General features: G+C 28.8%; 54 protein-coding genes and 2 pseudogenes (1 of these 56 cut by a window edge). 1 reads left to right on the top strand and 55 read right to left on the bottom strand.

The genetic code is table 11. The features are described from left to right. The 22 genes and pseudogenes from QU666_RS05420 to QU666_RS05315 form a co-directional block, all read right to left on the bottom strand. Nucleotides 1–2,328, bottom strand: the 5' portion of a protein-coding gene (locus QU666_RS05420) for a polymorphic toxin-type HINT domain-containing protein (protein ID WP_021768972.1). Its footprint begins 567 nt before the window's first position; 2,328 of the gene's 2,895 nt are visible here — the first part of the coding sequence; the start codon lies at nt 2,326–2,328; its stop codon lies off the left edge, out of view. A gap of 4 nt (nt 2,329–2,332) precedes the next feature. Further along, complete coding sequence (locus QU666_RS05415) at nt 2,333–3,058, bottom strand: hypothetical protein (RefSeq protein ID WP_304984887.1); 726 nt, start codon at nt 3,056–3,058, stop codon at nt 2,333–2,335. Beyond that, nucleotides 3,051–4,811 carry a hypothetical protein gene (locus tag QU666_RS05410; protein WP_304984886.1) on the bottom strand — a complete coding sequence of 587 codons (1,761 nt, stop codon included), beginning with the start codon at nt 4,809–4,811 and terminating at the stop codon, nt 3,051–3,053. Before QU666_RS05410 ends, QU666_RS05415 begins: the two co-directional genes overlap by 8 nt. A gap of 28 nt (nt 4,812–4,839) precedes the next feature. Continuing rightward, nucleotides 4,840–5,079 (bottom strand): annotated as a pseudogene (locus tag QU666_RS05405) (FHA domain-containing protein); the annotation flags it as partial. Nucleotides 5,080–5,095: 16 nt separating this feature from the next. After that, nucleotides 5,096–6,313, bottom strand: a complete 1,218-nt coding sequence (locus QU666_RS05400) for a PAAR-like protein (protein WP_021770314.1) — start codon at nt 6,311–6,313, stop codon at nt 5,096–5,098. Nucleotides 6,314–6,554: 241 nt separating this feature from the next. Next, nucleotides 6,555–7,517 (bottom strand): tetratricopeptide repeat protein, encoded by a 963-nt coding sequence (locus QU666_RS05395; RefSeq protein WP_304984885.1) that lies wholly within the window; start codon nt 7,515–7,517, stop codon nt 6,555–6,557. Then, nucleotides 7,514–8,356 carry a hypothetical protein gene (locus QU666_RS05390; RefSeq protein WP_304984884.1) on the bottom strand — a complete coding sequence of 281 codons (843 nt, stop codon included), beginning with the start codon at nt 8,354–8,356 and terminating at the stop codon, nt 7,514–7,516. The genes QU666_RS05395 and QU666_RS05390 overlap by 4 nt, the downstream gene beginning before the upstream one ends. After that, a complete protein-coding gene (locus QU666_RS05385) occupies nt 8,357–9,112 on the bottom strand; it encodes a hypothetical protein (protein ID WP_304984883.1) in 756 nt (251 codons plus the stop codon). 10 nt (nt 9,113–9,122) lie between these two features. Continuing rightward, entirely contained in the window at nt 9,123–10,796 is a 1,674-nt protein-coding gene (locus QU666_RS05380; protein ID WP_304984882.1) for a hypothetical protein, read from the bottom strand. Between the two features lie 28 nt (nt 10,797–10,824). Further along, nucleotides 10,825–11,640 (bottom strand): FHA domain-containing protein, encoded by an 816-nt coding sequence (locus tag QU666_RS05375; protein ID WP_304984881.1) that lies wholly within the window; start codon nt 11,638–11,640, stop codon nt 10,825–10,827. A 90-nt stretch (nt 11,641–11,730) separates the two neighbouring features. After that, nucleotides 11,731–12,195, bottom strand: a complete 465-nt coding sequence (locus QU666_RS05370) for a DnaJ domain-containing protein (protein WP_021768744.1) — start codon at nt 12,193–12,195, stop codon at nt 11,731–11,733. A 29-nt stretch (nt 12,196–12,224) separates the two neighbouring features. After that, on the bottom strand, nt 12,225–12,683 hold the full coding sequence (locus QU666_RS05365) for a hypothetical protein (protein ID WP_021768745.1): 459 nt from the start codon (nt 12,681–12,683) through the stop codon (nt 12,225–12,227). 418 nt (nt 12,684–13,101) lie between these two features. Beyond that, nucleotides 13,102–13,431 carry a hypothetical protein gene (locus tag QU666_RS05360; RefSeq protein WP_304984880.1) on the bottom strand — a complete coding sequence of 110 codons (330 nt, stop codon included), beginning with the start codon at nt 13,429–13,431 and terminating at the stop codon, nt 13,102–13,104. 428 nt (nt 13,432–13,859) lie between these two features. Next, nucleotides 13,860–14,678 (bottom strand): hypothetical protein, encoded by an 819-nt coding sequence (locus QU666_RS05355; protein WP_021769113.1) that lies wholly within the window; start codon nt 14,676–14,678, stop codon nt 13,860–13,862. Nucleotides 14,679–15,301: 623 nt separating this feature from the next. Further along, the gene (locus QU666_RS05350; RefSeq protein WP_304984879.1) at nt 15,302–16,195 is read right to left on the bottom strand and encodes a hypothetical protein; all 894 of its coding nucleotides are present in this window, start codon (nt 16,193–16,195) and stop codon (nt 15,302–15,304) included. A 37-nt stretch (nt 16,196–16,232) separates the two neighbouring features. After that, on the bottom strand, nt 16,233–17,015 hold the full coding sequence (locus QU666_RS05345) for a hypothetical protein (RefSeq protein ID WP_021768435.1): 783 nt from the start codon (nt 17,013–17,015) through the stop codon (nt 16,233–16,235). 67 nt (nt 17,016–17,082) lie between these two features. Next, nucleotides 17,083–17,520 carry a hypothetical protein gene (locus QU666_RS05340; RefSeq protein ID WP_021768434.1) on the bottom strand — a complete coding sequence of 146 codons (438 nt, stop codon included), beginning with the start codon at nt 17,518–17,520 and terminating at the stop codon, nt 17,083–17,085. A 41-nt stretch (nt 17,521–17,561) separates the two neighbouring features. Continuing rightward, a complete protein-coding gene (locus QU666_RS05335; protein ID WP_021768433.1) occupies nt 17,562–19,727 on the bottom strand; it encodes a hypothetical protein in 2,166 nt (721 codons plus the stop codon). Between the two features lie 323 nt (nt 19,728–20,050). Next, complete coding sequence (locus QU666_RS05330; RefSeq protein WP_021768432.1) at nt 20,051–20,227, bottom strand: hypothetical protein; 177 nt, start codon at nt 20,225–20,227, stop codon at nt 20,051–20,053. 45 nt (nt 20,228–20,272) lie between these two features. Then, nucleotides 20,273–20,701 (bottom strand): IS3 family transposase, encoded by a 429-nt coding sequence (locus QU666_RS05325; RefSeq protein WP_304984878.1) that lies wholly within the window; start codon nt 20,699–20,701, stop codon nt 20,273–20,275. A gap of 36 nt (nt 20,702–20,737) precedes the next feature. Beyond that, complete coding sequence (locus tag QU666_RS05320; RefSeq protein WP_304984877.1) at nt 20,738–21,013, bottom strand: IS3 family transposase; 276 nt, start codon at nt 21,011–21,013, stop codon at nt 20,738–20,740. 152 nt (nt 21,014–21,165) lie between these two features. After that, nucleotides 21,166–21,483: a transposase gene (locus tag QU666_RS05315; protein ID WP_304984876.1), complete on the bottom strand. Its 318-nt coding sequence runs from the start codon at nt 21,481–21,483 to the stop codon at nt 21,166–21,168. Between the two features lie 263 nt (nt 21,484–21,746). Between QU666_RS05315 and QU666_RS05310 the strand changes: the two genes are divergently transcribed. Then, complete coding sequence (locus QU666_RS05310) at nt 21,747–22,007, top strand: hypothetical protein (RefSeq protein ID WP_026745688.1); 261 nt, start codon at nt 21,747–21,749, stop codon at nt 22,005–22,007. 31 nt (nt 22,008–22,038) lie between these two features. On the opposite strand, the gene QU666_RS05305 is transcribed toward QU666_RS05310, so the two are convergent. The 33 genes and pseudogenes from QU666_RS05305 to QU666_RS05145 all read right to left on the bottom strand — a co-directional run bounded on the left by QU666_RS05305 (nt 22,039) and on the right by QU666_RS05145 (nt 57,022). Further along, on the bottom strand, nt 22,039–24,645 hold the full coding sequence (locus QU666_RS05305; RefSeq protein ID WP_021769901.1) for a DEAD/DEAH box helicase family protein: 2,607 nt from the start codon (nt 24,643–24,645) through the stop codon (nt 22,039–22,041). Further along, nucleotides 24,645–25,136, bottom strand: a complete 492-nt coding sequence (locus QU666_RS05300; protein ID WP_021769902.1) for a hypothetical protein — start codon at nt 25,134–25,136, stop codon at nt 24,645–24,647. Before QU666_RS05300 ends, QU666_RS05305 begins: the two co-directional genes overlap by 1 nt. Then, complete coding sequence (locus QU666_RS05295) at nt 25,130–27,028, bottom strand: site-specific DNA-methyltransferase (protein WP_021769903.1); 1,899 nt, start codon at nt 27,026–27,028, stop codon at nt 25,130–25,132. The genes QU666_RS05300 and QU666_RS05295 overlap by 7 nt, the downstream gene beginning before the upstream one ends. 4 nt (nt 27,029–27,032) lie before the next feature. Continuing rightward, the gene (locus tag QU666_RS05290) at nt 27,033–27,302 is read right to left on the bottom strand and encodes a hypothetical protein (protein ID WP_021769904.1); all 270 of its coding nucleotides are present in this window, start codon (nt 27,300–27,302) and stop codon (nt 27,033–27,035) included. A gap of 324 nt (nt 27,303–27,626) precedes the next feature. Then, nucleotides 27,627–32,648 (bottom strand): annotated as a pseudogene (locus tag QU666_RS05285) (helicase-related protein); the annotation flags it as partial. Nucleotides 32,649–32,815: 167 nt separating this feature from the next. After that, nucleotides 32,816–33,154 carry a TnpV protein gene (locus QU666_RS05280; RefSeq protein WP_232218475.1) on the bottom strand — a complete coding sequence of 113 codons (339 nt, stop codon included), beginning with the start codon at nt 33,152–33,154 and terminating at the stop codon, nt 32,816–32,818. Nucleotides 33,155–34,066: 912 nt separating this feature from the next. Then, nucleotides 34,067–36,139, bottom strand: coding sequence for a type IA DNA topoisomerase (locus tag QU666_RS05275; RefSeq protein WP_021769906.1), 2,073 nt, complete (start codon nt 36,137–36,139; stop codon nt 34,067–34,069). 18 nt (nt 36,140–36,157) lie between these two features. After that, nucleotides 36,158–36,580 carry a hypothetical protein gene (locus QU666_RS05270; RefSeq protein ID WP_021769907.1) on the bottom strand — a complete coding sequence of 141 codons (423 nt, stop codon included), beginning with the start codon at nt 36,578–36,580 and terminating at the stop codon, nt 36,158–36,160. 16 nt (nt 36,581–36,596) lie between these two features. Further along, nucleotides 36,597–37,130: a C40 family peptidase gene (locus tag QU666_RS05265; protein WP_036071605.1), complete on the bottom strand. Its 534-nt coding sequence runs from the start codon at nt 37,128–37,130 to the stop codon at nt 36,597–36,599. 129 nt (nt 37,131–37,259) lie between these two features. Further along, nucleotides 37,260–37,964: a transglycosylase SLT domain-containing protein gene (locus tag QU666_RS05260; RefSeq protein WP_021769909.1), complete on the bottom strand. Its 705-nt coding sequence runs from the start codon at nt 37,962–37,964 to the stop codon at nt 37,260–37,262. After that, nucleotides 37,961–38,956 (bottom strand): DUF4116 domain-containing protein, encoded by a 996-nt coding sequence (locus QU666_RS05255; protein ID WP_198012142.1) that lies wholly within the window; start codon nt 38,954–38,956, stop codon nt 37,961–37,963. Before QU666_RS05255 ends, QU666_RS05260 begins: the two co-directional genes overlap by 4 nt. Before the next feature lie 126 nt (nt 38,957–39,082). Beyond that, nucleotides 39,083–39,754: a hypothetical protein gene (locus QU666_RS05250; RefSeq protein WP_021769911.1), complete on the bottom strand. Its 672-nt coding sequence runs from the start codon at nt 39,752–39,754 to the stop codon at nt 39,083–39,085. Beyond that, entirely contained in the window at nt 39,741–40,133 is a 393-nt protein-coding gene (gene traD / locus QU666_RS05245) for a conjugal transfer protein TraD (RefSeq protein ID WP_015769203.1), read from the bottom strand. The genes QU666_RS05250 and traD overlap by 14 nt, the downstream gene beginning before the upstream one ends. Further along, nucleotides 40,117–40,608, bottom strand: a complete 492-nt coding sequence (locus QU666_RS05240; protein ID WP_015769204.1) for a S26 family signal peptidase — start codon at nt 40,606–40,608, stop codon at nt 40,117–40,119. The genes traD and QU666_RS05240 overlap by 17 nt, the downstream gene beginning before the upstream one ends. 16 nt (nt 40,609–40,624) lie before the next feature. After that, a complete protein-coding gene (locus QU666_RS05235; RefSeq protein WP_021769913.1) occupies nt 40,625–42,076 on the bottom strand; it encodes a peptidoglycan amidohydrolase family protein in 1,452 nt (483 codons plus the stop codon). 76 nt (nt 42,077–42,152) lie between these two features. Next, a complete protein-coding gene (locus tag QU666_RS05230; protein WP_021769914.1) occupies nt 42,153–42,524 on the bottom strand; it encodes a hypothetical protein in 372 nt (123 codons plus the stop codon). A 20-nt stretch (nt 42,525–42,544) separates the two neighbouring features. Beyond that, nucleotides 42,545–42,976, bottom strand: coding sequence for a hypothetical protein (locus QU666_RS05225; RefSeq protein WP_021769915.1), 432 nt, complete (start codon nt 42,974–42,976; stop codon nt 42,545–42,547). Next, nucleotides 42,969–43,403 carry a Panacea domain-containing protein gene (locus tag QU666_RS05220; protein WP_036071611.1) on the bottom strand — a complete coding sequence of 145 codons (435 nt, stop codon included), beginning with the start codon at nt 43,401–43,403 and terminating at the stop codon, nt 42,969–42,971. Before QU666_RS05220 ends, QU666_RS05225 begins: the two co-directional genes overlap by 8 nt. A 42-nt stretch (nt 43,404–43,445) precedes the next feature. After that, on the bottom strand, nt 43,446–43,892 hold the full coding sequence (locus QU666_RS05215; protein WP_021769917.1) for a hypothetical protein: 447 nt from the start codon (nt 43,890–43,892) through the stop codon (nt 43,446–43,448). A 44-nt stretch (nt 43,893–43,936) separates the two neighbouring features. Further along, nucleotides 43,937–44,506: a hypothetical protein gene (locus QU666_RS05210; protein ID WP_021769918.1), complete on the bottom strand. Its 570-nt coding sequence runs from the start codon at nt 44,504–44,506 to the stop codon at nt 43,937–43,939. Next, nucleotides 44,506–44,691, bottom strand: coding sequence for a hypothetical protein (locus tag QU666_RS05205; protein WP_021769919.1), 186 nt, complete (start codon nt 44,689–44,691; stop codon nt 44,506–44,508). Before QU666_RS05205 ends, QU666_RS05210 begins: the two co-directional genes overlap by 1 nt. A gap of 119 nt (nt 44,692–44,810) precedes the next feature. Beyond that, on the bottom strand, nt 44,811–46,274 hold the full coding sequence (locus QU666_RS05200; protein ID WP_021769920.1) for a type IV secretion system protein: 1,464 nt from the start codon (nt 46,272–46,274) through the stop codon (nt 44,811–44,813). A 13-nt stretch (nt 46,275–46,287) separates the two neighbouring features. After that, entirely contained in the window at nt 46,288–47,019 is a 732-nt protein-coding gene (locus QU666_RS05195; protein ID WP_021769921.1) for a hypothetical protein, read from the bottom strand. Between the two features lies 1 nt (nt 47,020). Next, the gene (locus QU666_RS05190; protein ID WP_021769922.1) at nt 47,021–49,504 is read right to left on the bottom strand and encodes a hypothetical protein; all 2,484 of its coding nucleotides are present in this window, start codon (nt 49,502–49,504) and stop codon (nt 47,021–47,023) included. Nucleotide 49,505: 1 nt separating this feature from the next. Beyond that, nucleotides 49,506–50,129: a hypothetical protein gene (locus QU666_RS05185; RefSeq protein WP_021769923.1), complete on the bottom strand. Its 624-nt coding sequence runs from the start codon at nt 50,127–50,129 to the stop codon at nt 49,506–49,508. Between the two features lie 55 nt (nt 50,130–50,184). Next, nucleotides 50,185–50,424, bottom strand: coding sequence for a VirB3 family type IV secretion system protein (locus QU666_RS05180; RefSeq protein ID WP_021744870.1), 240 nt, complete (start codon nt 50,422–50,424; stop codon nt 50,185–50,187). Then, complete coding sequence (locus tag QU666_RS05175; protein WP_021769924.1) at nt 50,424–51,413, bottom strand: ATPase, T2SS/T4P/T4SS family; 990 nt, start codon at nt 51,411–51,413, stop codon at nt 50,424–50,426. Before QU666_RS05175 ends, QU666_RS05180 begins: the two co-directional genes overlap by 1 nt. Continuing rightward, nucleotides 51,410–51,709, bottom strand: a complete 300-nt coding sequence (locus QU666_RS05170; protein ID WP_021769925.1) for a hypothetical protein — start codon at nt 51,707–51,709, stop codon at nt 51,410–51,412. The genes QU666_RS05175 and QU666_RS05170 overlap by 4 nt, the downstream gene beginning before the upstream one ends. An 8-nt stretch (nt 51,710–51,717) precedes the next feature. Next, nucleotides 51,718–53,754, bottom strand: coding sequence for a type IV secretory system conjugative DNA transfer family protein (locus tag QU666_RS05165; RefSeq protein ID WP_021769926.1), 2,037 nt, complete (start codon nt 53,752–53,754; stop codon nt 51,718–51,720). 2 nt (nt 53,755–53,756) lie between these two features. Continuing rightward, nucleotides 53,757–55,088, bottom strand: a complete 1,332-nt coding sequence (locus QU666_RS05160) for a TrbI/VirB10 family protein (protein WP_021769927.1) — start codon at nt 55,086–55,088, stop codon at nt 53,757–53,759. Nucleotides 55,089–55,104: 16 nt separating this feature from the next. Then, complete coding sequence (locus QU666_RS05155) at nt 55,105–55,929, bottom strand: TrbG/VirB9 family P-type conjugative transfer protein (protein WP_021769928.1); 825 nt, start codon at nt 55,927–55,929, stop codon at nt 55,105–55,107. 17 nt (nt 55,930–55,946) lie between these two features. Then, nucleotides 55,947–56,654, bottom strand: coding sequence for a type IV secretion system protein (locus tag QU666_RS05150; protein WP_021769929.1), 708 nt, complete (start codon nt 56,652–56,654; stop codon nt 55,947–55,949). 2 nt (nt 56,655–56,656) lie between these two features. After that, complete coding sequence (locus QU666_RS05145; RefSeq protein ID WP_021769930.1) at nt 56,657–57,022, bottom strand: hypothetical protein; 366 nt, start codon at nt 57,020–57,022, stop codon at nt 56,657–56,659. Nucleotides 57,023–57,671 lie beyond the last annotated feature (649 nt).

The raw sequence follows: 57,671 nt of genomic DNA, 5'->3' as shown, positions 1-57,671 counted from the left end.
ATCCTTTACCTCAAAATTATATACTTTTATAGAATTTTCATAAAATATTTCTCTTTTTTCTATTATTTTTATTTTTTTATTTCTTTTGCATATTAATTCATCTCCTGATATTAGATTTTCTATTGATTGATACTTGCCTTCAGAATAAAATTTATGTTCTTTTGTTGTTTCTATTTTTTCACCATTTTCCAAAAACACTTCTACTATTGTATTTACTTCATGTTCAAAAGTATTTATAACTTTTTTTTCTTCAATCATTTTTTTCTTATGGTTATATGAGTAAACAATATTGCTTTGAACTATTTCTCCTATCTTCTTATTTAGTGGACTGTAAATTTGTGTATTGTAAGTGAAACAGGCCATTTCATCTAATTTTGTTAATTCAACGGCATCTCCTTTTGTGAAATTTCCACCATTATTTATTTTTGCATCCAAATTATCTAATTCTTTTATTTGTTTTTCCAAATTTTCTATATCTTCAGCAATTTCAGCACAAGTTTTCGAATTATTGTGAACTAGTAATCCAATATTACTTACAAAATAATTATGGTTTTTTTCTACTTTTAAATCTAAAACTTTTCTTTCAAAATATCTTTTATCTTTTATTTCTAAAATTTTTTCTCCAGTAATAGAGTCATTTAAAATCGCATCTCCTATTTCCAAGTTTCTTGCTTCTATAAATCCTTTTCCCTTCACATAAAATTCATGATTTAAAGTAGTTTGAACTTTTACATTATTTTGGAAAACGATATTTCTTATAACTTTAACTTTATTTTCTATTTTTCTTACTACTTTTTGATATTCAAATTTATGTGTTTCTAAATTTATAGTATAAACTTTTTCACCTATACAAATATCCTCTATTTTTTTATAACCCGATTTCGTTTTTACCAATGTCCCTTCAACAAAACATCCAATTTCTGAATTAATATCACATATTTTATTTCTTTTAATAAATCCAATTTCTTCTAATTTTGCTACTATCATTTTTTTAGGATTTAATTTATCTATCGCTGCCTCTAATCTTTTTTTAGCCTTGTCAATAAGTTCTATAAATTCTCCCACCTGCTTTATCGTTGCCTGTCCAAATTCAGTCATTTTAGAAACTAATTTACTTTTCTCTCCTGCTATTTTTAATAAATCATTTGCTCTATTTGATAGTTTATTAATCAACTTCATTAATGCTGGACTTTTCTTCACTAAATCTCCTATTAATGGCAATACACCTAAAAATGAATAAAATGCACCCCAAAAATCACCTTTTAGACCGCTTATTACCGTATCTCTTATATCCATTGCTTGTCCTAAATAAGGTATCATTCCTGTCCCTATTTCTAATGCAGAACCAAATAATGTATTTTCTTTTGCCCCTGCTCCTAACAATACTTGTTTTAATGAATTTTTATACCACTCTTTTGCTTCTGGACTTATATTTTTCCCGTCTACAGGAGCAAGAACTCTATCAACATATCTATTTACTGTATCATCTCCAAGTTTTATTACTTCATCTAATATTTTTTCTTTTGGCATTCCTTTATCCATTAACTCAGACATTTTTTTCTTAGATTCTTCAGCAAAAGCATTTATTAATCCTTTATCTATTGCCAATCCATCCATCATTTTTGAACCAGAATTAAAAGCTGATTTCATATTTTTAAGACTTGGATCATTTGTAAAATTATCAAAATCTTTAAAAGCATCAACAGTATTCCCACCCAAATGTGAAGCAACTTCTTTTGCATATCCTAATTCTTTTTTCATTTCATTTGATAGCTTATCTAACACTGCTTTTCTCTTCTGAGGATCAGAAACTATATCCTTTAACATATTAAATAGTTCCAATGGTGATGGTGTTTTTACTTCTTCTTCACTTATCGCTTTATTCTCTTCAGAAAAATCAAAATTATTTTGATTATGTTCTGTTATTTTCACTTCTACATCCAAATAAAAAGGACACTTAAAGCAAGAATCTCCATTTAAAGTTTTTGCTCCACCTATTGAAACTCTTTTATTTACTTTTTCCCAATTTACTGCCATTCCTGCTAATAATTTACATTTCCCACCTTTTTTACAATCACTAAATACTCCTTCTCCAGGCTTAAATGGTAAATTTACATTAACTATATTATCTTTTTCTGTTGCCATTTTTATTCCTTGCATAACAACATTTTTATTATTAGTTACAGTTAATGGCTGAATATATTTTCCCATAGGACATGTTATGTGTACTTGATCACCTATATAGGCCTCTTTCATTGTTATAGGAGAATCATCATTTATTATATCTCCTAGAGTGCTTTCATTAATATCATCTAATACCGTTGGCAAGATTTTACACCTCCAATTCTCTACTCAGATTTTTTACTACTAATTCTATTTCTCTTTCCAAATCATTTTTTCTACCACTTTTAATTTTTAAAAAGGCTTTTAAAATTTTAAAATTTTCGTATATCTTTTCTCCACTTCCATCTAGATAGTATTCTGGTATTTTTTCATTATTTAGTCGATATTGTAATAATATTTTATTTAAAGAAGCTGGATTAATTGAATATTTTATTTTTTCTATATTTCCTTTCATCTCTTGTAATACATCAACTTCTATATTTTTTTTTCTATCGATACCATAAAATTCCCTTATTTTTTTATTTTTTTCTCTTCCTCCAAATAAAAATTCCATAAAATCCAATTCCATTATATAGTTGATAAAATTTCTTTCATCTTCTAGTTTTTCTTCTATATATTCCAATACATCTTTATAATCAGGATTTCTTATTTCTAACATATATAATTCTATTAGTAATTTCTTTTGTATTTCAAGATAGTTTTTTACAGATACTATTCTATCATTATTATCTAAAAAAAATACCAATTCTTTTGCCAAAAACAATAAATTAATTTTATTAACTAATATATCATCTGAATTTGTTTTATAATCTAGAACTTTAAAATATAATTCTTTTATTTTTTTTTCAAATTCAATTTCATATGAATAATGTATTTTATGAACAACCCCTCCATTGATTATTTTATTTTTTCCTTCTATAAAATATCTATCCATTCAATTTCACATCACTTCCTAATACTTCTACTAATGCTCCTGTATTTCCAAAAATCCCTTTTGTTTTTGGATCAACCGTTACATTTTTTCCTTTTATGGTTACAATTTCTTTGGAATTAATTTCCGCATTCTTATTTGATTCTATATACACTGACTCTGTTCCTATTTCTGTTAACGTTTTTGTTGTTAATCCTACTGATTCTGTTCCTGAAATACTTATCGCTTTTGATGTAATTCCGACTGTTTCTGTTCCATTTACGCTTACTGATCCACTAGAATGTAAACTTATTATACTACCAACACTAACAATAAACTTCTCACTATCCAAAGTAAAATTATACATCGGTTTGCCTTCATTCGCAGGTGTTCCCCCTCTAGCTGCTTGACTTGGTCCTAATGTAAAGTTCCTTTTATCAGGATTAGTAAATCTTCCATTACCGTTATTATTAACTGCTCCCATTACCAAAGCATGCGTTTCGTTTTCACTTGGAAAATAAAGCGCTATCCTGTCATTTGGCTCTGGTGCAGGCGTAAATCCTGTATTTGTCTGACTGTATGGTGTTACATATGGGAAATAACTTTTTCCAGCATATTTATCTGCTTCACTTTGTACTACTCCTCCAAGTTTTCTCAGTCCTTCTGTCAAGTCAACTGTCATAACTGCAATATCGCTTGCCTTCACTTCCTGACTTCTGTTATTATTTTTTTCCTGCTCCTCAGCAACATATATATTTACAGGCTTTATTCCCATAGTTCTACCTTCAAGATTATCCGAACTCCCCTCAGTTCTTCCATGCTCACTCTTACTTTCATCTGTCCTTGCAATATGCACGGTTCTTGCTTCTATTACTGCTCCTCTTATCTTTTCGTGCGGTATTGGATCTACAAAATAATCTGTCTGCTTTCCTAGCTTGTACTCGCATTTTAAGGTATTTCCTTCATTGTATATTCTGCTTTCTATTACATAGTAGTCATTTTCCACTTCTTCGCCTGATACTCTGTTTCTAATTTTTAATTTTATTGGGGTTGATACTGAATACACTTCCGTTCCTTCTACCCTGTAATATGTTCTTTCCTCCTCTGTTTCCTTTCCAAAATATGAATATGTCAAGTTTGGTGTCTGTGCTGGCATATTCTTGAAAAATCCTACTAAAACTTTGTTTGAGTTTGCCATCAATGGCTGTCCTGTATACGATGCTATTCGCTTTAAGTATTCCCAGTCTGTTTCATTATATTGGATTGTCATTCTTGGTACTGCCTGCATATCTTCCCCTACATTTACCAATGTTTCTCCATCATTATAATTTTTATTCACTTCCTGTGCTATATCTGTATACGTAAGTTTCGGATCCTGAAATGAACGGTATCTCGGTATTCTGTCAAGAAGTATGCTCTTTGAACTGCACAATAATTCAACTGCCAATGCTCCCGCCTTTGTTTCCTTTATCCTAAGTTTGCTTATTACTCCATTTAAAAATATTTTATCTGTAGCATTTCCTGCTTCATCCGATATGTTGCTTCTTCCTGTAACTACTATTGTCTTGTCGCCTTTTTTATCTATCAGGGCATCGTATAAACTTAACTGGTTCGGTGATGCCATATATTTTATTTTCCCAATTGTATGTTCCCCTATCTTTGAATCTATTTCAAGATTCATATCTCTCCAAAGTATCTGCTGTCCATCTATTTCTATCTTTATTCTTTCAGCTGAAAAAAATTCCACTGGCTTTTGATTATTTAAATTATTCTCCATTTCTTAACCTACTTCCTTGAATAAATCATTATTTCAACAATATTTTTGTTGTTGCTAAATATATTATGTCTCCACTTTCAACTTTTACAGGTACATTTCTTTTTAATTTTATTTTTCTTCTGTCATCTTTCTTTTCTATTCCGCTTCCATTTTGCGAACCTAAATCTTCATAGTACCAAACTCCATTTACTCTGTTCAACATTCCATGAGCCCTGCTTACCAAATTTGAATATACTCCTTCACTCACGTCTATATCCACTTTATCTTTCTGATTTCATTATATTCTAATCTACTACCACTTCTACAAATGCTCTTTTATCAATATAGTCTATATTTAAATCAAATATTTCCTGCCCTGATAAACTGTCTATTCTTCGAGTCGAATATTCTATTTCCGCATTAGCTAAAGCTTCTAAAAGTTTTTCTTTATTCGCATAAGTTTCTTTTATTCCTCCTGCTAAAATTGTTATATATTTTACTTTTTTCCCTTGTTTTGCTATGTCTATTAGCTCATTTTTATATAGACCTGTTCCGTACAGTTTTCTTGAACCAGTCATATTATATGCAATATTTTTTCTTCCTGCTCTATTTGTTGCTGCAAGTTTGATTTTTTCTAAAAACTTCCCATGTTCTTCTTTACTTAACATTCCAATATTAATTACAATTGCAAGTCTATCGTTATATTGAAATATTTTATCAACTATTTTAACAGTATTTTCTGATTCTTTTTGAGTGAAACCAACTTTTGAAAAAATTATTTTTAATGCATCAGATTGCTTTCCATGTATACCTGATAATATTGATGAAGCACTTCCTCTAACACCAGAGATCGTCATTATTCCACCAACCGCAAATACTATTCCTCCAGCAAGTTTTCCATATGGATGAAGACTATTAGAAAATATTAATGCTCCACTTCTCATCATTTCTTTCCCTCCACTTATTCCAAGAGCTGATACAATAAATTGCTCCACATATGGGTTACTTGGAGTCCAGTTTACGGATTTTCTCATCATATTAATATATCCTGAAAATTTATCAAAAATTTGACCATTATTTTCTATTTTTAACTTCATATCAGGATTATTCATACAGATGTATTTACTATTCTTATTTAAAACTCTTTCTCCATTTTTATATATTCTTTCTGTGGTATTTGTCCAATATCCTGGTTTTACTTTACATGGACCATTCAATTTTGGACAATATGCAAACAAATCAGATACAATAAAATTTTCTTGGTATTTATCTTCTTCAGTTGCAATTCCTTTTGCTCCCATCAAAATTACATCTTCATTTGTTATTTTTAATTTCAATCCTCCAATTTTTTGTGCTCCTAAATTAATAGTGGCACCTGTATTTTCATACACTTTCATAATTGGACAAGTTAAAGTTGCTCCATCAAAAACATATGTATCAGCTTCTTTTATATCTACTGGTATTATCTTAGAACTTATTTCTGATTGTGGTTTTAATTCATATTCTTGTTCATTTTTTCCCATTTATCTACCCTCCTATTTATCAATATTTTTGTCATTTATAAAAATTTAAAATTTAGCAATTACAATGTTTTTAAAGTTCTAATTTCTAATATTTTTCTTAGTTTTTTAAAAAATCCTAATATTTTAGATAATAACACTTTATTTATTAATTATTAAATTTTGTACTATTGATTTTATGATTGTTTGCATTATTAATCTTTACTAACTGTAACAAAATTAAAATTTTAAATCATAAAAATGTTTAATTATTCTCTATTGTTTTTAGTATTTTTAGTGCTTCTTCTTTTCCATTATTCAAAGCATCAATAAGAAATTTTGTTGCTTCTTCATAATTTTTTAAATCGTAATATATAATTCCCAAATTATACATCGCATCTACATCACCTTTTTTAGAAGCTTTTAAATACCATTTAATTGCAATATCTTTATTTCCTTTTTCTAAATAAAAAGTACCTAAATTATATATTGCGGCTATACTCTGATTATTTATAACTTCTAAAAACCATTTTTCTAAAATTTCATAGTCTTCTTTCTTTATTATATTATTGTTTTCTAAATACATTATACCAAGTTCATGTAAAGCTTCAATATTCCCATTTTCATATGCGTGTAAATACCAATTTTGGGCTTTTTTATATTTTTTTTGTTTTCTATTTATATTTCCCAATCCATACATTGCATCACTATTTCTTTTATTAGCCGCCTTCAAATACCATCTTTCAGCTTTATCATAATCTTTCTCATATTCATATATGATACCCAAATTAAGTTGAGATAACACATATCCTGTATTCGCTACCTTTAAATACCATTCTTTTGCTTTTTCTAATTCTCCTATTTCATCATAATATTTTCCTAAATAATAACCTGATTTATAATCTCCGTGTAAATATCCTTCTTCATATTTTTTTATTCCAATTTGTTTGTTTACCATATTTAGATATAAATACCCTATATACGAATAAGCCTCTTTATTATACTCTGTTGCTGCTAAAAAATATTTCTCTGCATACGGTATCAAATTTTTTTTTGCTAATTTTAATCCTTTGTCTATTAAAAACTTATACTTAATATTGTTATCCCAATTTTTTTTATTTATTTTTTTTATATCTAATTTTATATAATTATTTCGTATTATCCAAAATAATAAAAATAATAAAAATATTATTATTAACATAATTGCATATATTATCAATTCTTTCATCTTTTATCTTTCTCCTGTATATTTTTTATTATTATTTTTCTATTAGAAATATCAGTATCCAAAACAAGCCTTCTTTCTGAATAAATTTCCTTAATATAATTATTTTTTTTATTCAAAATATAATATCCTTGTTCACTAATATCAAATTTAAATTCTTTGTTCATTTCAAAATTATAAAATTTTTTTATTTTTGAAATTAGTATATGTTTTATTACATTTTTTGAATCTAGTTTTAAATTAAAATTTAGTTTTATTTCTTGCTGATTTATTTCTTCTATATTAAATTCAAATATAATAGGAATTAATTCATCAAATATATTTCCAATTTTACTGTTTATTACCGTTTTTTTATCAAAATAAAAAAAATTCCCTGTAATATTTAAAAATATATAAGAAAACGGTGTATCTAAATTTAAAAGCCTTTCAAAATAATCATTCTCTAATATTAGTTGTTTATATATAAAAAGAGCTTGCTGAACTTTATCATAATATTTTTCTCTGCCTTTAAAATATTTAAATATATTATCTTCAAATTTTTTGGTTATTTTATCTCTATTAATAACTTCTAAAATATTATCATCACTAAATTTTAGTATAAAATGATTATTTTCTCTTTCTAAATCATCCAATATATCAAAAATTATATTATTATAACAATAATTTTTATTATCATAAATTATCAACATACTGATAGCATCTTCTATTTTATCTATTTCTATATCATACTCTGCATCAAAATAAAAATTATTAGTCCCTTCTATTTTATCTAATTGTTCCTTTATTCTATATAATCTTTTTTGATTAAAAATGTTGGTTTCTAAAAAAAAATTATTTTTCAATCAAATCACCTCTAAAAGTTCTCTTTTACATATTATTCTTTCATTTTCTTCAAAAATTTCCACTAATCTATCTATCCTATTTGTATTATTATTAAAATCTAATTCTACTATACTCTTATAACTTATTTCTATATTATTAAATTTTATTTCCAAATCTTTTTCAAATTTTTTCTTTAATCTCATATGGCTTAGTTTATATGAATCCAAATTACCAATCACAAAGTACTTATTATTTTTCCTGTATTTATTTATATGTAACGGAATTCCTTCTGGTAAAAAATCAAAAATTACTATTTTTTTATCTATATCTTTTGAATTTACCTCATTTAAAAACAAATTATAAAATTTACTTTTTGTTATAGCAGAAGCAAATATTTTTTCATCATAAATAAACTTTTCTATATTCAAAAAATCTCTATTTATCTTTTTATCTATATATTTAATTTTAAAAATCTCATCTTTGACAATATTTATTTTATTTTCTATAGAATCAACATTTAAAACCTTTAAAATATTAAAATTTTCATCTATTTCTATCTCAATTTCATTGAGAATAAAATTCTCAAAAATTTTTTGATATATTCTATCAGAAAAATATGAATTTTCTGTTTCTTCAATAACATAAACATTTAATTTTGTTTTATCTCGCTTTATTTTAAAATTACTATTTTCTATTTCTAATTTATTAACTCCTTTGTAATTTACTGAAAATTCACTTATATATTTATAATTTCTTTCTAATAAATTTCTTGCCATTATTTTTCCTCTATCCTTTATTTATTTGAACATTTTTGTTGCCAGATACTTTAGACACTCCTTGAGAACTAATACTTGTATCCCCTGTTGAACTTATATTTGTTTCTATAGTCGATATTTGATTAATTTTTCTAGCTACAACCGACTTTGTTCCATCAACTATTTCAGAATAATCCTTTGAATTGTTAGTTATATTCCCCGCACTCTCTGAAATACTGTCCGCACTTTCCGATATACTATTAGCAGTCTGTGAAATTGAATTTGCCGCACTTGTTGACAAGCTATTAGTCGCAAGCACCATATTAAAGTCCGAATCCCCAACATGATAATTCCTGTTGGCCACATCAGTAAATCTACCATTCCCATTATTATTAACCGCACCCAACACTATCGCATGCGTTTCATTACCATTTGGAAAATAGAGTGCCACTCTGTCATTTGCTTCTGGTGCTGGTGTAAATCCTGTATTACTTTGACTATATGGAGTTACATAAGGAAAATAACTCTTTCCAGCATATTTATCCTCAAAAGACTGCCCATTTTCTCCCAATTTTAGTAATCCTTCTGTTAAATCTAATGTCATTACAGCTATATCACTTGCTTTGACTCTTTCTTTTACATTTTCATTCTGACTTTTATTTTCAGCTTTTTCTATATATTTGTTAAGTGGTTTTGTTCCAATTGTTCTTCCTTCAAGATTATCCGAACTCCCCTCAGTTCTTCCATGCTCACTCTTACTTTCATCTGTCCTTGCAATATGCACGGTTCTTGCTTCTATTACTGCTCCTCTTATCTTTTCGTGCGGTATTGGATCTACAAAATAATCTGTCTGCTTTCCTAGCTTGTACTCGCATTTTAAGGTATTTCCTTCATTGTATATTCTGCTTTCTATTACATAGTAGTCATTTTCCACTTCTTCGCCTGATACTCTGTTTCTAATTTTTAATTTTATTGGGGTTGATACTGAATATATTTCCGTTCCTTCTACCCTGTAATATGTTCTTTCCTCTTCCGTTTCCTTTCCAAAATATGAATATGTCAAGTTTGGTGTCTGTGCTGGCATATTCCTAAAAAATCCTACTAGAACTTTATTTGAATTTGCCATTAGTGGCTGTCCTGTATACGACGCTATTCTCTTTAAGTATTCCCAGTCTGTTTCATTATACTGGATTGTCATTCTTGGAACTTCTTTCATATCTTCCCCTACATTTACCAATGTTTCTCCGTCATTATAATTTTTATTCACTTCCTGTGCTATATCTGTATACGTAAGTGTCGGATCCTGAAATGAACGGTATCTCGGTATTCTGTCAAGAAGTATGCTCTTTGAACTGCACAATAATTCAACTGCCAATGCTCCCGCCTTTGTTTCCTTTATCCTAAGTTTGCTTATTACTCCATTTAAAAATATTTTATCTGTAGCATTTCCTGCTTCATCCGATATGTTGCTTCTTCCTGTAACTACTATTGTCTTGTCGCCTTTTTTATCTATCAGGGCATCGTATAAACTTAACTGGTTCGGTGATGCCATATATTTTATTTTCCCAATTGTATGTCCCCCTATCTTTGAATCTATTTCAAGATTCATATCTCTCCAAAGTATCTGCTGTCCATCTATTTCTATCTTTATTCTTTCAGCTGAAAAAAATTCCACTGGCTTTTGATTATTTAAATTATTCTCCATTTCTTAACCTACTTCCTTGAATAAATCATTATTTCAACAATATTTTTGTTGTTGCTAAATATATTATGTCTCCACTTTCAACTTTTACAGGTACATTTCTTTTTAATTTTATTTTTCTTCTGTCATCTTTCTTTTCTATTCCGCTTCCATTTTGCGAACCTAAATCTTCATAGTACCAAACTCCATTTACTCTGTTCAACATTCCATGAGCCCTGCTTACCAAATTTGAATATACTCCTTCACTCACGTCTATATCCACCTTGTTTCTAGGCGTTCTTTTCCCTATCAGCAATGAAGTCGCTCTTCCAATCTTCCATACTTTAATATCATAGTCATCTGAATTTTTTAAAATTATATTTTCAATTTGATTCTTTTCAACTTCCTCTATTTCTTTTACTTTATCCAAAAATACGTGATGTTCTCTTTCACGCTCGTGCTTTATTTCCTTTATCTCATCATGCACTTCCACTTTTTCCTTAAATCTTTCTACTATAAGAAGATACAATGTTAGTGCTATAAATATAAAAATTGCGATATACAGACTTTTCACAGAATAACCAGCCATATGAATATACACAAAAGTAAAAAATAGTATAATCAAAATTATTATATTTTTTAAATTGAAAAAGTTGTACTGTCTTTCCCCTCTGGCAGCCATCTGTCTTTTTTCATATTTTCTAATTCCCTTATCAACCGACATTGAAGTATTTTCTTTTTCTTTTTTTGAAGTTGAAGTCGCACCTCTTCTCAAACTTTCAACTCGATACAAACTGCTTCTTCCAGAAAATACATTAAAAATTCGACTTCTAATTCTACTGAAAAAACTTTTTATTCTCCAAAGCATTTTATTATTTCCTTTCTTTCTAAAATTAAATCTAAATTCTAATTTTACAATTTATCATATTTTAAATTTTTTATTTACAATCTAACTATCTTATTTATTCTTTTTAGGCTTAAAAAAGTTCTCAAAACTTTGTTCCATGCTTTTTTTATGTTCCCTCATTTTATCCTTATCAGAACTGCTCATATTATTCACATCAAAAGCACTTTCAAACATGTTCTTTATATCATTTGGATTTGCTGAAAAATTACGGAAAAATGCTTCAGCTCCCCTTTTAGCTGATTCACTGTTCTGCTCTGCCCTGCTTGATTCCTTTTCACCAAATCTTTGACTTCCAGCATTTCCCTTATTCTTCCTTTTTTCATCGTATTCTTTTCTTTTATTCTCATCTCCAAGTATTTCATACGCCTCGCTGATTGCCTTAAACATTTCTTCAGCTTTCTTATCATCAGGATTCCTGTCTGGATGATATTTCATGGCTAATTTTCTGTATTTGGCCTTTATCTCTTTTGCATCAGCATCTTCTGAAACAACTAGTATTTTATAATAATCTGTCATAATAAAAACTCCACTCTCTTTTTAATTTATTAAAATTCATTACCTTTTAACATTCTTACATACATATTTAACAAAACAAAACCAAGACTTTCTGATACTTGTAAATTTTTACTTACATAAATTTGTTTTAATTCGTTATTTTTTAAATCATATATTTTTAATGCTTCATAATAACCATTTTTACTTGTAAAATATATTTTTACAAATTTTTTTTCTTTACTTTGTAATTTTACAAATTCTTTTATTCTATTTGCTAATAAATCCATACTTTCATTATCAATAGAATTTTTAATTTGAACATTAATAATTTCATCTAAATCTTTTAGACTCCCTTCATTTTCATAATAAGAACTATAAGGATTTATTGCATCTTTTTCAATTATTTCTACTTCATTAACCATTGGCATTTTTTCTATTATTTTTCTTAACTCCTTATTATTCTTTGTATAAATAATATCTGTGCTATATACAATTTTTCTTGGTTCCATATAAAAATTTGTTAAAAAATATAAAAAAAATTTTCCACAAAAAAAACTCAATATTAATAAAAATATTTTTCTAAAATCTTTTATTTTTATAAAAGGTTTTACGATAATTATAATTTCGAATAAAGTTAATATTATCAAAATAATTAAAATATATGTATTAAATTTTTTATTCCAATCCCTAAAACTTGAATAATTTATTAACAAACATGTAAATCCAAATATAAAAACTACAAAATATTCATTGAATTTTTCTTTTCTAGTAAAAATTTTAGTAAAAAATATAAAAGATAAAATTAAATTTATTAGTAACCAAAATCCTGTTAAAGTATTTGAATAACTATTAAAAAGCAATTGTATATTTCTAATTAACGTAATTATATACAATGTATTGTATATGTTTTTTTTCATTATTCTCACCCTATTTTAAATTTATTCCATCCTCATTAAATCCTGTTTGTTTTAAATTTAAGACAAAATATCTTTCTCCAGTCCCAACACTAAAATCCTGATTATAGCTATACACATACATCTTAGGAAAATACAACTCAAACGTCTTTCCTCCCCCTAAATCTGTCTGAACCATTACATCCCTAGTCGATTTTTCATCTCCATAAGTCATTGCCCACATTGACAGTTCTTTTACATTTTCTTTATTCTGATCATACAAATTACTTTCTCCGAAATTTCCAAGTCCTCCAAACATTCCTTTCAGGCTGTTTCCTATTCCATTTGTAAACGAATTTGTCATTGGCAGTGTTGAGCTTACTCCTAAAACTTGAGAAACAAGTTTGCTTTTGCTGTTGCATCAGCATCTTCTGAAATACCTAGTATTTTATAATAATTTATCATAATAAAAATTCTCCCTTAGTTATTCTATTTAGTCATTTGTAAAAGTCTAAAATTTCTAATAATTACAATGCTTTTACAGTTCTAATTTTTACTATTTTTCTCCAGTATTTTTGCTATAAAATTTTAATATTTTAGATAAAAACACTGTATTTATTGAGTTTTTATATTATTACTTTTACAATCGCCTATTATTCTATTGCTAATTTATACTTAGCATCTTTTTATAAGCCATCTTGATATTTTACAGCTCAATAAATCAAAGCATTTTTCAAATTTTCCATTCTTTTTCATAAATTCTTTAAAATTAAATTTAACAAATTATATAATCTAATAAAAATATACTTCCCTATCAACAAAAAAAGTTAAAAATGGTTTAGCTAGCCCTTCTTTTTCAAATTTTTTAAATGCTGCCGTCTCAACTACAACCGTAAAGGGCTTATTTACATCACTACTCATTTTAAAAAAATATGTGTCGTTATTTCCCCAGTTATATTCATCAAATAAAACAAACATAACACGAAAAGATCTAAAAAATGGATTAATATCATACACATTGCCAAATAAATAATTCCCATCACCTATAGCATAAAAAAAATCTCTATTTTGAAAATCAAATGATCCATAAGTTAATCCTAAAAAACTCACTTCTTCATATTGATATAATTCTTTTATTTTTTTTATAGCTTGCTCTTTTTTTAGTGTTCTAAATTTTTCATGAATTTTTTCTTTAAAAAACTTTACCATCTTATCAGCTTTAATTTTTGAATCACCCATTAAAGAAAGATTATAACCATAAAATATTAAATAATCCATTTTTTCTGCAGCTGTTCCGAAATATCTTTTTGAAATATCAAAAAGAATTGTTCTTGTCCTAAAAAATTCTTCAAAATGAGTTGCCATTCCTCCCAATTCAAAATTTAACCTAGTTTTGGCACTTAAATAATAATCTAAACATATTCCAGAAACAGAACCACCCAATCTTAAAATATTTATTTTTTTTTTCAATTTTTCTATCTGTTCTTTGCTATTATTATTTTTTTTCAATATTAATAAAGCATCATTTGAAATTTTTAAATCTTTAATTTGATCAAAACCTTTTCCACTTCTTTTTACAAATTTTTTTCCCATATCCGTTCTTTTTGCCATTTTACAACCTCATTCCTAAAAATATATAATTCTTATTTTTAATAAAATAAGTATTATTAGTAAAAGATAACTCTGTATATATTTTGTATTCTTTTTGCTAAAATTAAAAATTATTATTCCTACTATCCAACAATCTAATAAATATGGAGAATATATCATATCTAAAAAAACAATTGAATCAATCCAATTTTTATTATAAATTTTTTTTATATAAAATATATTTTGAAAAACAATCATAATTATCAAACTTATAAAAAAATATAATTTTAATAATATATTTCCTTTTATCTTGGCAGAGTAAACCATTCCTATTATAAAAAATATTGAAAATATAATTTTTACTTTATTAAAATTATTATAAAAATTTTCTAATTCAGTAAATAATCCTAATCCTGACTCTCTTAATAAATAAAAAATTATTGTCATCTGGAATAGCCATAATTCAATATCAAATTTTATTTTTTTTCTTCCATGTTTCAGTGACATAATAGTAGCTATTGCCATCAAATTTAATACTACACTAAAATATTCAATTTTAATTATTAATGATATGAAAAATCCCAAAATTACAAAAATTATTATTTTTTTCCCCATAGATTTCTCCTCTAATCGATAAATAGTAACTACTTTAATTTTATATTTTCCTCATTAAATCCAGTTTGTTTCAATTCTATAATAAAATGCCCTTCTCCCATTCTAGTGTTAAATTCTTGTTCAAAATTATAAACATACATTTTAGGAAAATACAATTCAAACGTCTTTCCTCCCCCTAAATCTGTCTGCACCATTACATCCCTAGTTGATTTTTCATCTCCGTAAGTCATTGCCCACATTGACAGTTCTTTTACATTTTCTTTATTTTGATCATATAAATTACTTTCTCCAAAATTTCCAAGTCCTCCAAACATTCCTTTTAGACTGTTTCCGATTCCATTTGTAAATGCATTTGTCATTGGCAGTGTTGAACTTACTCCTAATACTTGTGAAACAAGTTTGCTTTTACTGCTTTCTTTTGTTTTTTTTGCGACTGATTCAGTAATTCCGCTTGATGATAAGAGGTTGCTACTTAATGAGGCTTCTGGAAGTTCTTCTCCTGCTTCATTATCTTTGTCAAATAAGTGTTTTACACTTTTATATTGGTTAAATAATGTTCCCATACCAAGTGTTCCCATTATTCCGCTGACTATTCCTTCACCTTCATCTTCGGGACTATTGTTTTCTGAAGCTGTGGGAAGTAGTCTTCCTACAATTCTTAATGTTACTTGGCTTTGAGAAGCACTCATCGTTTCACCATATATTGGGTTTGTGCTGTAAGATACTTCCAGTATTTCATCACTTGAAAGAATTACTCCGCCTTGCTGTGTCAGTCCTCCCATTGCATTTGAAATTGGATTTTTATTTTCTCCATTTGATACAAAGTTCATCGCCACACTTGGAACTGAAACGTTGCCTAAGCCTCCAAATGGATTATTTGATGTATTGTTACTTCCTCCAGCTATACTCACTCTAAATTTCATAATTTTTCCTCCTGTTTATTTCTTTTATTTAAATTTTTTATTCTACTATTATTTTTCTAGGTATTATTCGTTTTTTCTCAACTTTTTTTCTTTCTGTTCCTAAATTATCTAATATTGTCAATAAATGTCTGAACATTTGTTCATTTGTATAATTTTCATCTGTCAAATTAAGTTTTGCATTTATATATGAAGTTATAACATCTCGTTCTATAACATCCTGCTGTAGACAAGTTACATAGAAATTTATATCAAAAATATCAAGATTTTCCTTTTTTGAAACTTCCTTTCCCCATAATTTTAATACATATGGATGAAAAGTACCCCATTCATGTGCCGAAGAGTATTTTGTATTTATAATTTCCATCAAGTTAAAATCTCTTCTTAAATCTCTGAAATTTTGATAATCATTTCTCAATTCAGCCCCTTCTCTTGTAATAAACCTTGTTATCTCAATTTCATCTTCATTAATATTTTCCCCAAGTTCCAGCACAAAACGTCCTTCCCTTACATAATATTTTCTTTCTTCTATATCTGACACTAATTTAAGTTTTAATATATACCGTTCCTCTTGTTTTGGCATATCAAATATATAATCTTCCTTCATCCAAAAAAGTTCCCCGTTACATTTTGCCATTCCTTTTGTAATTGTCACTATTCTCTCGCTATAATTGGGTATCAAGTCGAACCCTTTTATTATTCCATTACTTTTGTCAGAATACATCAAGCTCAACACTTCAAGCGGGTTATCCCTTAATAAATCTAAATCTTCCTTTTCCAGCACATTCCCTTTTTTAAAAACTGGATATTTATTTATAAACATTATTTTTGTAATTTCCTCCTATAAAAATAAAAGAGATAGACGGGATTGTCTACCTCCTTGTGTTACATTATGCTTCCTGAGCAGCATATCCACCTTCAATTGCAACTTCCTTAACTTTCTCTTTTTTCTGTTTGATTTTCAATGAGAATGTTCCAGTTCCTGCCTGATTTCCATAGGCCTCTTCGTAATCAACAACAAACGCATTTGTCATATCAATTTTTCTTACCATTTGTCCTGCAGATATTACCTCTAATGATACAGTTCTGTAGGCATCGCTTGATTCAGCAGGGACTAATGACCATTGAGCAACCTTTCTTGTATCATCTTCAGCATCTCCATTTGCAGCTGCCAAAATTTTCCCTTTAATTTCAATAATAATTCCCAAATCAGTTGCTCTTGCGTTTGAATCATCAGGTGATTCTGAAAGAAATTTAACATCCAAGATGCTTTCCTTTTCTAATAAAATTTCTTCTCCTTGTCCTTTTACATTCAATCTAAATCCCATAAAAGTCCTCCTTTATATATAATTTTTGTTACTAAACATAATTAATTTTTGTTAATTTCAACTTGTAAATTCTTAACATTTCCTGCAAATGTTATATTTAACTGACATATCCCATTTTCTTCATCAATTGTATGTGTAATGTCATCACCTTTTTGCATTATTCCATTTACAAATTTTAAGTCTTTTGTCCATATTGATTTTTGACTTTCTGGATTTGTACTAAAGAACATATTTAATTTATCTTCTTTAAAGTCAGTTGTAACAAATCTTAAAGTTCTTTCAATGAATGTTGTTGTTAAAGTTTTATACAATGATTCATAAGTTCCTTCTGGATTTCTTGCTAATGTTCTTGCCTTATAAACAACAATATTTTTTATTTTTTCTTTTTGCATATGTGCAGAATCAGATGAAAATATGAATCCGTAATTAAACTGATTGATTCTATCTTTTATTGTATTTGTAAATCCTGAAATTTCTTTTGACATAGTAGTTCTTGCTTTATATGAATTATCTTCAGCTTCTATATCAAATCTTACTCCTGGATATACTGGTGATACATTTTTGAATCTATCTTTTAAGAAATTAGGACATTGACTGGCTGCTGTTATTCCTGCCGCAACATAAGAAGAATCAACATATACTCCTTCTATCCAGAATTTCAACAAATCTTCCTTATCTTTTGATAATTCAGCACCAACTTCTTCTTGATATTTCATTTTAAAGTCTAACACTACGCCAGACTTGTCTTTTGGTATTATTGTAAAATTCGGTATTGAAGGTATTAGATATTCTGAATAAGGTTGATCCTCAAGAGTTTTAGTTTTTTCTATGTATTTATCAACACCCATAGTTGCCAAATTATCAAATGATGTTTCATAAGTTCCTTCAAAATTAAAAAATACTTGTATTTTATATTTACCTAAAACTGTCATCAGGTTTGTTAAACTTTCTATTGTATTCTTTTCAATTTTCTCTTCAGCCTTAGTTCCTTTAAATCTTTCTCTTACTTTCTTTTTACCTTTTTCCACATCTAAATCCACATTTGGATATATTCCAAACCAAATTGTATTGTCAAAATCATTTTTTGCATTGACTGTATTTAAGAATGCCTGCAACCTTTCTTTGTTTCCAGCTTTAACAATCATTTCAGGTTTTATATTTGTTATTAATAATGTTGGTTTCATTAACGACACTTTAGTATCATACTGTTCAAAGAACATTTTTATACCTAACAATTTTTCTATCAATGGTTTTGCAATTTTTACAAAATCTTCCTGAGCTGATTTATAAAAAGCCAAGTAATTATTATAATTTTCAACTTCCTGCACTGGATCAATTTCGACAATTCCTTTTGCTAAAGGTACAAATGTTCTTACAACTAAATCACTTATGTATTGGTTTGGTTCTTCTGAAATACTTTCGTAATCATCTCTAAATGCCTCAACTAATTCTGTTGTATGTTTTTCCTCTACTAAAGTTAATGCTCTTGATTCTTCCTGTTTGTATTCTATAACTTCAAGCTCTCCCTTATCTCCAACTTGAAGCATTCCCAATTTAATCTTTTCAGATTTTGCATTATTTTCATCATGTCCAATAAGAAGTCTTGTTTTTATATCTTCAATAGCTAGCGGAAGCATTCCTAAAACATTACTATAATTTTTTGAAGCCTCTTCAAACTTTTCATTAAGTTTATCTCCTAGTTCCAATTTTTTAGGATTTTCATCATCAAGTTCCTCGTATTTATTATATACATATGCAATTTCTTTTCTTGTCTGTTTTATATCTTCAATTACTTTTTTTGGAGATATTAACTCTAAAATATTTTCAAATTTGAAGTCTACGTTTCTATTTCCTTGTGATTTTCTAGCTTCAATAAGAGTATTTAACATTTTGAAAAACGTATTGCCGTTATCAATTTTGATTTCAGTTATTAGTTCTTCTGGTATTCCTTCAGGCTTTTTCAAAATATACTTTATACTTTGAGTTTCCGCATTATAATAACTGTAAACTTTTGGCTCAAACTTTGCTAAAAATTCATCAAAACTGCTTACTAACAAATGCTTATTAATTTCAAGTATTCTTTCATCATCAAGTGAATCCATCTCTCGTGCATCATCAATCAAAGTTATTAAATCCATTTTTTCTGGATTAACTTCTTCAAATAGAATCGTTCTATTTGTCTGATTAATAAAATTTTTAGTTGTCATCTATCCTAATTCCTTTCATACATATTTTTTTACAAATACCAAACATATCTTTTGTAAATTATACTTATTTTTTATATTTTTGTCAAGAAATTTTAATTTTATTCAGGAAAAACGCATGAAATAATTATTAAATTTTAAATATATATATAATCTATGATGCTCCCCTTATTCTTCCTTACAATCTTTTTCACAATTTCCTTCTGTGTTCCCATAGCGTCACCTTTTTATATCTATCAGGTCTAAAAATTTTGGCACAGCTTTTATTTTATTCATCTTGCCATCCACTTTAACCTTATGGCGGAAGAAATAACAGACGATGCTGTTTACTTAACCATCTTTTCTAATATGCTCTTTCTATGAAATCGGATGTTATCCATCACTATTAAAACTTTCTTCCTTAATTTTTTTATATCCTTTAAAAATATTTCCCTGAACCACTCCTCAAAAAACTCACTTTCCATTGTTTTCCTATATATATCTATATTTTCTGGATTTTTCATATATTGATAAAGTTTTTGGAGTGTCCCCCAAAATTTAGACTATTTTTAAGCAATTTCTTTGTTTCCTTTCTTTATGCTTTCTTCATATTCATTCGGACTTGTAAATCCTATTTTACTGTGTATTCTGCTGTTATTATACCATATTTCTATATACTCGTACATTCTACTTCTTAAACTTTCTAGACTTTCAAAGTTTTCATTATGTACATATTCTTTTTTCAATGTTGCATGGAATGATTCTATACAGGCATTATCATAAGGATTTCCTTTTCTGCTGTAAGATATGCTTATGCCTTTTTTTGCACAAAATTTACGATATTCTTTACTCATATACTGGCTTCCATCTGTATGTATTATCAAATCAGTTATATCCCCTCTTTTATATATCGCCATTTTTAAGGTATCGATAACTAATTTTATATCCATAAATTTTCCAACCTTATGTGATATTATTCTTCTGCTGTGCAAATCCATTATACTTGATAAATAGCACCACCCGTCCTTTCTTGTTCAAATATATGTTATATCACTTACCCATTTTTCATTTAATTTTTCTGTATCAAAATTTCTTTTTAAAATATTTCTTGCTGTTTCTTTCATGTCGTCTGATTTGTTATAATTTCTAAATTTTTTATGAATTATTGACTTTATCTGATTTTTCTTCATCAATCTTCTGACTCGTTTTATATTTACTTCTAATCCTAACTTTCTTAGTTTTTTATGAATTCTTACTGCTCCGTAAGTTTTTCTGCTGTCTTGCCATATTGATTTTATTATATCGTACAAAATTTTATTTTCTATATCCCTTTGTGTCTTGACCTCTTTAACCCAGTAGTAATAGCTGCTTTTTTTAATGCCTATTAAATTAATTATTCTTGATTTTGAAACATTAAACTCATTGAATAAAATCTTTACTAATGCGTACTTGTCAACAGTCCTTATTTTTTCATCAATATGGTTGATGCCTTTTTTAATATGTCAATATCTAATTCCTTTTGTTCCAGGTCTTTTTCTAATTTTTTATTTTTATCCATTTCTTGTTGCAGTTTCCTTTTTAAGTCCATGATTTCATTTAAAGCTTCGTTAGCATTGTATTTTTTATCTATGATTCCTTTAAATTCTTTTTCCCATTTTCTGATTGTTGCCGTTGCTACCCCATATTCATTTTCTAATGATTTTTTTGTTCTTCCTTCTTCCAGCAATTCTAAAATTAACATTTTAAATTCATCTGTATACCTTTTACTTCTCTTGTTCATAATCAAATTTCTCTCCTTAACTATATTTTAACAAATAGGAAACTAGTTTTCAAATTATTTGTCCAAGATTTTGGGTACACTCCACTGATTACATTAAATTTTTCAATTATATTAGAAATTGGAAAGTAAAAAACTCTCATTATCCTACATCCTCTAAAGATATTGAGAGTATATTCGTTGAAATATTAACTAAAAAAGTTGATTGGAAAATAAAAGATATACAGAAAAAAGAATTAGAAATATTTAAAACTAATGGAAAATATATGAAATTATTAATAGAAGAAACTAACAAAATGCAATTAGAAACTAATTCTACATTTCAATATAATGAAGAAAACATCAGTTCTCTTAATAAAAGAGAATATTTGTTAAATATTCCTACCAAATATTTATATGAATTAGCAAAAGAATATAAAATACCAAAATACAAAAAACTTGCTAAATGGTCTATTGTTACTATATTACTTAAACAAGAAGATATTAACAGTAAAATTCATAAATTGATTTTTGATTTTAAATTGTAAAAAAAGCCGAATTTCAATTCGGTTTTTTTATTCACTTTAGTACGTTAAACTTAAGCCATGTGTTAATTGCTTCTTCAAATTTTTCCATTCTGTTTTCTTTATTAAAAAATGGAAAACCTATTATTTTATAATTATCAGGAACTGTTTTATCAGTTGTCGCCATATTTTCTATTTCTAAAGAAAATTTTTCTTTCCACATATCATGGTCTAATAAATGCGTACCTTTAGGTTCAATATATCCTTGATAGGTTAAATTTACTCCATTATTTTTCTTCCTTACAAAAAGTAAAAAGTCCGGTTCAAATCTTTCTCCTGCTTCAAACGAATAAATTGCAAGTTCTGGTATTCTCTCATTTCTAATAACATAATATTCTAATTCTTTTTCGTTTAATTTAGGTTCAATCGAAGTTTTGAAATATTTTATAAACAATTTCTCTTCACTTGTACCATAATTATCGTTAAACACATACCAATTTTCATTACTTAAATTAAGTCTATATTCATCGTTTGTACAATGATTTTGTGAAGCCCCTTTGCCCACATCAGTATTTATTTGTTCCATATAAATCTTTTTATCCTTTAATATATCTCTCAACTTTCTAGGTGTAAACTCTGTAGAACCAACAAATTCTTGTTTTAATGAACCCACATAAGAAGAAACTGAAATAAAGGCTTTTTTTAATGCTAAAAATATATCTCTTCCGGAAAGTTCATCAGAAGTATATGTTATTTCTAAAATTGAATTTCCAATAAAGTTATCAGAAGTAAAAAATTCTGTCTTAGAATTTAAGTTGGGATATTTTTTCTTTAGAATATCAAATCGTAACTCTTCAAAATATTCGCTAGTGCCTAATAAAATGTTTAAGTCTATATCTTTGAATTTTATTCTTTTTGTTTTAGCATTTATTGAATTATGATTGTTCGTTTCATCTCCAAATAAGTTAATTACATTACCTTTTCCAGAAAGAGCAGTATAATAATAAATTTTTGTTCTCATACTTGGTTCAATAGTTGTAACACTATCTCTTCCTTTAGGTATTCTTTTATTTGAAAACACATAACTTTTTTTATAAAAATCACTATCTTTAAAATCATCTTTAATCTTATACTCGATCGTAACAGGAGCTTGTGCCTGAAGACCAGTTGCAATCAAAGCCTGTTTTAACTCTGAAATATATTTAGAATCATTTTTACTATGAAAGTACATTGTTTCTAGTATTCTATTTTTATTTTCTAAATCTCCATCATATTTACGTCTAAACTTCAATTCCTCATCTTCATCAATAAATGGGCAGTATCTTGCACCTCTACCAATTAATTGTGCTTCCTTGATTGTATATGTGCTAATTTTTCCACTTGATTGTCTAGTATCATATAAACGAACTATATCAAATAAATTTAATACATCCCAACCTTCATTCAACATATCAACCGCAAATATTGTTCTAATTGGATTGTCTGTGTTTTCCAGTGAATTTACCAATAACTGATTTTCTTTGTTATTATCAGACGAACCATTCATAATAATAGAAGTGTCTTCTGTAAATGAATTTTTTATAGAACATTTTAAAATTTCTAAACTAGCATCTTTTTTTTCAAAATATTTAATAGCTTTATTCAATATATTGATTCCAATTAACTCCAAATTCTTAATTTCATCTGTTGTAAGATTTTTAATGCTTTTAAAAAATTCAACATAAAAACTTTCAGACTCTGATATTTTTTGAGATTTTAACATTATTACAGGTTTTATATTTAACTTTAAATCTGTGAACAGAAATTTTCTGTATTCACTCATTACTAATGCGATTAAAGCTCTAGTCCATAAATCCGTATCTGTTGCAAAATTTTGAAAATCTTTAGTGTATCCACTTTCTCTAAAAGAACTTAAAGGATAGTTAAATATAATTTTATCTTGATATTTTGCAAGAACATTGTTATCTTTTAAATCACAAGTTGCAGTAAATTCGAGCATAATACTATCTCTGTTTCTATGAAAAGCATTCATTACTGAATATTCCCAACTACTTTTTACTAATTCCTCGTCTTTAGTTGGCTTCTTAGTTAGTGAGTTAATATGATGACTTTCATCTGAAATAAACACAACTTTATTGTTTTCAAAATCTTCATAAGTTATAGAATTTTCTTTTGCTTCAAATAAATCCATATGAAATTTTTGAGTAGTTGTAAAAAGTATTTCAATATCATCATCTAATGTATTCCCACTGAAATTATCAACTTTTTTAATTTTGATTTTATTGCCTAAATGTTCAATCACATCATTAAACAAATACTTATTAGAAAGTGTGTTGATAAAATTATCAATCGTCTTCTCAAGTACGTTTGTCTGATTTACAAAAAACAAAAAATTTCTGTACCCTTTTGTGTACAAATAAAGGATAAGAGCTGCCATTATGACGGTTTTTCCACTTCCTGTAGCCATATGAAAAAGTGTATGAATTTGTTTATTTTTTAATAATTTTTCATCTTCGTAATATGATATAAAATTAGTTAGTGCATATTCTTGATAATCACGTAATAATATTCTATTAGAAAGATTTGTTAAAATGCTATTAGGAACGTCTTTACACCCAACAAGCTCTCTATATTGTTCTATTTTATTGTATAAGTATTCCATCAGTCCTCCAAAACAATTCCTGTTTTCCCTGCTTTATCATTTAATTCTCTTAACCATAATTCAAATTCTTTTCTTTTAATATTTTTTTCTTCTATAATCAAATATTCTAAGTGTTTTGGCTTTGTTGTAGATTTAATATAATCATTTATCAAATCTTTTTTAATACCAATTACTTCCATAACTTTCACTAAATCACGGTCTGATTCTCGATCACTATAGTTTATTAAAAATAATTTTCCGTTCAATTCATTCTTTATTTTATACAAAGACAAAAATTTCTTATAATTCCAAGGATAGTATTTTGGGTTGCTGGTGTGTGGATTCATATATCCATTTTCACATTTTAAATATTCAAACAAATACCATTGACCATCCACAAAATAAATTGAATCTATATCAAATCCGTACGTATTATTATTACCCAAACAATCCATTATAAATTTTTTACTAGAATCATCAATTTTAGATATTTTTTTACTATTGCTTAACATGTTCTTTTTCCTCCATAAAATGAGCTGGTAAATTTTTTATCATTTTCAGATACGTTATATCTTGAATCGTCGATATCCGAATCATTAACATATAACTTATTTTTATTAATCAATTTTTTCAATACTATTTTTTTTTCATCAAAATCAAGCTGTTCAAACTCTAAATCTAAATTCTCTAACTCATATCTATTTACATATGGTATTATTCTTTCATCTGTATATATAAGTTTTTTTAAACCATCAATATTACTTTCGTTTGAGTCATCAATCATTTTCATAAGATTTTTAGCATCTTCTAAAATTTCACAATATACAAATGTACCCCCTCCATTCCACTTTGTCTCTTCTGAAATTCCTCCTTTTTCACCTAAAATAACCTTTTTCATACGTTCCAAAGTTATTGATTCAATATAGTTCATTTGTTCTACACCAATATATTTTCTCCTCATCTTATGAGCTACAGCACAAGTTGTACCTGACCCCAAATGGTAATCTAAAACTAGATCGCCTTCTTTTGTAGAAAGTTCTAGAATCTTCTTAATAAACTGTTCTGGTTTTGGATTACTAAAAACATTTTTACCAAATAATTTTTTCAAGTGTTGAGTACCATTAGTTGTTGTTCCTGCATCATCCCAAATAGTTTTAACAACTTTACCTCTTTCTTTTGCCTCGTATAAAAATCTTTTTCTTTGGGGACCCGACTCTCCTGTAGCACCAAAAATAATTCTATTATCCTTTAAAAGTTCTTGAAATTTATCGTAATCATTTTTCCAACTACAACCTTCGTTGGGGAGATATACTTTGCCAGTTTTTGGATTCACTATTTCATACTGTTGATTAGGACGCCAACCTCCTACTTGAAAAGGGTCTGCTTTCCATGGACCTCTTGAATCATTATCTGGATTTGAAAATCCTTCTCCGTTATCTTTAACTCTAAATTCAGTTCTATTTTTAACAAAATAATCTTTATTTTTAAAATAAACTAATGTATGTGTATGTGATACAGATATAATAGCGGTATTAGTAACTGATTTTGTTGAATTCCAAATGATGTCATTCAAATAGTTGTCTGAACCAAAAATATCATCCATTAATACTTTACAATAATGTGCTTCTCTGTCATCCAAACTAACAAAAATAACTCCATCATTTTTTAAGAGCTTTCTTGCTAATTCCAACCTATTTTTCATAAATATAAGCCAAGTAGAATGATTGAAACTATCATTATAATTAAAACTATCATTTCCAGTGTTATATGGCGGATCTATATAAATACATTTTACCTTACCTTCGTATCTTCTTAATAAGCTTGATAATACAATTAAGTTATTCCCTTTTATTATTAAATTGTCATCATCATTAAAAGTGATGTTTTCTTCTACACCATTTTTTGAATATCTTTTAGCTTTGGTAAAGACTTTGGGTGCTAACATTCTGTTTATTTCTTCACTCGCAATAATTTCATTATAAAAAATTTCTTTTCGTTTTTGGTCATCCTTGTCTTGCCCACCTTCAAGTACACAATCTTTGTAAGGGAAGTCTAAAACTACATCATTTGATTTAGAAATATAATTACCATTATGTGTTAGCCCTATTTTATTTATATATCTTGTGTATGAATCAGATAAAAATTCTTTAGACTCTATAAACCATGCAAATTTTTGTTTGTCAAAAATTAAAGTTCCATTAAGGTTTTTAAAAAATCTTTCTTTAACAAGTTCATCACTTAATAATAACGAAAGTAATTGTTCATTCATTGTCATTATATCATTATAAATAGACGTTTTTAACAATTTACCATCTTTTGAAGTGTATTTAGACTCTGTTTTTAGCAAATCTCCTACATATTCAAAAATATTCTTTTTCATTTTTTCTCTATTTTTTGAAATCATACATCTAATATTTCCTTTCTAAAATTTCAATAACTTTATAACCTTTATTAGTAATCATATATTTGCCACGTTTATTGTTAAAAGTGGTTATAAAATCATTATTCCTTAAATCTTTCATTATATTATTTGTTTTTAGTTTTGAATAATGCAGTATATCTGCTATTTCCTGTTGAGATAAAACTACATAATAATCTTCTTTTACCTGTATTTGATTATCATATAAAAATTTAAGTAATTTATATGTATCATTAGCAAACAAATTAAGATTAATCATAAATACACACCTCACAATACAATTATTTCTCGTAATTATTATATCGTATTTACCAAAAATAGTCAATCTGTAATTGTAGTTATAGTGTGTATTTTTAAACTAAAACAGGAAGATAAAACAATTTTGTTTCACTTCCTGTTTTTTGTTAATTTTATCACAAAAACACAATCTAATTCAATGTTATTAGTGTCTATTAATTATCCCTTGATTTTGGGAATATATAATAAATTCTATTCAATCTAAATAAATTACTGTTCTAAAATATAAATTAAATCTAAAAATACAAACTCAAATATTTTTAATCTCTATAAATATTTTTTTATATTATCTCTCAAAATCTTCATTATCCAAATCTTGAACATCCTCCTTTTCCTTAACACTTTCTTTCTCCTTCATCCCTGCTTCTATTAGTTTATTAACCTCACTTAATCTTTTAATCTTTTCTAATAATAAATCTGCTTTTTCAAAAGGCTTATTAACTTCTTCTTTCGCATTGGCAAATTCTTCCCTGTAATTTTCAAGTCTTATCTTTTCTTTCTCCAGATTTTCAGGAATTTTATCTAACAAATTATCTATTCTTGTTATATTTCCAATTGAATCTTTCCCAAAATCAGTATAATATTTTTCTTTGTTTTCCAATACACATTTATATTTTTTCTCATAGAAATCAAAATTTGAAGACAGTTTAAATCCTCTATAACTTCCAATAATTTGAGGCTCATCAGATATTCCAGTACCCTTTATAGCTTTTAAAAGCTCTTCTCCAGCTTCTTTTTTATCATAAATTTTTGTTCCATTAATTTCAATAGATGTAAATTTATCCTCATTATTTGATTTTGGCTCTATTTTAGAAATATCTTCCTTCACATTTTCAATATATTTTTCCATTTTACTAATTTTTGTAGGGTATTCTTTTGTTATTTTGTCCTCAAGGCGATACAGGTTTGACTTGTAATTGGCTTCGAGCATTCTTAACTTATTTACTTCCATATCTAAATCCATTTTTTCCTTAATTAAAGGATTTCCAGTTGCAAGTGCCTTTATTTCAGCATAGTTTAAAGAGCTTTCATCAACATCTTCTGCTACTCTGACTGGAGTTTTTGAAGTCATAATTTGGCTTATAAACTTTTGTTTATTCTCGATAGTTTGCCACAAATAAGCGTCAAATGTATTCTCAGTAACATATCTATAAATCTCTACTTTCTTATTTTCGTTCCCCTGCCTAACTATTCTTCCAGCCCGTTGCTCCAAGTCCGAAGGACGCCATGGCACATCTAAGTCGTGAAGTGCAATTAGTTTTGTCTGTACATTTGTTCCTGCTCCCATTTTTTGTGTTGAACCCAGCAATATTCTTACATCTCCTGTTCTTACTTTTGCAAAAAGTTCATCCTTTTGCTTTTCAGAATTTGCATTATGAATAAATGCTATTTCTTCTTCAGGAATACCTTTATTAATCAATTTTTCTTTTAAATCTTCATAAATATTGAAACTTCCATCATTTTTGGGAGTAGACATATCAGAAAATACAAGCTGTGTAGATTTTTTTTCAACGCTTTCTTTCCATATATTGTAGATATTTTCTACGCAGGCATTTACTTTGCTATTTTCATCATCAGGAAGCATCTCATTTACAATCCTCTGATCTAGTGCAAGCTTTTTACCGTCATTTGTAATTTTTAACATATTGTCTTCTGTTGGTTCCACATTTCTGTTTCTTACTTCTTCTGCTCTTTCTGAAAGACTTTCTAATATTAATTTCTGTTCCTCTGTCGGTTTAGTCAATACTTTTTTGTACTCTACTTCAGGTGTTGGCAAATTTAGCATATCGGCAGTCTGTATATCTGCAAACTGTTTAACATTGTTCATAAGTTCAGGAAGATTGTAGAATTTTGCAAATCTTGTTTTAGTTCTATAGCCATTTCCTTCAGGAGATAATTCAATAGCTGTAACTGTTTCCCCAAATGTGCTTGCCCAAGAATCAAAATTTTGATGTCCTTGTTTTTTAAGTTCATCATACTGTAAATATCTTTGCATTGTATAAAGTTCGGACATAGTGTTGGAAACTGGTGTACCTGTCGCAAACACAACTCCTTTTCCATTTGTTATTTCATCCATATATCTACATTTCATAAACATATCCGACGATTTTAATGCTTCAGTTTGCCCTATTCCAGCTACATTTCTCATTTTAGTGTATAAAAACAAATTTTTAAATGAATGTGCCTCATCTACATACAGCTTATCAACTCCTAATTCTTCAAATGTAACGACATTATCCTTTTTAAAATCATCATTTAATTTTTTTAATCTTACTTCCAGTTTCTTTTTTGTACCTTCAAGCTGTTTTACAGTAAAATTCTGATTATTTTCCTGCTTTAATGTTTGGATATTTTGTATAATTTCATCAATTTCATTTTGTATATGTTTTTGCTGGTAATCCTTGCTCATTGGTATTTTCTCAAACTGAGAATGCCCTATTATTACAGCGTCATATTCCCCAGTTGCAATTCTTCCAATAAATCTCTTTCTATTTTTAGGTTCAAAATCTTTTTTAGTTGCTACAAGAATATTTGCTCCTTGATAAAGTTCCAAAAATTCCCTTCCCAGTTGTTCAGTCAAATGATTAGGGACAACAAACATTGATTTTGTCGCAAGTCCAAGTCTTTTAGATTCCATAGCAGAAGCAACCATTTCAAAAGTTTTTCCTGCTCCCACAACGTGTGCAAGCAGTGTATTTCCACCATACAATGTTCTTGCAACTGCGTTTAATTGATGTGGCCTTAATTTTATTTCAGGATTTATGCCATTAAAGGTAAGATGGCTTCCATCATATTCCCTTAGCCGAATTGAGTTAAATTTTTCATTATATATCTTAGTTAATTCATTCCTTCTTTCAAGATCCTTAAAAATCCAGTCTTTAAAAGCCTGTTTAATAATATCCTGTTTTTGTCCTGCCAGCATAGTTTCCTTCTTATTTAAAATTGCTATTTTTTTACCTTCCGAATCTGTTTCATAGTCAAAAATTTTTGTATCCCTCAAGTTTAGAGAATCTTCTATAAGTTTGTACGCATTTACCCTTTCAGTTCCAAAGGTCATAACAGCAAGGGGATTATCACTATCTATATTCTTATTTTCTATTCTCCATTCGGAAGTGTATTCAGAATAATGAACTTTAATATATGAACTTTTATATGCTGGCGTCTTTAATGTTTCCACAATAAAGTCCTTTATATGATTTTTAGGAACCCAAGTTGCTCCAATTCTGACATTTATCTCGCTTGCTTCAAGTGGTTTAGGCATTACTTCCTGCAATTTTTCTTTTTGAAAATTTAGTATTTCAGGGCTTATTCCTTTTTTTTCTTCATCAGAAAGAGAATTAAATTTGTCAATATATTCTATTTTTTCTCTTATATTGCCACTTAAATATTCATCCTGTGTTACATATTGAAATTCCTGTGGAAAATCTTGATTTATATTAAGAAATATTTCTCCTTTTAAACTGTTAATTAACTCTTCTTTTTTCATACCAGTAAGATCTGTCATATATTCAAAATCCACTTTTGCCTTTTGAGAAATTGAAAGAATTAATGCTTCTTGCGGAGTATCTACTCTATCTATAACTTTTGATTGCTTTATAGTTCTTTTGGAAAAAATATCCCCTTTTTTCTTAAAGTTTCCACGTTCATCAAATATTTCTATTGAAGATAATAAGGAATAATTAGAATCTTCAGTAAATAATCTCGAATTTGCTCTTGAATTTAAGTATCCATGCTTAATAATAAATCCATCATATATTCTATTTAGTTTTTCCTGTTCGATTTTTAGTCTATCATCTGTTTCCCCATCTTTTTGAATCTGAATAACTTTCCTTAATGAAGTTGTCAGTTCTATATATTTTGATATTTTATCCTTATCTCTATCTGATAAATCTTGTAATATCATTTCACTATTTTCTTTAAAATAAATATCGTTATCTTTTTTGAAGAATGAAAAATTTCTTATTTCATAATCTTCATTTTCAACTGCAATTACAGTTTCTTTTTCTTCAGCAAGAGTTTTTTCATAACTTCCTTCTATATTCCCAACTGCTCGTTCTAATTCATCCTTTAAATTACTATTTTCTTTTGGTATACAAGTTAATGTTTTCCCAAAACGTCCACTAACTTCCTCCATTTTTCCTAAAATCATATCAGAATTATCCACAAAATACTTATTGTAGATAAATCCTTCAGAATCAGATTTAACCGCATACCAGTCCTGCTCCTCTTTATTTATATTTTCCCTTTTCTTTAGAAATATAATATCCGATGTTACTTCTGTTCCAGCAACTCCTTTAAATGTATCATTTGGAAGCCTTATTGCTCCCAATAGTTCCGCTCTTTCTCCAATGTATCTTCTCACACTGTCATCCTTTTTATCAAAGGTTCCAGAAGAAGTTATAAAAGCCATAATTCCGCCTTTTTTCACTTTATCCAATGATTTTGCAATAAAGTAGTCGTGTATCATAAAGTTCTGCTTTTCATATTCTCTGTCCATTACCTTAAAATCTCCAAAAGGAACATTTCCTATCACAACATCAAATGAATTGTTGGAAAATTCTGTTTTTTCAAATCCTTTTACTTGAATATTACTTTCAGGATAAAGTTTTTTAGCAATATCTCCGCTGATACTGTCTAGTTCCACACCATATATCTTGGAGTTTTCTAATTCATCAGGTAAATTACCTATAAAATTTCCCACACCACAACTTGGCTCTAAAATATTCCCACCTTCAAATCCAAGTTGCTGTATTCCTTTATAAATGGAATCAACTACTATTTTAGGTGTATAAAAGGCTGTCAATGTACTTGCCTTAGCATTATCATATTCTTCCTGCGTCAAATTTTCTTTTAAAAAATTTCTTGCTTCTTCCCATTGTCCACCTTTGTTTTCATCAAATACATCAGCTAGTCCTCCCCATCCGACATATTTAGAAAGTGCTATCTTTTCATCATCTGCAGCTTCTCTTTCCTTCAAATTTTTTAAAACTTTTATAGCTTCAATATTATTGTTTAGACGCTCTGATGGCAACAGTTTTTCAGATTGGATTTCTTCAGTAATTTTAAAATTTTTAGAAATATTATCTTTACTATTTTCTTTATCTATATAAGGATATATTATTTCATCATTTTCAATAATATTTTCTGTTTCCTTTTCGGGAATAAAATATTGATTTTCATCTATAAGTTCCTGTATCCTTTTTTCTATTTTATCCCAAGACAGGACTACTTTAACTTCATTAGCACTAAAATGGTTTTTATATAACTTCATATTTTGAGAAGTATAAAATGCGTCATCAATAAAATCTCCATGATCGGATATTGAAAATCCGCCTATTCCGTATTCCTGTTTCAAATATTTTATTCTATCTTCCCTTGAACTGTTATCTTGAAAAAAATTATAAATATTTTTCGCTCCGCTGTATGATTTTAATACGTCGTCAATATTTTTTTGAGTAATTATATTATCATTTTCTATTTGTAAATTATCTGATTGTAAGTTATTTCCCTGAGAGAAGAGAGTAGGTTGTTCATAAGCCTTACCCATTCCATTTGATCTTTTTCTTTTAATTCTTCGGTTAATCCCATAGTTTTCATCATTTTGGGTTTTTCTATCTCCCAAAATTTCTCTACTTCCTTCTGAATTGAAAATAGATGTTCCATAACTTCGCCTTTCATTAGAAGATTTTTCAAAAATTCTTCTTTCTCTTGTTCCAGATACTTCATTCTCGATCGTCCCCAAGAGTTGAGTCTGCTCAAGTCTATTTTCTCTTCCTCCAAATTCGGAACTAACACCTGAAACTTCTCGTCCATCAGTATCATTTTGTAAGTCCCTCCCGCCTGCTCGTAGGATGTTCCCTTCACTACTGGAGTATATATCCCATTCTCTATCAGATATTCTTTTCCGTCTATCATCTTTTTCAGCATATTCCAATTCCTCCTCATTTTTTTCATTTTCTATATCATACCCAATTTTACTATTTTCTTCCAAAGTTTTCTCATCATTTATTTTCTGAATTTCCTTACTTACTTTGATTAGAACTTTTTTTGCCACATTGGATATTTCTGATGATATTAGTTCCATAGTTCTAAAGTCTGAGAATAAAGAATAAATTTCCTTTTCCTTTTCATTAAATATATCCTTTTTCTTAATTCCCATTCTTTGATCAAGTGCAATCAGAACAGATTTTTTTATAAAACTTTCAAGAACTTCTGTATCTTTGTAATTGAAAGTATCTAATTTGCTGTTTTCAAGCATTGTCTGATTTATAAGCACCATTTGTGCTTCTTCAAAATCTGATTTTCCTGTCATTCTTTCAAAAACATCTTTATGAGTTCTATTATTAAATTCCCATAATTTAGGTTTTTCATCGTTTCTCTTATCCAAAGATACTGTCTGGGTAACGTCAAAAATATATCTGACATTCTTTTTTCCATTCCTTACATTATATACGGGTATTCCCTTCTGATTTCTTTCCACAACTCTGTTAAAATTTTCTTTCCAAAAGTCATATTCTGCACAAGCCACAGCTTCAGGACGAATAAAAAATATATTTAGCTGTTCAATTGCAGAATATTTATAATTGTTTCCCATAACGTGAAGATAGTTAATATACTCACTAAAATCTTCATTTACTTTTTTATGTGCATTTTCCAATACATTTTGAATTTTATATCCCATTTCTTCCCCCTAATATAAAATTTTGTGATTTCAAATTTTAATTATCATTTTTCTATTTTTATAAAATCCTTTCTTTGCAAGTTCAAATAATCTCCATTTATTTCTATTCCAAAATGTGCATTATACTCCTTTCTACTTTTACTTTTTATCTTAAACACAACCTGTTCCCCTCTTAATAATTTTTTTGCATTATCCTTACTTATCTTTATTTTTTGTCCAAAATAACTTGCTTCTTTCCAAAGAGATGTTTTACATCCCTTCTTATAATTACTGCAATAGTAACTTTTACTGTTCTCATAAACATTACTGTTACATTTAGGACATTTTCCAATAACTTCCATTTCTTTTTCAAGTTTTTCAACTTCTGCATCTCGATTTATTATATTTTGTAACTCACTTTTAGTTTTTTCAATAATATCATCTACTGTTTTTCTGTTATTATAAATATCTTTCTGAAGCATAGAAAACTCAACAGTCTTTTCTGCATAAAGATTAATATGGAGCAAATCTAGCAGTTCAATTAACTTTATTCCTTTTTCAGTTATACTAAAATTCTGTTTTCCAGAAGTAATATATCCATATTTCTTAGCATTCTCAATTATCCCTGTTCTAGTCGCCTCCGTCCCAATCTCTACACCTTTCATTATTTCTCTATATTCTTGTGTATCGTCCTCATTTTCTTGATTTTTTTCTTTTCTAAAAGGGTTTTTTAAATAATTACTCAAATTTTCCTCAGTAACTTTTTTAGGAGGAACGGTTAATTTATCAACAACTTTAAAATCAACATCAATTTTTTGATTAATTTCAAAATATGGCAACTTATTATCTATCTTCTGATTTTCATATTTTAAAAACCCTTCCTGCTTTACTGATTTTCCTTTCAAATTAAAAATTTCGTTTCCCACAGCAATCTTTATTTCAGTTTGATTAATTATCGCTTGCTCCTTTAAAAAATTTGAAATAAATCTATTTCTTATTGTTTCAAAAATTATCTTTTCTTCCAAATCCAAACTATTCATATCAGGAATTTTCAAAGTTGGTATTACTGCACTATGGCTCTCAATCTTGCTACTGTCAAATATTTTTTTACTATCTTTAAATTCCAATTTATAATCACTATATAAATTTATAAGTTCTCTTACCTTGTCTTTTTCCTCTTCAGCAAGATATTCTGTATTTGTTCTAGGATATGTAATAAATCCCTTTTCATAGAGCTTTTGTATAATTTCAAGAGATTTTGCAAAACTTATTTTATTTTCCTTCGATAATTTACTTTGTAATTTTGAAAGTGAAAAAAGTTTTGGAGGATTAAGAATAATTTCCTTTTCAGTTATATCCTTTACAATCCCTTTATTTCTATTTAACTCATACGAACAACTTTTAGCTTTTTCAAGTTCTAAAAGGTTATATTTTTTATCACAGACAAGTTTTAATAAAGTTCCATTACACATAGTTTCGCCCTCAACAGTAAAATATTTTTTAGGAATAAAATTTTTAATTGTCAAATCTCTATCATAAATATATTTTATAACTGGAATAAGAACACGTCCGACTGGAAAAAGCGTGTTTGCCTTTAATGAAATATATCTTGTAAGATTGATTCCCATAAGCCAGTCCATATATGTCCTTGCAAGCCCTTCATTATGCAAATTTCTATATTTAAAATTATCTTCAAGATTATTTATGGCTTTTCTTATGGTTTCTTCAGTTTGTTCAGGAAGCCACAATCTTTTTATCTTCTTATCAGTTTTTATGGCATTGATAATAATATCCACTATAATTTGCCCTTCCCTGTCTGCATCTCCCGCATTTACTATCTCATCAACTTCCTTGCTGTTAATAAGGTTTTTTAATACCTTATACTGTTTTTTTATTCCCGAATCATTTTTTAAATCAAATTCAAATTTTTCAGGAAAAAATGGCAATCTAACTTCACTCCATTTTCTTTTTTCTCCAACATATCCATCAACATCCCTTAATTCAAACAAATGTCCAAAAGCCCAAGAAACAATATATTTTTCGTTTTCCATATATCCCTCTTTATTAACCCTGACATTCAATGCACTTGCAATATTACGTGCAAGACTTGGCTTTTCTGCTATTATTAATTTTTTCATATATTTTCCCCCTTACTTCTATCTCTCTAAATCTTTGTTATCAGCATTCCAAAAACTTTTAGAAAAACTTTGCTTTTGATTTTCACCTACATTTTTCTCTTTTTCAGTTTTTAAATACTTATTATTCTTTATTCCATCATTTAATATTTCAATTTTCCAATCATCTCCATAATATGTAAATTCTACATTTTTAAATTCATCAGCTTCCTCTATACAATTACTAAAATCATGTTCCAAAGTATCAAAACTAAACTCATCGTATTTTAAATTTAAGGTATTAATTGTATCTCTCAATTCTTTTACAAATTCTTTGTTATATATATTTCCAAATTTTTCTTCTATTTTTGATAAAATATGTTCTGATGAATAATACACATTTTCCTTGTCAAATTTTACGCCATCAATTTCTCCTAAAAATTGTTGAATTACCTTACTTTCCATACTATCTCCTTCACATTTATATAACCGACACTGCCCATCTAAATTTATCTTGATAAAATCCAGTAAAGTCTGATACAGTTACTCTTTTGCTTTTTGAACTGGCATGTATAAACTGTCTATTCCCAATATACATCCCGACATGTGAAATTCTACCTTTTCCTAAAGTTTCAAAAAATAATAAATCTCCTTTTTTAATGTTGTTATGTAATTTTGGCTTAAATACTGACTGTTCTGCCGAAACACGTGGAATTGTAATTCCCAATGTTTTTTTGAACACATACTGTACAAAGCTGGAACAGTCAAAACTGCTACTTCCAGTTGCACCATACACATAAGGCTTTCCAATCTGAGTTTTTGCAAATTCTACAATCTTATATCTTATTTTTTCTTCTCTGTCTTTATTGCTCTTAGTTGTGTTATTTTCAATTATTTCCATCTTTTTACTATCTTCATTTATTAATTGTTTCTGAAAATTAATTTCCCCCTTAGAAAAAGATAACGAAGAAATAACTGATATTCCCATTAAAATTTTTACAACATTATTAAACATTTTCCACTCCTTCAAATCTTGTTTCATAATTCTTATTATTTTTACTGCTCAGTGTTTTTTCTCAAAACTTTTGTAATGAAAAAAATCCACTGACCTAATTTTGATTTTCTCACGTGTGAGAAAATATAGTTACAAGTTTATTATTTTATTGTATTTCTGAATTACTTTTGGTATATATTCCCTTGTTTCCTTTATCCCTTTCCAAGCGTTATTTGCTAATCTTCCACAGCCAGCGTTATAGCAGACCAGCATTTTTGAAACACTCCCAGTTTTTTCATAATCTCTTTTTAAATGCAGCACACCTCCCTTTATATTTCCTGATATGCTGTTATCCACTCCAAATTCCCTAAAGTTAAAAGGCATTAACTGCATAAGTCCTCTTGCTCCAGCACTTGATACTGTTGAATGATTAAAATGGCTTTCAGTATTCATAACTGCTAAAACTAAATATGGATTAAAGTTATACTCTTTGCTGTATTTGAAAACATAGCCAAGTATATTTTGTATTTCATTTTCATTCAGTCTGCTGTTCTGTGTTTTAATATATTCAATAAGTTTTCTGTTTCCAATATTTTTTTGAATATGAGAAGCATTATTAACTTTTTTTACAGGCTTATCATCATAAAATAATCTGTTGCTTTGTGACTGAATATTGCTTGTATCTTCTTTTAAATCATTTAATTCCTTACCCTTGTCAGCCTCATTATCCTTTTGTATTTTCAATTTATCAATTCTTTCCTGTTCAACTTTTTTCTTCTGTTTTTCAAAACTTATCTCTCCGCCAGAAAAGGAAATGTTTGAAACTATCATAAGAAACAATATGCACTTTTTCATTTACTAATCATCTCCTTTGCTATTCTTTCAATTTCAATGCCCTTGCTTTTTATTTTCGGATTTGTATAATTTATCTTTATTTCCTCATAGTCAGTCTTTCCATCCAAATCAGTATCTTTTAAATAAGGATTTGTTCCATACACAAATTTTTCTTCTCTATCTGTCAGCCCATCAAAATCACTGTCCTTGTATTTTTCCTTAATTTCCTCTATTTCCTGCTTAATATTTTCATCTCCATAACTTAGAGCGTCTTCATTTCTCTTTAAAACTTCCGTTACTACATCTTCATCCTTTTGCATTTCAGAACTTGCATATTGATAGGAATTAGGGTAGTTTTTTACAGATTCCATCACTATTTCCTTATCATTTTTTAATTCCTCGCTTGCAAATTGTAAAGCACGTCCATCCTGTTTTACTGCTTCCAAAACTAAATCCCTGTTATTTTTAAGCCTTTCACTTGCATATTCAAGATTTTTCCCATTTTCTTTGACTTTTTTCATAACATATTTTTCATCATCTCTTATTTTTTCTGAAGAATAATATTTAAATGTATTTTTACCTGCATATATTGAAGCTTCATACCATTTTTCCATTTTATCAGCCTTATTTCTAAGTTCATTCATTTTGTTTTCCTCAATGTATTTTTCCAATTTTTCATTAGTAATTGATTTTATTTCCTTTTTATCCTTTAACATCAAATATTCTCGAAGATACTCATTATTTTTATCTTTTTCAAGCATATTCCTGATTTTTTCCATTGTTTTGCTGTCATATCCACTTTTTACATACAGCTCAACATCCTCTTCTGATAACCCTTTTTCAAATCCTTTCCTTATTTCCTTCATCTGATTTACATCCAGTTTTTTCATTACAAGTTTTTCCCATTTGCTATCATCCAAGTTATTTTCAGCTCTTTTTTGCAATATTTCCTCATTAAGTACAGGTGTTACACATAATTTAAACTGTTCAAGAGTCAAATTTGATTTTATCATTTTCTTTATCTCCTGTTTTTCGTCTTTAGAAAATTTTACTCCTATCCTTTTTAAATATTCTTTTTTCTCATTTTTTTGAAACATGCTCAACAACATTATTCTAGCCCTTTCTTATCAATTAAAATTTTATCTCTTTCTTGCTTCCTGCCCTTTTACAAATTTTTTGTAATCTATTATCAAATTATTCATTTTTATCAGTTCATTCACTCCTCCAATAACATTTTTAAAAACAGTATCGTATTCTATTCTGCTCAGTATCTTTATTCTTTTATTTTTCAATTTTCTCAGTATCAATACAGCTTCCAACTTATTTCTGTATATAAAATTATTCTCATTTAGATATTCTTTAAATCCTAATTTTCTATCTATTTCTTCATTCAACTTTTTTAATTCACTTTCCCTTTCGGTTACTTTTTCATTCAATTTCTGCATTTCCGCTTCAATTTCATTTTCTCTAATTTTTAAAGCATCTTCTGTTTCATATAACTTTTCTCTCCTATCTCGATAAATTTTTTTCTGCTGCTGCTCTAACTGATAAATTTTTTCATCATATTCACTTTCAATTCTCCTCTTTTCCTGATTATATTTTCTTTCCTCATCGTGTATAAACTGTTCAAGTTCTTCAGCAAGTTCAGCTTTTATTTCTAATTTTTCTAATTTCACCCTTTCTTTTAATTCATCGCCTTGAAGTTCCGTTACTTTGTTAGTTTTTTTTCGCTCTATTTCTTCAAAATCTTCACTTTCTAAGGGAGAAAATCCTTCATTTTTCATCATTTCTTTCAAATTATCTAAACTCATCTTTTTTCTCCAATCTTCGTTTCAACATCTGTTTCTTTTCTTCTCTCATCTGAAACTCTTCACCTCCCATAATTTTACAGTCTTTAATTTCATCATTGCTTAAAAACTGAAATTTCATAAAATATCCCAGCAACGTTGCCTTATCTTCATTTAAAATATTCGCAATTTCAAGCAGAACTCCCATTTCAATCAGTTTTCTTGTTCTTTGCTTCCATTTTTGATTTTTTTCCGATGTATTTAGCCTTCTTGTATCATTTGCTATTTCTCGTCTGATTTCCTTTATTTTTTCATCTGTCTTAACTATTTTCTTATGTATTTCAATTTTCTTTTTTTCATTAGATTTCAGTTTAATCATCTTATCTTCATATTCTAAACTCATATATCAACCTTGCTTTTTTCTCTATTTTTGACTTCTTTATTGCACCATAATATCTTCCGTCAAATGTCCCCCTGACTTTAGATAATGTCAAAACTTCATCTTCCTTTATTTTCCCATTGAAATTAGACGATATTTCAGGAAATATTTCTCCATAATCTTCACCGTTTACATATATCCGGTTACCTTTTATCTCAACTTTATCTTCATAAAATGCCGCAACAGGCTTTACTGGTTTAAACATTGTCCCTTTTATACTTGTCAAATTTTTATATTTATCATCCACCTCATAAACAACTAAATCCCCCTTTTTCAACATTCCATCAAATTTTTCCAGTTTGTATATTCCTAATGGAATTGAGGGTGTTACATTTATTACATAAATATTTGACAATAGATGTAGTACTGTGAATGTTATGGCAAGAAATATTGATACAGAAAGCATTATCAAGTTAAACTTTTTAGTTCGTATATCCACAATTTCCTCCCACTTTTTAATTTCCTTTGGCAAGTGTCGTTGTTATCTTGTCTGCCTCATTCATTACAAAAGCCATTATCATTCCTACTGTGATAAACAAAAATATAGTTTCATATTTCAATTCCTTAAAAGTAACTTCCCCAAATCCTGCCGCATCCAAGTTTTTAAATACTATTCCTTCCAGTGCCATTATGACAACTATTTTACTTCCTGTGAGAAATAGCGTTGTCAATGCTTTATTTCCTAAGTCCCTTTTTGTAATCGAATTTACATCAAAAGGTAAAAATATCCAAGATAATCCCAAAGCCATTCTAAACTGTAATACCGCCATCATCATTTCAAATATTATTCTTACCACAAAATAATAAACAAGAATAATAACGCCTATTAACAGCAGCATTTTCCCAAGTTCTTCAAAAAATAACCTTGAATCAGTAATAATATTAAAAAAATTAAAGTTTGATTCATTAATAATCTTTAAGATTTTCCCTGTTTCCCTTCCAGCTATTGCCCATATACTGTTTAAAGTTACAGTCCCTCCACTGTTTCCCATAAAATATGAGCCAATTCCAGAAAATATTCCATACCCCATATCAATTAAAGAAATTGCATTAGGTATAACATATGCCAGTATTGAAAATTTTATCATTATTCTGAGTAAGGACATCCATAAATTTTCCAATACATTTTTTACTATATAGCCATATAGAATCCACATTATTTCAAGAACTGTGAGTACACTTAAAAGAACTAATAAGCCAGGTGTCATTTTTTCTATCCCGCTATTTATAATTTGTACAAATTCATTTTGAATATTATCCCAATCTACTGATAACGATGATTTTGTAGAAGCAGTTGAAGCATTATTTCCAGAATGCCCTCCGTTTGCAGACACTGTTGAACCTGCTGGAGGTACTGCAACTGTTCCATCTGAATTTACTGGAGTATATCCGTTATTTATCAATACCTGCTCTGCTGTAATAACTCCTGAATATCCTCCATGTGCCTTACATATATTGTAGCCTTTTGATACTTTTACTCCACCTTTAGGATATGGTTTTGAATTTGAAGCGTGAACAACATCAATACTACATCCATTTGCTATGCCAATTGCATAAACTACATGTCCATTAAATAAAATGGCATCTCCTGGTTTTATTTGATTGGTTGCTATTTTAGTCGCCTTTGCTCCTGCTCTCATACTCGCTGTTGTATTTGCCCAATTTTTAGTATTCGCTCCTGTAACAGAACTCATACCTGCCGCTTGTGAAGTTCTATCTACAAAACTGGAACAGTCATAAGTATTTGCTCCCATTCTATTAGCCTGACTATATGCCTTTCCTACTTGTGCCATTGCATAATTAACAACATCCTGTCTATATTTTGCCACATCATAATTTCCTTTATTTCCAGCAGAAACTGTTATCAAATTAAGAATGAAAAACAAGCTAATTACAATTTTTTTCATATTTCCTTTAATCCCCCTTTCTAAAAAAGCACAAAAAAAAGACTAGAATTTTAATCTAGCCTTTCACACTTTAAAATTAAGGTAACTTATTTAATTTTCTATCTAAATAATCAATAATATTTCCATTTCCATCTTTAATTACAAATCCATTTTTTATTATATGTATATATCTGTCCATCCCTTGAATTTTATAAGTTCCATTCTTTAATAACTGTATATCATCCCATTCAAATCCATTTTTATCCGCATTTTCTTCTCCAGTATTAAAACCAATTTGATATGTTCCATTAGATAATTTCCTTATCCCTACTGAATCTTGATATCCAACTTTGCTGTAATACCAGTATCCTATCAATTTATCTATATTTACACTATTATTATTAGACATTTTTGCAGAAAATCCTAACATTCCCAATGCAAACATCAAAATAACCACTATCTTTTTCATATTATCACTCCCTTTTTTACTTATTTCCCGTGATTATATGCAGTAAAATCAAAATCAAATCCTATTATATGAAGAACATCCGTGTTGATTTCTGACTTTATGCCTATCATTCTCCAGTTTTGTGAATTTAATCTAAAAACATAAACTTTCTGATCCTTTGAAGTTTCATAATCATATGGAGAAAAATTTATATTCTCAATTGACAATGTTTCAATACCTGTCCTTTTGTTTTGCTGATGTAAATCCAGCCAACTTTTTAACTGAATATCCATTAACTTATCCAAAACTATTCCTTTGGCTTCGTTTGATTCTTTAGAATTTTTAAACCTGTTAAAATTATAATTTTTATTTTTAGTCAAATATCTGAAACAAAAAACAGGATAAGATAATAACTTTACCTCTGAAATATTTTTAAAATTATTATTCTTTAACTTTTTAATTTTTTTAGACATAATTTTCTTTAAAGCTCTCTTTCATCAAATCCTGCGGGATAACATTATTTATTTTAGTTTCTATATACGGTTTTTCTGTGTGAGTTAAATTTCTCAATCCCCAAGCAGAATATTCTCCAAATACATTATATACTTCTGTCAATATCTTTTCTGTTTCTTTATCAATATCTACTTTATCAAATTCCTTTATATCGTCTGAACCATACTTTTTATACTTTTGATATACTTCCTCAACTACTGGTCCGTGATTCCACGCTACAATATTATTTGAAAATAACGGAGTATTTTTTAATGCAAGATACGCTGATTGTGCATAGTAAAGTAATTTTTGCAATTTTAAATTACTAATTCCATCCGCACCTTGATTAGTTTCCATATACGAATTATAAATTAAAAACCAGTTGGCAATATCTTTTACATCATACATTTTTTTCACCTCTTTATAAATTTCTATTTTTATAATATTCAGTTATAATTTTTTATCATTAAAATATCTTACAGTAAATTCATATTTAAGAAACTCATCCACTCTTGAATTATCCTTTATACTTCTCAGATATTGATAAAGCTGTTCCGTTTCATCTTCATTTAAAAAATCACTGCAGCAGTTATGAAGCGAAGGTAACTGGTAATCTTTCATTGTCAAAACTAAGTCTGCAATCGCTCTTGGAAAATTAGCAATGTATACTTCCCTTTTACTTGGATAGTCTATTATTCGTTTCTTTATTCCAGAATTTCCTAAAACATTTGTCGTATTATACAGATTTATTGCCTTGTCTTTATCATAAGAAAATAAATAAGTTCTTGGATGCCAGTCAGCAGTATTTCTATTTTCATCAGGAATATTCAATGCTTCCCATCCAGATATATAACTTGTTGAAGAAGTTTTTGGTATTATTCTTTCGTATAATTTCATTATTCTCCTATTCTTTATGATAACTATTTTATTTTCTCAGAACCTTATTTTAATTCCATTATCATTACATTATAACCACTTTCAGAAATAAAATTATCTATTTTAGAAAATCCAAAATTTTGGTAAAAATTCAAAATTTTTTCATTATTTTGACATTCAAGCCAAATAAATTTTACTCTAATTTTCTGTCTAATTTCTAACAATAACTCATATGCAATTTTTAAAATTTCATTTCCTGTTAAATTATTTTTCTCTAAATTAAAGTTTTTACCAACTTGACCTAAAAGAAAACTATTAATTACATAATCACCTGATTTATTTTCAGAAGCACTTTTAGTTAATCTCTTTTTTAAAGTTTTTGAAATTATATCTAAATCTTCCTTTTGGAGTATTAAACTTCTATTTGCTATGGAAAAATATCCTGCTAATTCTTTTTCAGAATTAAAAATTAAATATGTTGAAGAAATCGAAATTTTTTCAAAGAAAATAGCCTTATTTATTAAAAAATTTTCAATGTCCTTATCTTTGCTTCTAAATCCTTTTAATTTATTACGAACTTTATCTTCTCCAATTTGTGATAATAACTCTGTTAAAGAAAATGTAGTAAATTTCATTATTCTCCTTTCTTTTCAGAAGATTCTTCAAAAAATTTTTTTACATCATTACCCTTAATAAATTCATATTCTACATCTACATCTAGTGGTTTATTATTTTTTGCATTTTCAATAGCTTCTAAAAATGATGAAATTTTTTCCTCTGTATCAAACTTTAATTCTGTTGTAAAACTTGAAGTTGCCATTTTTATCACCTCTTTTAAATTTCTATTTTTACAATAATATTATATCACATCTAATAGTTTTTTCAATCTGAATTTTTTAAGACTAGATTAATATTCTATTGTCATTGTCCTTACACATTTTATTCCTTGCTGTTCTTTTCTCTCCTCATTTCAGATTCTGCAAAAGTTTCACTGTTACTATTCTCAGTTTCTTTTGTTTTTGTATTTTCTGAATGTTTTTGCGTGACTTTCTTCCCTTCATTTGACTGTTTTTGAGAATCCTTATTCGAGGCTGTCTTGCTGTTATCACTTCTCATTTTTTCTTCAGCTTCTTTTGTATCGGCTGTTCTATCCGCATTTCCTGATTTAGTTTTTTCATTTCCTTTATTTGCATTTTGAGAATTTTGATTTTTAGTGTTTTCTGTTTCCTGTGATTTATTTTCTTCGGTATCTTTCTTATCATCTTTTTTATTGCCCATAAATTTTTTAATTCCATCACTGGCCATATTTTTTACTTTTCTGCCTGAAGCAATTGGATCAAAGTCCATTGTCATTACTTTTATTGCTTTTCCTGCATTTTCAGCAGCCGAAGCAGTCAGATTTCCAGGATATTTTCCTATTTTAGAGCCTATTTTCGCACCTGTCTTCATACCTGCTATTGCTCCTGCTCCTCCAGTAGACACCCCACCAGCAACTGCACCAACTGCTGCACCTAGTCCGCCAACTGCTGCACTTCCCAATAAAGATGTAACTCCTCCTACAGCCGAGCCTCCTGCACTAACAACATTTCCAGTAAAATTACCAAGCTGTGAGCCATTTAATCCACCTTGTCCGTATAAAATTAGAGAAGCTATGCTCTGATAGTTCTTTATTAAAAATGAAATTGCTATGAATACCGCAAGCCACACAATTATCGTATGAGGCTCGTTATTTTCTGCCCCAATATTTTCAGGAATAGGATAAGATTTTAAAATTTTTACTCCCATAGATGAAAGTGCAACTGCAACCATTAATTGAGTGCCTGAGCCTACAATTGCTCCCAAAGTTTTTCTTCCTATATCGCTCAAAGCGTCAAGTGGTAGACAAGCAAGATATATTATTGCCAATTTTCCAACTACATGGAACTGTATTATCGCTATTGTTATTGTTGATATTATAAACACTAAAAATATGAATCCAATAATAAAGAGAATAAAGTACAGAATAGCCCAAAAATCTTGAAACTTTAAACCTATACTTAAAAACTTGCTTAATTCCTCCCATAACTTATCCCAAATGCTCTGCACTTTTAACGGACTTCCAAGACCTTCTCCAAATAAGTTTCCTATATCGGAAAATAGTTTATATGCCATATCCAGCAGTTCTTTATACATTTTTATAAGACCAAAAGTAAGTGCATATCTTACAAGTTTTTTTATAGTTTCAACAAGTGTATTGCCTATATTTTCCGACCAGTTAAAGAAGGCTGTAAATGATAAGTCTAGCACAGCAAATGATGAGGCAAGTGTCAATATTACAACCATTAAGGTTGTCATTCCTGTATCAAGCATACTGATTATCGGTTCAATCAGTGCCGTATCAAATTGAAAATTTGCCGCTGCCAATTATTTCTCCTCCTTATCTCTTATGTTTTTTCACTTCATTTTCCATTGCCTTTATATGATTGTTTAAACTGTTTTTTGTATATTCGCTTCTTTTTTGAGCTTCCCTTCTTGCCTGCACTTCTTCAGCCGCCTTTAATGCGTCAAGTCTGTTTGTAGTTGAAATCATATCTGCTATTGCGTTCATCTGCACTGACAGATTGGCACTCCATTGTGATAGCACTTCCAATACTTGCTGTGGATTTTTTGCTTCGTGAGTTTTTCTTATAAGTATCCTTGCATTATCCGATGTTTTTTTCATTGCCACTTCATTCATAGAGCCTGACTTCATTGCGTCCCTTGAGAGATTGTCAAGTGTATTTGTAAATCTGTCAAGAAGAGCCATATACTGTCTATTATTAGCATCAGCGTAGACATCTTTAAACCATAATTCCGCTTTCTTGGCATCCCTTAATGTTGATTTTGTAGTGTTTGTTATTCTAACTAACGTCTTTATTGTGTTATCATACTGGCTTATATATTTTTTTAGATAGGCTTCAGGTAATTTTTTGGAAAGCTCAATCTGTCTTTCTATTTCTTTTAACTGTGCATTCAGGCTTTTTAGCGTCTGTGCATTGATTGCCACACTTTCAAAATATGTTTTCATTTGCCAATAATCAGAAGCTCCACTGCCTCCTCCAAGTATTCCTGAAAACGAATTTACCGATATAACTGTTATTGCCATTAAAAAGAATATTATTTTTTTCATTTTAATTACCTCCTTGTATAAATTCCTTACATTTTCTAAATTCCTGACTATTTTTACCCAATTTATATTCTAGCCATTTTAAGTTAATTTCCTTTAAATCATTTGTTTCTGAACATATTTCCTGTATTTTCATCTGATCTGTCGAACTTGCAGAACCTACATAAGCCAGTTCAATTTTACCTAAATCCATTTCAAATTCTCTTGCCCCAAGTTCACTTTTGTAAAAATATTGCTTCTGCATTTGTCCACGTGCAACTCTTTCAATTTCTATTGCATTTAATCCAAACTTTGAATAAAGTTCCTTCCAGTAATTCTGTGCCTGTGGAGAGGGAAGAAGTATCTTTGTTTTACATCCGTCAACTATTGCAGGTGTTATTTCAGATTTTGAAATTTCATCAAGCGACTGTGTTGCAAAGATTATAAAGGCATTCAGTTTTGCAAGTGTTCTAAGCCAGTCATTGAATTTAAGCCTGAAACTTTCATTTTCCATTGCAAACCAAGCCTCATCGACTACGATTGCAGTCAGATAGTCCTTTGTTAATTTTTCCACTTCTATTCTATGAAATAGATAACTTAATATGGGAGCCGTCGCTTTTGGATCTTCTATTATTCTTCCCATTTCAAATACTTGCCAGTTTGAGTCTGAAAAATTATCTTCATTGTTATCAAAATATTTTCCATACGAACCTGTATTTGTGTATGGCTCAAGTGCCTTCTGAATTTCCTTATTCATAACTGTAAATGCAAAATTTGTCATTGTTCTCCTGTTAGGCGGATCATTTGAAAGAGTAGTAAGTGTTTCCCAGATTGTGCTTTTCATATCAGGCGTTACAATTACATTTTCCTGCTGAAGAAGGGAAATTATCCAGTTGCTTGCAAATGCTCTTTCTGTTTCGATATGAATATTTACAAGTGGCTGAAATGCCAAATCATTATCTCCACCTTTTCCCAAGTCATAAAATTTTCCACCCATACAGGCAGTTAAAACACGTATTGAGCCACCTTTATCAAAAAAGAATACCTGTGCATTAGGATATTTTTTAAGTTCAGCTACCAGCATTCCCAATAATACTGATTTTCCTGACCTTGTTGGACCTGCTATAAGTGTATGTGCCGCATCCTTTATATGAAGGTTAAAGTAAAATATATCGTTCAAATCTGTTTTAGTCATCATAAGCGGAACACCTGTAATATTTTTCTTATCCCTAAAAAATTCATTCACTTCCTCTCCACGATACAGCGATGAAGTAGGGAAAAGACAGCTTAAAAGCATTGAGTTTATTGGATATTTTCTTATATTCGCCTTCACATTTCCTGGAATAGCCCCTAAATATGAAGGGAAAATATTGTACTTGTCAATCGAGCAAGTAAAGTCCTGCTCATCAAATATTGTTACTATTTTAAGTGCATTATCTTCAAGCCTTTTTATATCTTCATCAGCAAGTATTATAGTAAATGTGTAATAGCCATAACTCATTCCGCCTTCCTTAAATTCATTTAAAGCCATTTTGGCTTCTTCTGTTTTTGCCAATTCCAGCTCATCAATGTTAAATGAAGGCTTTTTAGTTATAGTTTCCGTTATATACTGTCCAAAATTCTTCTGCTTTCCCTGATGAAAAATAAAGAAGTTTTTTAACATCTTTTTTGATTCATTTTGTGAAAGTATGATGTATCTTGCCGACATTCTAAATTCAAAGTCCAGACTTTCAAGTTTTTTTAAAACTCTTGACTCTATCTCATCAGGAAACAGATTAACCGAGATTGTCCTTAAATGCTTTGCCTTTGTCAGTCTTTGTATTTTCGTGTCTTTTCCATTTTCAAAACTTGAGTTTGACAAATATTGATCAATTGGATATAGAGGAGATGTAGGCATTTTCTTCTTTTCAGGAAATTCAGCATTTACTGTGGAATACATATATGCCATAAGTTCATCTCCCTGCAAGACTTCAATGCTTGTTGTAGCATATTTTAATAACGCAATAAATGAAGCTACTTTTTGTCTAAATATTTTTAATTCCCTTTCTGCTTCCTCAGCCATTTTTTCTTGTGAATCATCTTCCTTTTTACTAGCCAGCAATGAGTTTATCTTATTTTCAGCATCTTCTGCTATTAAATATGTCAATGTTATATAGTAGTCACATTTAAAATATTCCCCTTTTGAAAATAAATCCTTTCTTTCATTTTCTATAAGAACTGTCGGAATAAAGTCATCATTAATTTCTATTTCAATATATCCTCTTGACTTCTTTCTTTGAACTTCATAATGAACAATAAAATTGTCAGGCAATTTTTTTATCGCATTGTTATACTGCAATATTTTCAAGTTCACTTCTTCATCAGTAAAAAAATCCAAGTCGTGATTTCTCACTTTGAGAGTTACCTGAAACCCCATATTTTTATTAACAAGAATAAAGTCATTGAGAAGGAAGTCCCAAGGAATGTGATAGATAAATGAATTTTTGTAGTTATCAAGTGTTTTTCCCATTCTATCTTTCCTTTTCTTTATTTTTAATATTTTCCTTAATTTCTTCTCTTTTTAGAACTTTACTTAAAATGTCTCCTCTATCTATTAATACGAATTTTTCTTCGTTGCTTTTAGATATTTTTGTCATAAATAACACTTTATTTGATGATAATTCTTTTTGTGCGGCTACAAAGTCTTTAAATTCTAGTCCTGTTTTTTCTCTAACTGATTTTGAGTCAAGATACACTAAGTTTCCTACATTTTCTTTGTATGTATTGTAAATTAATTTTGCATTATCTGATAATGTTGAAAGCTTTTCTCCATTCACTTTTTCTGTTTCTTTTATTTTATCTGCTATTTCTTCCAATTTTTTTTCATAGTTATTTTTAAATTCAATTGATTTATCTTTATTGGTAAAATATTTTATTTTATTTACTTCAAATATAGAACCATCATAATTTATTTTTTCTTCTGATGAATTATGAAAGAATACTTTATTATCTTGTACTAACTCCTTAAATGCTTCATTAAACTTTTTTTCCTCTTTTATTCCCAGTTTTTCCATTATCTGATTTCTGCTTAATGTAGTATATCCAACTTCATTTTTTGTTCTTTCTTCTAAAAAATTCATAATTTTTTCTTTCATTTCAATTATTCCCCTTTCAATATTTTTTCTTTTCGCTTCTATTTTTAATATTCGCTTAAGGATTTAAATATCTTTCAGTCTTGTAATGCTCTATTATCAGTTCCAATGTCATCGGATCCTTTACTGACATAACTGCACATAGAATATATATTGCCCCTGCCGGTATAAAAATTACCCAGTGCCTGAATATTAAAAATATGATTCCTGTTAATAATACTAGCGATATAAAAACCTTATATGGCAACCCCATTACCATCTTCACATCCAGCAAAGATTTATACACTTTTAATTTCATTATCCTATCTCCTCAATTTCATATTCCTTTGTCTTTTTGTTAAAGCCATTCACTTTGATTATCTTATTCACTTTTCTTACAGTTTTACCATTTTCAGTCGTTCTTATGATATTTACAATTACGTCTACGGAACGCCCTATAAGTGGCTGTCTTGGATTCCTGTCAACTTCCGTTAACAGCTCTTCCAGTCTTTCCAAAGTTTCTTCTGCACCATCCGAATGGACTGTTGTAAATCCTCCACTATGTCCAGTATTCCAGTTTTTAAGTATCTCCTCAGCTTCTTCTCCATATCTAAGCTCTCCCTGAATAATTCTGTCTGGCCTGTGTCTAAGTGCATCCTTTGATAATTCCAGTGTAGAAACATCCTCAGTTACAAAAACTCTTAACACGTTTTCCTTATTGCAAATAATTTCCTCAACTTCTTCAATAATGTATATTCTTTCAACAGTATTCCTGATTCTGTCCACTTCCTTTAAATAATCCACAAGAGCATTAGTAAATGTTGTCTTTCCTGTACCAGTTCCGCCCGATACAACTATATTCTTTTTATTTAAAATGGCTTCTGTAAGAAAATTTTTCTGAAATTCTGTAATTGAACCCATTGCTAAATAATCATCGAGTGTAAATATTTTTTTAGGCTTTTTCCTTATTGTAAATACTGGAATCCCTTTAGTAATTCCTTTTGCGGCTCCTTGAAATCTGTCAGAATTTGGCAAGTTTCCAGAAAGTCTTGGATTTTTTTCAGAAATTATCTTTGAGTTATATGAAGCAAGCACCTGAATAATTTTGTATCCTTCCATTTCATTCAGGTATGTATTTGTCTTATACATTCCCCTTTCATATGATTCCACCCATACATACCCATCAGGATTTAGCATTATTTCCGTAATGTCGTCATCTTCCATATATTCCTTCAATGCTGACAGCCTTTCATTTACAAAGTCTATTTGTGCCTGCTTCTGAAGTTCATATTTTTCACTTTCCGTCATAATATTTCTGCCAGTTCCTTCATTTTTTTAGGAATTTCATCATTGCTTGGACTTTCAATTATGATTTTTAAAAGTTTGTTTCCGACACCAGATTTTTCTAAAATCTCTTTTAAAATGTCTGCATTTTCCTGTTCAACCTTTTCAATTTCCTTTTGGGAATCAGCCATTATTTTATCCAGTTTGGCAATCTTTTCTTTATTTCTTTTTATTCTTTCAGTATAATTTTTTTCTCTAGCTTTTCTCTTTTTCTTTACTATTTCATCTGAACCATTTATTGTCTCTTCAATATTTTCCATATATCTCCCTATCCTATTTTTTCTGATTTATACTTTTTTCTTACCTTTTCAATAATTTTTTCATATTTTATATCATCATAAAAATCTTCCTCTTTCATCTTAAATGTATGCTTGTATTCATACATTCCCTTCATTGCTTCAAATATTACATATCCGTCCTTAAAGAATACTGGCTGGTGCTGTGTCCTTTTTAGCAGTTCAGGATATTCGTAGTAATAGAGCTTATCTAATAATAAAGGTTTTTTATATCCTGTAATTACAACTGCCTTTCTGTCAGGCAGCAGTCTTGTTTCTGAAGGACTTAATAAATCCTTTCCCTGCTCTGAAACGTTTCCTCCCCCTTTTAGCCCAATATTTCTACTTTTTACCCTGATTGTTTCTTTGCCGAGTGTCTTTGAAATATAGTCAGGTGCAGCTTCATCGTTTGGCCTACCAAATATTTGAATCTGACATCCATTTAACACCTCTTTCCCCTGTTTATCGTATGTCGAATTTAATTGATCAAGCCCTTGAAATATTCCAACCATCTTTATTCCAAATCCTGCATAGTACCCAAGCCCTTTTACAAGAGCCTTCATCTTGCCATAAGCATTTAGTTCATCCATTAAAAATATTATGTTAAAATTTTTCTTGCTTAAACTTTCCATTAATAAATTTGTCAGCTGAATATACATTATCCGTACTAACGGAGCTAACAAATCTATATCTTTTGGTTTTATTACAAAGTATAAATCTACAGGATTATCACCATTAACTAAGTCCATTGCCCTAAAATCAGACTTTTCTATATTTTTTACAACTGAAGGAATTTCAAATACCTGTAATTTAGTCTTTGCCGTTGAAGTAATAGACTTGAACGTATTTTCTCCTGTATTTTGCAATAAATATCCGAACTGTTTTGCAACAAAGGGGTGCAATCCTTTGTTTAATGCTTTAATTGATTCTTCATCAGTATATATTTTTCTAAGCCTTTCAATTGTTTTTTCCTTCAGAATAAAATCTTTTGACATTTCATCTTCGTATTCATCTTCTTCCATAGGCTTTCCAAGATATTTTGCAAACATTCTATACAAAGAATTTTCAGTATTAGTAATTATTGATATTACATCGTTTAGTGAAACTCTAACATCCGTTATATCAGGATCTTCTTCAGGACGGCTGCTTACTTCCCTGTAATGAACATAACCAGCTAAAGTGGAAATTGTATCTTTTGCACTGTCTCCCCAGAACGGATCCTTGCTTTCATCTTCCCCAACAATCATTGTTCCAATTATTCTGCAATCTTCAATCTCGTAATTTGTTCCATACCGTACTTCCGATAAAAAGTTATAACTGTTTGAAAGTTCACTCATTGGCTCAAATTTTAATATTTTATGTTTCAATATTTTTGCTCTGTACCAGCTTGTAAGTTCGTAATTTTCCTTCTTTATGTCAGAAATAAAGGTTGATATTCTTTTCAGTCCTGCTATAAGGCTTGGAATAATATATCCCACACCTTTTCCTCCTCTTGTTGGCAAGAACAGGGCAATATGTATCATTGACGTATCATAGAGTAATTTTAATTTCCCTGATAAAGTTTTTACATATCCAATAACAAAACCATTTTCATTGCCGCTTAAAAAATCTACATCTGACGGCTTTTTCTTATCTTTCTTCAAATCATCATATGTTCCAAATTCAGCATCTCCGTGTGATTTCAGTTTCTTTTTTTTCCAGTACGGCATTGTTAAAATAATTAACGAGCTAACAGATATAAAACACATACCCAAGCGAAATTGCGAAGTTAATTTAGGAGTCTTTTCCATTACTATTTGCCAATTTTCAGATGGAAAATACATATACTGGTTCTTTTTACCAATAATTACAGGTTTTATTAATCTACGTATTTTTGCAAAAGTAGTATAATTATTAACTTTTTCCAGTTCTTCCATATAGTTTGTTGATACTATCATTAAACCTGTTATATTTACTGAAATAAACATTATTATTGCAAAAATCCATTTTACAGGCTTCGTATTTCTGAGCGGCTTATATTTCTTGTCCATAATTATTTCCTATATGGAGATAAAATTATATCCTTGCTTACAAAGATATTAAATTTTTTACCTCTTTTTATCTCAATTGTAGGCTGTCTATTCAAATCCTTTTCAACCATTCTTTCCCCAATGCTTCTAATATTCTGTGCCGCATCTGAAGCTCCTGTACCAATATTCACTCTTGACCTGCTTCCAGCTTCAATATTTACATCAAGACTTTCAAGCGAGCCTGAAGCCATATTTATGGCAGAAGATAACAGCACACTTCTCATAAATTTCCAGAAATGGTTGTTGGTTTTTCCTTTTAAGCCAGCATTCCCGAATAAATCCACTCCCTGCATATTGTCAAGCACAAGAGTTGATCCGTTTGGAAATACCAGTCTTTGCCATATCAACAAAACCCTGTTCTGTCCATACGTTATACTGCTGTCATATTTTCCAACTATTTTTGTACCCATAGGAATTAAAATATACTTTCCAGTACGGTAGTCATAAACATTTTCTCTAACCTGAGCAATCACATCTCCCGGCAAATCAGAGTTGATTGCCGTTACAAGAACAGCTGGAATAAAGCTCCCTGTCTTTAACTCATATTTTCCTATTGCAGGATTTTTTAAATTAGTCGAATAGAAGCTGTCCTGCTTTTGCTTCAGGAATAAGGACTTTGACTTTTGTTTATTCTGATCTGTATCATTTTCATTTTGCTGTTGTACAATCTGAGGAACTTGTTGCTGTTCCTGATACTGTTCTGTCGTTTGTGGAGTCTGTGTTGAAACTCCCTTATCAAACCCTATCGCAGACTTTCTCCATTCCTTGCTTTTTTCTTCAGAGACTGGTGAACTATTGGAATTTTTATCTTCTGAAATATCTGAAAACGATGATGAACTTGAACCATAATTTGAATCAAGATTGTCGTTATTGTATTCTGAACCTAGCTGAGAATCATATTGTGATAAGTTAGGCGTTCCAGTTCCATCAGTCGTCGTATTTATATTTGCCACTCCATCCTGCGTTACACCTTCAGGAGTTTGAGTATTTTGATTTTGAGTATTTACTGCATCCTTTATATCCAGTCCTGTTCCAGTTGATATTGATTCCATTTTTTCTTGTTCCTTCGGCTTCTCATTCTTTTTAGCCTGATTTGCAAAATATATGCTTACAAAAATTAAAGCCGAAATTATGCAGACTAGGATAGCAACTTTTTTCTTATCAAAAAATTCTTCTATTTTTATCTTTGAATTTTTTATCGTTCCTGTCCCCTCATCCTCAAGTGATATTTCCTCTTCCTTCTGTTCCGTAAAATCATCTTCAGAAGTTTCAAAATAGTCATTTTTATCTATCAATTAAGACACCTCCTTTCTATTTTTTCTGGTTATATATTTTTAAGGTATTTTTTCCAAGCGTCATATATATTTCTTTCACAACACTGTTAATCATTACATTACGTCCTTCAATTTTTGTATTAACTAAGGATAATTGGTTATCCAAACCTTTTACATAAAAAGCTGGCATTTCCTGCAAATTTGACTTTAATACTATGAATGTCTTTTCTCCGTTGTCAAACACTTGAACTGGAGAAAGTTTTGAGTTCTTGTTCCACGAATATCTGTAATTCAGTTTCATTAAGTCCGTTGTACCAATACTTTCCGTATTAGCCTCATATTCATCCATTAATATTTTTCTCTCATTTGGATATTGCCATTCAACTAAAGGATTGTATTCTCCATTTGTGGATTCAATGTTAATAAAGTAACTATGCTTGTCTGTAACTATATTTATGTTAGTTTTTATATCTTCTTCAAGCGGCTTTATGTATATGTATGTTCTGTTCTCTTTTCCACCTGTCGCCTCTTCAATCATCCAACGTTCTGTATCTCCACCAGCCTTAAATACCACTTTTTCGTTTGGAGCAAACTTTAAAGTCGTTAAATAGTCTGGCTTGGAATAAACTTCATATATGCTGTTTTCCGCATAATTAAATATAACGGCTGTCTTTTTGATTGCATCCTTTTTTCCACTTAATATTCCGTCATCGTCAAATATTTTCTGACTATTCTTTACTACGTCTACTGTAATATTATCTTTTGCATTTCCATCATTTGCAAAAACATTAACCGACATCAATATCAAAAGCAGCATTGATAATATTTTTCTATTAAATTTTTTTAACTTGTTCTTTGTCATACATCTCCCTCATTTTTCTAATTATTTTCTCTTGAAATTGTAAAATCCTTTATTATTATCCCTAATGGATTTTTAGCCACTAGTTCCTCATTTTTTTCATTTACATATTCCACAGTAAATACTCCAAGATAACTTGTATCCTGCATTTCCATCCCTGTTTCAGAAAACTGCTTTTCCTTCCATCTGACTTGATAAGTATTTGAAGTATTTGTAAGTTTATTCGCTGAAACTATATTTACATTCGTTGTAATTTTATCTGCAAGCATTTGTATTGTTCCTGTTTCCTGAATCATCGCATCCAATTTTTTTTGCGAATTTTGTGTTAAGAAAAAAGCATTTTCCTTTAACTTGTTATCGTAATATGTCGTGTCCTTTGGAAGAGTTCTTACATCCAAAATGAATTTTGATATGAAATATTTTGTTTCCTTCTCCCCAACTTTTACATTGGATTTTGTCAACACATTTACTTCCATTGGAGCTCCTGTCGTTTTATCAACCTGAACAAGAAATACTTTTATATTCGTTCTCAAAACAAAGAATATTAATGCTAAAATTAATATATGGTTGATAACTATGCTTATTCCTAATCCCTTTTTTAACTTTGCATTCGTTTCTGCAAGTTCAAACAAAGTTTCAGCCCTTTTTTCAAAACTTGTCTTTTCTCTTTTGACATCAGTCCTTAATTTAAAAATATCCCTTTTTCTATTTATTCTTTTTAAATCCAAGCCTATACTCCTTCCAAAAGAGCTGTATCAATCATAGTTCCACCAAGTCCTTTTACTATATCCTCTGAACCAAAAATAAGTGCAAGTGCCAAAGCCACTCCTATTAACAGAGTTATTATTGCTGTCATATTCGGATCGGTCAACATCTTGAATACTCCAAATCCTATGCACCCAATAGCCCCAAGTGAAAAAACTATTTTCAGTCCATTATTCATATTTGCAAGAAAAGTTACAAGCGTTGCAAATATTCCTGCATTTCCGCTTGTAGTTGCCTGACTTATCACAGTTGTTACCAAAAACAAAATCATTAGACACAGCAATTGAAATTTTTTATCTAACAATATATTTTTAAGTTTTATTTTTTTCATTATTTATCGTCCTCTCTTATACAAAAAAAGAGCCCGTACAAAATTTCAGAAATGTTTTTTCCAATAATTCTGCACTCAGGCTTCTATATTTAGTTTTATGTATTTGTTTTTTATCACAATATTCTAGTTAAGGACTTCTAATGTTTAAGTCTAATTTCATATTTTCACCTCGCTTTTGAATAAAAAAAAGAGCCTATACAAAATCTTAGAAATGTTTTTTCCAATAATCCCGCATTTAGGCTCTCTATATTTAATTTTATACTACTTTATTTTATTCTTCTTTTAAAATGAGTTTAAGGAAAAGTCCTGTATCCTGCCTATACACCTCCTAAAACTAGGCTCTCATTTTTTACGCTGTTTTATTCTTGTGCTAATATTACCTCAATTTTTTCAAAAAGTCAAGCCCTTTTTTGAAAATTTTTCCCCATAAACTTTCCCAAATTTTTCTAAATTTTGGAAAGCACGTTTACCAGTTTCTCAAATTTAAAAATTTTTAGAAACTTACCGTGATTTTTTTGCCACAAAAAATTGTGAAAAAATGGCTTTTGTTTACACTCAAAAACTCACTTCGTTCGTGTTTAATTTCTAAGAAATTAATAATATTTATATCTTCAAAAACTTATTTTCACAAAAAAGGACAGCTTTTTAC

This window comes from Leptotrichia sp. HMT-225 (assembly GCF_030644325.1).
Taxonomy (GTDB): Bacteria; Fusobacteriota; Fusobacteriia; order Fusobacteriales; family Leptotrichiaceae; genus Leptotrichia; species Leptotrichia massiliensis.
The sequence above is the reverse complement of the archived record's forward strand: the minus strand, read 5'-3'. Positions and strand labels throughout refer to the sequence as shown.

Coding starts and splice junctions, on each gene's coding strand:
- QU666_RS05235 (WP_021769913.1), bottom strand. CDS start 42,076: ATGAAAAAAATTGTAATTAGCTTGTTTTTCATTCTTAATTTGATAACA.
- traD (WP_015769203.1), bottom strand. CDS start 40,133: ATGAGTTTAGAATATGAAGATAAGATGATTAAACTGAAATCTAATGAA.
- QU666_RS05180 (WP_021744870.1), bottom strand. CDS start 50,424: ATGAAATTAAAAGTGTATAAATCTTTGCTGGATGTGAAGATGGTAATG.
- QU666_RS05300 (WP_021769902.1), bottom strand. CDS start 25,136: ATGTTAAGCAATAGTAAAAAAATATCTAAAATTGATGATTCTAGTAAA.
- QU666_RS05220 (WP_036071611.1), bottom strand. CDS start 43,403: ATGTATGATGTAAAAGATATTGCCAACTGGTTTTTAATTTATAATTCG.
- QU666_RS05170 (WP_021769925.1), bottom strand. CDS start 51,709: ATGGAAAATATTGAAGAGACAATAAATGGTTCAGATGAAATAGTAAAG.
- QU666_RS05385 (WP_304984883.1), bottom strand. CDS start 9,112: ATGGCAAGAAATTTATTAGAAAGAAATTATAAATATATAAGTGAATTT.
- QU666_RS05410 (WP_304984886.1), bottom strand. CDS start 4,811: ATGGAGAATAATTTAAATAATCAAAAGCCAGTGGAATTTTTTTCAGCT.
- QU666_RS05305 (WP_021769901.1), bottom strand. CDS start 24,645: ATGGAATACTTATACAATAAAATAGAACAATATAGAGAGCTTGTTGGG.
- QU666_RS05335 (WP_021768433.1), bottom strand. CDS start 19,727: ATGACAACTAAAAATTTTATTAATCAGACAAATAGAACGATTCTATTT.
- QU666_RS05350 (WP_304984879.1), bottom strand. CDS start 16,195: ATGAAATTTAGAGTGAGTATAGCTGGAGGAAGTAACAATACATCAAAT.
- QU666_RS05270 (WP_021769907.1), bottom strand. CDS start 36,580: ATGGAAAGTAAGGTAATTCAACAATTTTTAGGAGAAATTGATGGCGTA.
- QU666_RS05260 (WP_021769909.1), bottom strand. CDS start 37,964: ATGAAAAAGTGCATATTGTTTCTTATGATAGTTTCAAACATTTCCTTT.
- QU666_RS05330 (WP_021768432.1), bottom strand. CDS start 20,227: ATGAAAAATCCAGAAAATATAGATATATATAGGAAAACAATGGAAAGT.
- QU666_RS05265 (WP_036071605.1), bottom strand. CDS start 37,130: ATGTTTAATAATGTTGTAAAAATTTTAATGGGAATATCAGTTATTTCT.
- QU666_RS05340 (WP_021768434.1), bottom strand. CDS start 17,520: ATGGGATTTAGATTGAATGTAAAAGGACAAGGAGAAGAAATTTTATTA.
- QU666_RS05225 (WP_021769915.1), bottom strand. CDS start 42,976: ATGTCTAAAAAAATTAAAAAGTTAAAGAATAATAATTTTAAAAATATT.
- QU666_RS05325 (WP_304984878.1), bottom strand. CDS start 20,701: ATGGATTTGCACAGCAGAAGAATAATATCACATAAGGTTGGAAAATTT.
- QU666_RS05175 (WP_021769924.1), bottom strand. CDS start 51,413: ATGACGGAAAGTGAAAAATATGAACTTCAGAAGCAGGCACAAATAGAC.
- QU666_RS05230 (WP_021769914.1), bottom strand. CDS start 42,524: ATGAAAAAGATAGTGGTTATTTTGATGTTTGCATTGGGAATGTTAGGA.
- QU666_RS05215 (WP_021769917.1), bottom strand. CDS start 43,892: ATGAAATTATACGAAAGAATAATACCAAAAACTTCTTCAACAAGTTAT.
- QU666_RS05345 (WP_021768435.1), bottom strand. CDS start 17,015: ATGTTTATAAATAAATATCCAGTTTTTAAAAAAGGGAATGTGCTGGAA.
- QU666_RS05210 (WP_021769918.1), bottom strand. CDS start 44,506: ATGAAATTTACTACATTTTCTTTAACAGAGTTATTATCACAAATTGGA.
- QU666_RS05250 (WP_021769911.1), bottom strand. CDS start 39,754: ATGAGTTTAGATAATTTGAAAGAAATGATGAAAAATGAAGGATTTTCT.
- QU666_RS05185 (WP_021769923.1), bottom strand. CDS start 50,129: ATGAAAGAAAAAATTATGAATTTTTTAGAAGAAAGAACAAAAAATGAA.
- QU666_RS05290 (WP_021769904.1), bottom strand. CDS start 27,302: ATGATTAATCTTAATTTGTTTGCTAATGATACATATAAATTACTTAAA.
- QU666_RS05315 (WP_304984876.1), bottom strand. CDS start 21,483: ATGAACAAGAGAAGTAAAAGGTATACAGATGAATTTAAAATGTTAATT.
- QU666_RS05255 (WP_198012142.1), bottom strand. CDS start 38,956: ATGATAAAATCAAATTTGACTCTTGAACAGTTTAAATTATGTGTAACA.
- QU666_RS05355 (WP_021769113.1), bottom strand. CDS start 14,678: ATGGCAAAAAGAACGGATATGGGAAAAAAATTTGTAAAAAGAAGTGGA.
- QU666_RS05415 (WP_304984887.1), bottom strand. CDS start 3,058: ATGGATAGATATTTTATAGAAGGAAAAAATAAAATAATCAATGGAGGG.
- QU666_RS05205 (WP_021769919.1), bottom strand. CDS start 44,691: ATGGCAACTTCAAGTTTTACAACAGAATTAAAGTTTGATACAGAGGAA.
- QU666_RS05395 (WP_304984885.1), bottom strand. CDS start 7,517: ATGAAAGAATTGATAATATATGCAATTATGTTAATAATAATATTTTTA.
- QU666_RS05370 (WP_021768744.1), bottom strand. CDS start 12,195: ATGACAGATTATTATAAAATACTAGTTGTTTCAGAAGATGCTGATGCA.
- QU666_RS05365 (WP_021768745.1), bottom strand. CDS start 12,683: ATGGAACCAAGAAAAATTGTATATAGCACAGATATTATTTATACAAAG.
- QU666_RS05295 (WP_021769903.1), bottom strand. CDS start 27,028: ATGATTTCAAAAAATAGAGAAAAAATGAAAAAGAATATTTTTGAATAT.
- QU666_RS05360 (WP_304984880.1), bottom strand. CDS start 13,431: ATGACAAATTCGTTTACAAATGGAATAGGAAACAGCCTGAAAGGAATG.
- QU666_RS05280 (WP_232218475.1), bottom strand. CDS start 33,154: ATGGACGAGAAGTTTCAGGTGTTAGTTCCGAATTTGGAGGAAGAGAAA.
- QU666_RS05195 (WP_021769921.1), bottom strand. CDS start 47,019: ATGAAAAAAATAATATTCTTTTTAATGGCAATAACAGTTATATCGGTA.
- QU666_RS05400 (WP_021770314.1), bottom strand. CDS start 6,313: ATGGGAAAAAATGAACAAGAATATGAATTAAAACCACAATCAGAAATA.
- QU666_RS05310 (WP_026745688.1), top strand. CDS start 21,747: ATGAAATTATTAATAGAAGAAACTAACAAAATGCAATTAGAAACTAAT.
- QU666_RS05145 (WP_021769930.1), bottom strand. CDS start 57,022: ATGAAAAAAATAAAACTTAAAAATATATTGTTAGATAAAAAATTTCAA.
- QU666_RS05155 (WP_021769928.1), bottom strand. CDS start 55,929: ATGACAAAGAACAAGTTAAAAAAATTTAATAGAAAAATATTATCAATG.
- QU666_RS05275 (WP_021769906.1), bottom strand. CDS start 36,139: ATGAAAAAATTAATAATAGCAGAAAAGCCAAGTCTTGCACGTAATATT.
- QU666_RS05190 (WP_021769922.1), bottom strand. CDS start 49,504: ATGGGAAAAACACTTGATAACTACAAAAATTCATTTATCTATCACATT.
- QU666_RS05380 (WP_304984882.1), bottom strand. CDS start 10,796: ATGGAGAATAATTTAAATAATCAAAAGCCAGTGGAATTTTTTTCAGCT.
- QU666_RS05165 (WP_021769926.1), bottom strand. CDS start 53,754: ATGGACAAGAAATATAAGCCGCTCAGAAATACGAAGCCTGTAAAATGG.
- QU666_RS05375 (WP_304984881.1), bottom strand. CDS start 11,640: ATGCTTTGGAGAATAAAAAGTTTTTTCAGTAGAATTAGAAGTCGAATT.